We start from the raw sequence: 55,369 nt of genomic DNA, 5'->3' as shown, positions 1-55,369 counted from the left end.
GGACCGCTGGGGCTGGCCCGCCACCCGCACGCGCACGACCTGTGCGCTCCGCATGCCGAGCGGCTCTCGGTGCCTGCGGGATGGCTCGTCGTCCGTCACGAGGCGCTCCGCGCCTGACGGCGACGCCGCGGTCAGACGCCGACGCGACGACCCGTGAGGCGTTCCGCGCGACGATCGCCGGCGACGAGCGCGCGGTGCTCGCGTTCCCGTCGCAGCACCGTGATCGCGACCAGCGCCCGTTCGGGCGAGGTGGGGGGCAGCGGCGACACGTACGGCGTCGCCTCGGCCAGCAGATCGTGTGCCACGCGCACTCGCGCGCCCGGGGTGAGCCGCGGGGCGGCCTGGAGGAACTGCGAGATGCGCCGCGCCAGCCGGTCGGGCATGCGCGCCACGTCAGCGATCTGCGCCCAGCCGGTGAGCTCGGGCGGGAGCACCGGCGAGTGGGGCATCAGACGCGGCGTGCGCACCCGTTGGCTGTAGGTTCCCGCGACCAGATCCCCGAGTCGCTGCGAGCGGTGCGTCACCGCGCCGGTCAGCACGGCGACGCCGCCGAAGGTCATGTAGATCTCGAGCACGCCCAGCAGTCCGCGGATGAAGGCGTGCCGGAATCCGATCGCGCCGCCGTCCGCCCGGACGATGCGTCCGCCGACGGCGAGTTTGCCCAGGCTGCGCCCCCGCGTGGCGGTCTCCACGGCCACCGGGATCACCAGGAAGCTGACCACGATCGAGAGCACGTTGGCGATCCGATCCGTCGCGTCCGTCAGGAGGCCCGCGTTCAGCAGCCAGATGCGCAGGAACAGCCAGAGGGCGAAGACCGCGAAGCCGATCGCCATGTCGATCAGAGCGCCGAGCGCCCGCATCAGGAAGCCCACGGGCTGCACGTCGATCGCGACGGCTTCTCCGGAGAGGACCTCGTCGGACGTATCGATCGGCGCGGACATGAGTACAGTAAACCAGGTGGATGCCGATGCGCTGACCGATGCCCGCCGCGCCGAGTGGGAGCGTCTGGACGCCCTCAGCAGAGCGTCGCTCGACGGCGCGGGGGTCGACGAGCTGATCGTCCGATACCGGGCGGCGTCGGCCGATCTGGCGGAGCTGAAGACCTCGGTCGGCGAGTCGCCGCAGGGCGCCTACCTGTCGACCATCCTCGTCCGCGCCCGCATGCGGCTCACGGGGGCCGGCGACAGCGTCCTGACGCAGGCCGGCCGGTTCTTCGCACTGCAGCTGCCCGCAGCTCTCTACCGGCTGCGCTGGACGACGCTCGCCGTCGCGGTGGCGTTCGTGGCGATCGCGGCCGTCGCCGCATTCTGGATCGCGAGCGATCCGGCACGGGTGGCGACGCTCGGCACGCCGGAAGCCCTCCAGCAGTACGCCGATGAGAGCTTCACCGGGTACTACACCGAGAACCCCGCCGCCACCTTCATGGGCATGGTGTGGACGAACAACGCGTGGATCGCCCTCCAATGCGTGCTGTTCGGTGTGACCGGGATCTGGCCGGTGTACATGATCGCGCAGAACGCATTCGGCATCGGCGTGTCCGGAGCCGTCATGATCGCCCACGGCAAGGGCGACGTCATGCTCCTCTACATCCTCCCGCACGGGATGCTGGAGCTGACGTGCATCTTCGTGGCCGCCGCCGCAGGGCTGCACGTGTTCTGGTCCTGGGCGGCTCCCGGCCAGCGGTCGCGGGGGGAGTCGCTGGCGGCGGAAGGGCGCTCGCTCGCGACGGTCGCCCTCGGGCTGGTCTTCGCCCTGTTCCTCGCGGGACTCGTCGAGGGCTTCGTGACCGGATGGGCGCTGCCGTGGCCGGTCAAGATCGGCATCGGGGCCGCCGCACTGGCCGTCTTCCTCGTCTACATGGTCGTGATCGGAGGGCGAGCCCATCGCCGCGGTCAGACGGGCGATCTCGTGGAGTACGAGGCGGGGACCCCGCGCCTGGTGGCCGGCTGATCCGCGGAGGCCTCAGAGCCGTCCGGCGGCCTTGAGCTCCAGGTAGCGATCGGCGATGCGCGGCGGCAGCGACTCGGGATCGGCGGCGATGGCCTCGCCGCCCGCCCGCCGGATCGCGTCGGCGACGTTCTCGGCGTCGCGCAGGGTCCGCTCGGCGGCGGCCGCCAGATAGACCTCCTCGCGCGACCCGCGGCGCCGCGCCAGGTCGGTGATCTCTGCGTCGGTGACCGATCCGACGAGGATGCTGGTCGCGCGCGACGCGTCGGGGAAGGCCCCGAGGAACCCCCGAGCGGACTCGGCCGCGTCCTGCGCGGTGAGCACGACGATCAGCGAGGGACGGGTGGTGAGCGTGCGGACGGCGGCGAACGCGCCGTGCCAGTCGGTGTCGACCAGCCGGGCGTGCACCGGCGCCATCGCATCCGTCAGAGCAGGGAGCAGAGCGGCGCCCTCCACACCCGTGACGCGCGCACGTACGACCCGGTCGTACATGAGCAGGTGCACGTGGTCGCCGGCGCGGGAGGCGAGCGCCGAGAGGAGCAGCGCGGCCTCGAGCGCCGCGTCCGCGCGTGTGCCGTCGCCGACCCGCGCGGCGGCGGTCCGACCGGTGTCGATGATCACGACCACGTGCCGATCGCGTTCGGGGCGCCAGGTGCGCAGCATCGTGGTGCCCGCGCGAGCGGTCGCACGCCAGTCGATGGAGCGCACGTCGTCCCCGCGGACGTACTCGCGCAGCGAGTCGAATTCGGTGCCCTGGCCCCGCACCTGGATGCTCGTGTTGCCGTCGAGCTCGCGCAGGCGGGCCAGCCGCGAGGGGAGGTGCTTGCGGGAGGAGAATGCCGGGAGCACCCGGATGGCGCCGCGCACCCGGTGGGTCGCCTGCCGTCCGGCGAGTCCGAGCGGGCCGCGGGAGCGGATCACCACGAACTCGCTCACGAGCTCGCCGCGGCGGCGCGGCAGCAGCGGGATCGCGACGCGCCGGCGCTCACCCGGAGGCACCTCCAGGGGTACGCGCGTGGAGGGTGCGCCGGCGGTGGGCTGCCAGGCGTCGCGGAGGAGCGCTCGCAGCGTCCGCGATCCGGTGTTCTGCAGGGCGACGCTCGCGGGGACAGGCTCCCCGAGGCGGGTACGGCTCGGCACGCGTCGGGTGACGGTGGCGGATCGCGGGCTCGCAGCGGACGCCACGTCGACCGCCACCAGCACCGTGCAGAGCCCGAGCCATCCGCCGAACACCGCGTACGCCGGATAGCCCGCGAGTCCGGCGAGGACCAGCGGGACGACGCCGACCGCGAGGGCGAGGGCGAGGCGACCGGTGACGAACACCTAGATCGGCACCCGGGTCTGCTGGAGCACCGAGGTCAGCACCGAGTCGGCCGACACCCCCTCCATCTGGGCGTCCGGCCGCAGCTGCAGCCGGTGGCGCCATACCGGTACCAGCATCGTCTGGATGTGGTCGGGCGTGACGGCGGGCGAGCCGTTGAGCCAGGCCCAGGCCTTCGCCGCCGCGAGGAGTCCGGTGGACGCTCGCGGGCTCGCGCCGAGTTCGACGGAGGGGGACTGCCGGGTCGCGCGCGCGAGGTCGACGACGTACCCGAGCACGTCGTCGGTGACCTCGACCCGTCCCGCCGCGTCCTGGGCCGCGCGGATCTCGTCCGCCGTCACGACCGCTTCGATACCCGTGAGCTCTCGCGGGGAGAATCCCGACGCATGCTTCCGGAGCACCCCGACCTCCGCGTCGCGCTCCGGCATCCCGACGACGAGCTTCATCAGGAAGCGGTCGAGCTGCGCCTCGGGGAGGGAGTAGGTGCCCTCGTGCTCGATCGGGTTCTGGGTCGCGGCCACGAGGAACGGGTCCGGGAGGGGGCGGCTGGCACCGTCCGCCGAGACTTGGCGCTCCTCCATGGCCTCCAGCAGCGCCGCCTGGGTCTTCGGGGGCGTGCGGTTGATCTCGTCGGCCAGGAGGATGTTCGTGAACACCGGGCCGGCGCGGAAGTCGAACTCGCCGGTGCGGGCGTCGTACACGAGGGAGCCCGTCACATCGCCCGGCATGAGGTCGGGGGTGAACTGCACGCGCTTGGTGTCCAGGCCCAGCGCCCGGGCGAAGGATCGCACGACGAGCGTCTTGGCGACACCAGGGACGCCCTCGAGGAGCACGTGGCCGCGGGCGAGCAGCGCGACGAGGAGCCCGGTCACCGTGCCGGGTTGCCCGACGACGGCCTTGTCGACCTCGCTGCGCACGCGATGCATGGCGTGACGCAGCGGAGCGTCGTCGGCGGGGATGTGGTCAGCGGTCACGTGAGGCCTCTGCTTCCGTCGGGAGGGTGGGGTGGTCGGTGGTCGTCGTCATCGGTCGCCTCGATCTGCGGGGCGGCTGTTCTCGACGGCGTCCTCCAGCTCGGCGAGGCGCCGGGCGAACTCGACGAGGGACGCGTCGTCGGTCGGGAGGGCGCCGCCCAACAGGGTCTGCAGCGTGCCCCGGGGGATGCGCAGACGATCGGACGCCGCGTCGGCGATCTCGTCCGTGGTGGCCCGCGCGGCCAGACCGAGGCCTCGGGCGAGCCGGCGCTGCGCTCCGTCGCGCAGAGCGGCGGCGGCATGCGGGGCATCGCCCGCACGCGCCGTGAGACGGGCGCGGCCGTGCATGGTCTCGGATGCCCGGACCGTCACGGGCAGCGTCTCGGACACGAGAGGGCCGAAGCGACGCCCGCGCCACACGGCGGCCGCGACGCCGGACAGGAGCAGCAGGAGGATGGCGGGCGTCACCCAGGGCGGGGTGAGGTCGCCGAGCGTCTCGGCGGTCGACGCCTCGACGTCGGAATCGCCCAGGGTGGGCACGTACCAGACGACCCGCTGGGTCTGCCCGAGGAGCGCGAGCCCGAGGGCCGCGTTGCCGTCCTCGGCGAGGTACGCGTTGCTGAAGAGTTTGGTGCCGTCCACGACCGTCGTGCGGACTCCGTCCGACTCGGCGACGAGCACCGCCGCCCCCTCGGCGTCTCCGAAGCAGCTCTGCACTCCGTCAGCCGCGACGAAGAGCCGGTCGGGCACGATCGTGCCGATCTCCGCGAACTCCGGCACGACGCAGTCTGCGGATGCCGACGTGAGAGATGCCGCGGCATACTGTCCGAGGCCCTGCTCGGACAGCAGGTGCGCTCCCGCCGAGAGGAATACCACGCGCTCCGCCGGCGCGAGCAGCTCGGCGAGACCCTCGTCACTGAGGGTGTAGGGGTTGCTCATCACCAGGGTGGTGTCGTCGTCGATCGCGGCCCGAGCGTCCGACCGCGACCGGAAGACGTGCACGTCCACGCCCCGATCGCGGAGGATCTCGGCGAGAGCGAGTGCGCCCACGTCGTCCCGGCCCTCGGGGTCGAGGGACCGCGTCTCGCTCGGCGCGGTCGCCGCGACCTGCATGCCGATCCACGCGACGCCCACGAGCAGCACGGCGATCAACGTCCATCCGACGACGGAGCGCCACCGGGGCGGGCGCACCTCCGCCGTGGACGCGGGGGAGTCCTCGACGAGCGTCATGCCGGAACCCCCTGCGGACGGCGGGCGCGCAGCCGGTCATCCGTGTCGGAGAGCGCGCGGTAGGACTCGGCCGTGGCCGGCTGCCGCAGATACCGCACATCGTCGAACGCGCTCGCCGCGCTGCGCACGGCGCTCGCCTCGTCGGCGAAGACGGCGCTCGCCTCCCGGGCGATGGCCTGTGCGGTCGCACCCGGTGCGGGGTCGATCAGATCGCGCTCGAGGAGATCCCTCGCCAGTGCGCGGAAGCGCAGGATCGTCGCGGCGTCCCAGTCGCCGGCCTTCGCACTGCGCTCGGCGTCCGTGCGGAGTTGCGCCGCCGAACGGTCGTCGTCGGCGCCGAGCAGACCGGCCGATGGGCCACGGACGGCCCGCGATCGCCGCGGCCGCCCCCAGATGAGGAGGACGGTGACCAGGGCGGCCCCGATCAGCACGCAGACCACGATCAGAGCCGCCGGTCCGACCGCCTCGCCGTTGCCGGTGCTGAACAGGTCGCGGATGAAGTGGCCGATGTCACGGGCGAGATAGTCGAACCAGGTCGGCTTCGCGTCCGCGTACCTCGAGTTGGACAGCTCCTCCTCCGCCCATCGCCGCGCCTCGTCGCCGTCCGGTACGAAGAGGTCGTCGAGCCGTCGGATCATGCGGTGGCGTCGCCGTCGCCCGGCGCAGCCCATCCGGACCCGGCGGGGGAGCCGGGCGCGGGGGCAGCCGGGGCGGGCGCTCCGTACGGCGGGAGGGGAGGAGCGGCGGAGCCGGGGGGCGGTGGCGCGTATGCCGGGGCGGCGTAGCCCGGCACGGGAGCGTGGGCGGGGGGCGCCGCCGGAGGGCCCGCCGGTGTCGGGGCGTAGCCGGGTGCCGGCGCGTATCCGGGCGCCGGGGGGTACCCGGGCGCGGACGGGCCGGGCTGCGGTGCGCCGTATCCGTAGGGAGCTCCCTGCTGGCCGGGATAGGGGTATCCGCCCGGGGCGCCGGCGTACGGCGCCGTCATCAGGACGTGCTCGGGCAGCTGCCGGGGCGGAGGAGCGCTCGTCACGGCGCGCGCGGGGTCGACGACGTACGGGTCGCCGAGCTGCTCCTCGGTCCAGCCGAGCTCGCGGCGTTCGACGTGCGCGACGAGGCTCTGGTCGAGGCCCTCGTACCGCATACGGCAGTCGAGGTACACCAGCGCCCCGGCCGTGCTCTGCACCACGAGGGTGACGGCCTGCAGCGCGATCACGAGGATCTGCGGCACGAGCGCCAGGAGCACGATGCCGATGATGTTGCCGACGTCCTCGGAACCGGTGGGGGCGACCACGCCGACGAACATCTGCGTCAGCAGCGACATGGGCACGCCCACGACCTGCATCGCGAGGTTCATGATCACGCCGATGAGCGCCGTGACGCCGAACGCCACCCAGAACCGGCCACGCGTCAGCCGCCAGGAGCGGACCAGTGCCTCGCGGAAGCGCCCGCGCTCCAGCACCAGGACGGAGGGCACGAGCAGCAGCTTCGTGCTCAGCCACACGTAGAGGGGGATGCACGCGAGCACGATCAGCACGATCACCACCACCCCGATGCCGACCAGCTCCTGTCCGCCGTTCACGCCGCCGGCGATGAGACCCACGACGATGAGCGCGACGACGATCCCGACGCCGAACACGGCGGCGATCGCCAGCGCGGAGAAGCCGATGAGCCGCCAGAAGGCGGGCAGCATCTTCCTCCACAGCATTCCGAGCGAGGCCTTCACGCCGATCGCGGCATAGCCGATGTCGGCGGCGACGACGCCCTGCATCATGGCGGTGAACGCGACCGAGGCCAGCGCGATCAGGACGGTGACCAGGATGTTGATCCCGATCGTGCCGAACATGACGGCCTCGAAGTCGGGGGAGGAGGGGGTCAGCGTCATCAGACGGGAGAAGGTGGCGACAAGGACCACGCCCAGCACGGCGGCGGTGACCACGGTCACGACGAGCTGGACGACCACGGCAAAGCCGAACAGCACCTTGGGGTTGTGACGCAGGGCTGCGAAGGCCTTGCCGAGCAGGGTGCCGAATGTGAGCGGGTGCAGGGGGATGATGCCCCTCCGCGGGGCGGGGGTCCAGCTCTGGGCAGTCACTCGGGTTCCCTCCGTTGTGCGCCTCCATCGTGCCATATCCCGCTGCTGGTGCGGAGACCTGGGGATGGTGAGACGCGGTGCCATAAGGTAACAGGTATGACCTCACGCATCCTTGTGGTCGATGACGACACGGCGCTCGCCGAGATGATCGGCATCGTGCTGCGCACGGAGGGCTTCGAGCCGGTGTTCTGCGCCGACGGCGGGCGCGCCGTCGAGGAGTGGCGCACTCAGCGTCCCGACCTCGTGCTCCTCGACCTCATGCTGCCGGGGATGGACGGCATCGAGGTCTGCACGCGCATCCGCGCGGAGTCGGGCGTGCCGATCATCATGCTCACCGCGCGCACGGACACCGCCGACGTGGTCCGCGGGCTCGAGGTCGGCGCCGACGACTACATGGTGAAGCCCTTCAACCCGAAGGAGCTGGTCGCGCGCATCCGCACCCGCCTGCGTCCGGTGACGCAGACCGCGAGCGAGCAGCTGCGCGTCGGCGATCTCACCGTCGACGTCGACGCCCACGAGGTGCGGCGGGGCGCCGACCCCATCGCCCTCACGCCCCTGGAGTTCCAGCTCCTGGTCGCCCTGGCCTCCAAGCCGCAGCAGGTGTTCTCCCGCGAGATGCTGCTCGAGCAGGTGTGGGGCTACCACTACAAGGCCGACACGCGCCTGGTCAACGTGCACGTGCAGCGGCTCCGCGCGAAGGTCGAGCTCGATCCCGACAACCCGAAGATCGTGATGACGGTGCGGGGCGTCGGCTACCGCGCCGGCAGCGCGATCTAGCGACGCATGGCCGCGACTCCGACGACGACGACGGCAATCGCGGTGCTTCGCGACTGGCGCGGATGGCCGACCGTGCTCGCCGCGCTCTGGCGGCGGTCGCTCCGCTTCCGGACGCTCGCGGTGACCCTCGTCGCGACGTCGCTGGCAATCCTCGTCACCTGCATCACCATGGCTCTGGTAATCCAGAACGACCTCTTCGTCTCGCGCAAGAATCAGGCGCTCGAAGACGCGCGGCGCGCCGTCGACGTGGCCCAGAGCACGCTCGACGTCGCGGAGGTCGGCGACGATCCGGCCGCACTGGCCGACCTCTGGAACACGATCCAGGAGGGCATCGCCCGCAACTCGAACGCCGACCAGCTCACCGGCATCCGCATCGACTCCGACGCCGACGGCGTGCGCCTCAACGGCTTCACCGCGGGACTCAGCGCGAGCCTGCTCAGCCAGGGCCTCCGCGCGCGTGTGGTCGAGTTCGACGACCGGCAGGCGTGGCAGTCGGTCGCCCTGCCGGTCGAGGGCGGCGGGACGGTGCCCGGGATCATCGTCGGCCAGCAGCTCGTCGTTCCCGAGGCCGGCCCCTTCGAGATCTACTTCGCCTACGACCTCTCCGATGCCGATCAGACGCTGGTCTTCGTGCAGCGCACCCTGTGGATCGCCGGCATCGGGCTCGTCGCCCTCGTCGCCGTGATCTCCTGGATCGTCCTGCGGACCGTCTCCACCCCGATCATCCAGGCGGCCGAGACCAGTGCCCGGCTGGCGTCCGGGGACCTCGGCGTCCGCCTCGAGGTGCACGGCGAGGACGAGCTGGCGACGCTCGGTCGCTCCTTCAACGCGATGGCCGACAGCATCGAGTCGCAGATCAAGGAGCTCGGCGAGCTGTCGATGGTGCAGCAGCGCTTCGTGTCCGACGTGTCGCACGAGCTGCGGACTCCGCTGACGACCATCCGCCTGGCCGCCGACATGCTCAACGACCAGCGGGCGGAGTTCGATCCCGTGACCGCCCGCGCGGCCGAGCTGCTGCACGCGCAGGTGCAGCGCTTCGAGACGCTGCTGTCGGACCTGCTCGAGATCAGCCGGTACGACGCGGGGTCGGTGCAGCTCGAACTGGAGGCGACGAGCCTCGCGCACGTGGCGGAGGACGTCATCGAACAGATGCGTCCCCTCGCCGAGGGCCGCGGCTCCGAGCTGCGCCTGGTCGCCCCCGGCGGATACTCGCCGGTCGACATGGATCCGCGTCGGGTGCGCCGCATCCTGCGCAACCTGATCGGCAATGCCATCGAGCACGGGGAGGGGCGGCCCGTGGTGATCACGGTGGACAGCAACCAGCACGCCGTCGCCGCCGGCGTCCGCGACTCCGGCCTCGGGATGGATCCGGACGACGCGCACCGCGTCTTCGATCGCTTCTGGCGCGCCGACCCGTCGCGGCAGCGGACCATCGGGGGCACGGGTCTCGGTCTCTCCATCGCGCTCGGGGACGCGACGCTGCACGGCGGAACGCTCGCCGTCTGGTCGGAGCTCGGGGTGGGTACCAACTTCGTCCTCACCCTTCCCCGCAACGGCCCGACGATCGACGGCCCGAGCCCGGTGGCGGTGGAGCCCCAGGAGCCGCTCGCGGAGCTCGGAGATGCGACGCAGCCGATCTCCCTGGCGGACGTCCCCCGCGACCTCCTCGAGGGCGGTGATCGCGCATGAGCGACCGGATGATCCGACAGATGCTGCGCGCCGCGGCCGTGGTGGCGATCGGCGCCCTGGCGCTGAGCGCCTGCACGGGGCTTCCCACGAGCGGTGACGTCAACGTGGGGCTGGAGCTCGGGGAGTCGCCCGACGACACGGACTTCCTGCCCCTGGCCTCCGGCCCCGCGCCCGGAGCCGACCCGCAGGAGATCGTCGAGGGCTTCATGGAGGCGGCGATCACACCGGCCGACAACTGGGAGATCGCGCGCCGCTTCCTCACTCCGGAGATGCAGAGGTCGTGGCGGCCGGGCACCGGGGTCGCCGTCGACGTCTCGGCACTCGATCGCACCGTCGCGTCGTCGGTCGGGCAGGAAACCGTCGAAGAAGCGGAGACCGCCGAGGTGCAGGTGCTTCTCGATCAGGTCGCCAGCGTCGACGAGTCGGGGGAGTACTCGCCCTCGCCCGGCCCCTCCAACCTCGCGTTCGCGGTCGAGCGCGAACCGGACGGGGAGTGGCGGATCTCGCAGGCCCCCGACGGCACCGTCATCGACCAGGAGCGGTTCTCCAGAGTGTTCGAGGGCTACCCCCTGCAGTACTTCGACAGCACCTGGTCGCGGCTCGTTCCGGACGTGCGCTGGTTCCCGCGGAGGGCGAGCATCGCGACGACCGTCGCCCAGGCTCTGATCGGCGGGGCTCCGAGCGAGTGGCTCGAGCCCGCCGTGCAGAGCGCCTTCCCCGCGGACGTGCAGCTCGCCCAGGACGCCGTGCCCATCAACTCGTCCCAGGTGGCGGAGGTGGCGCTGACCCGCGCGGCGTCGACGCTCGATCAGACGACGCTCGGCCGCATGCGCACGCAACTGCAGGAGACCCTGCGGGCCGCCGGCGTGCGGATCTCGCAGGTGCGTTTCGTGGTCGATGGCCGCGCGCTCGACGCTCCGCTGGCGGACACGGTCGAGCCGACCCCGGAGACCGGCCCGCTGATCCTCGCCGCCGACGCGTTCGGGGCGATCGTGGGCGACGAGATCACACCCCTCGACGGGATCAGCGAGGAGATCCTCGGCATCGCCGACCCGATCGCCTCGATCGACGTGGCCGCCGACGATTCGCGCGCGGCCGTGCAGCTGGCCGACGGCCGGGTGTACCTCGCGGCCGACGGTCGGCTGGACGAGCTGGACACCCCGCCGTCCGTGGTACCGCCCTCGCTCGATCCGTACGGGTACACCTGGACGGTGCCGGCCGGGGAACCGGCTGCGTTGCAGGCCTGGGAACCGGATGTCTCGCCCCGCCAGATCGCGGGGGCGTGGCCGAACGCGTCGTCGGTGCTGCGCCTGCGGGTGTCCGGCGACGGCGCGAGAGTGGCGGCGGTGGTCGCGGTCGGAGGGCAGCAGTGGATCGTCGTGGCGGCGATCGTCCGCGACGAGACGGGCGTGCCCGTCGAACTCGGTCCCCTCAAGCAGCTGACGCAGATCGAGGGCGACGTGGAGGGGCTGGCGTGGGTCGGCGACTACCGGCTGAGCGTCCTGGCTGATCCGTCGAGTCCGGACCTGCTGACCCAGATGGTCGGCGGGGTCGGCTTCGTGGAGACGGCGCCGACCGGATCGACGTCTCTCGCGGGCGCCCGCACGGCGGCCGGAACGCGCATCCTCGCGGGCGGCTCGCTCTACGCGCACGCCGGATCCGCGTGGCGCGAGGTCGCCACCGACGTCCGCGTCCTCGCGACCCGCGCCGGGCAGTGAGTTCGCACGTCACTGATCCTGCACATCCCGACTCCGCACCTTCCCCGCCACGGAAGCTGGAGGGAGGGGAGGATGCCGCACAGGGGCGCGACCAGGATCGATGCATGAACCCTCGTCCCCGGCTGCACGCTTTGACGGAAGAGCTCCTGGCGTTCGCGCTCGCCGCGACCTGTGCCGGATGCGACGAACCGGGCACGGTGCTCTGCCCGGACTGCCGCAGACGACTGCGGCCCGACCGCGTGCTCCTCCGCACGCCCGCCGGACTGCGCGTCCGCGCGTTGCTGCCGTTCGAGGGCGTGGCGGCGCGCTGCATCCGCCGTCTCAAGGGCGACGGCGAGACCCTCCTCGCTCGCCCCCTCGGCGAGGCGCTCGCCGCGACCTTCCCGAACGACCTGAGCGCCCCCGCGCTGGTCGTCCCCGTCCCCACCTCGCGTGCGGCGTTCCGGAGGCGCGGCTACCGGGTCCCCGACCTGCTGATCCGCCGTGCGGGCCGGGCGCCCTCTCCCCTCCTGCGCGCCGTCGGCCGTCGAGCGGATCAGCGCGGGCTCGGCGTCGCGCAACGCGCCGACAACGTGCGGGGGAGCATGCGCGCCCGTCGCCGGGGCGACGGGGCGTCCGTCGTGCTCGTGGACGACGTCGTCACCTCCGGCGCGACCCTCGACGAGGCGGCCCGCGCCCTTCGCGCCGCAGGCTTCGACGTCCTCTCGGCCGTCGCGCTCGCCGCCACGCCGAAGCACAGCGAACTCACCGCGAACTCGGCGAAGACACGGAGCAACTGACCCGTGACTTCCGCTCCGGGGCGGACTACGGTGGGTGGTCACAAGGCGACCACGGTCCGCCCTTGGCCGGGTGGACCCGACAAGGAGGCAGCAATGGAAACGAGCATCGTCGGCGTCGGAGTGGGTATCACCGATCGCTTCCGAACCGTTGTCGAAGAGAAGATCGCCAGGATCCAGACGTTCGCGGCGCGCGCCCAACGGCTGGATGTGAAGGTCACCCACCGCGTGTACCGCAACGGACAGGTCCCCGAGGAGACCGTCGAGCTGACCCTCGTGAGTAAGGGGCCGGTCGTCCGCGCCGAGGCGACGGACGGCGACAAGTTCGTCGCCCTCGACCTGGCGATCGACAAGATGGCCGAGCAGCTGCGCCGCGCGAAGGAGAAGCGCGTCGACGGACGGCAGCACCCGAGGGGCCCGCACTTCGAGAAGGGCAGCGGATCGCTCGAGGGCATCGACGTGCAGCCGGCCTCGGTCGACGTCCTGCAGGCCGTCGCCACCGGCAGCATCCCCGTGCAGAACGACCAGGAAGAGGAGTACTCGCCGGTCGTCATCCGCACCAAGAGCTTCGACGCCGAGTGGATGACGGTCGAGGAAGCCGTCGATCGCATGGAGCTCGTCGGCCACGACTTCTTCCTGTTCGTGGACGCTCGCACGGATCACCCGAGCGTCGTCTACCGCCGCAAGGGATGGGACTACGGGGTGATCGCCCTCACGGCACAGGCGCCGCCTGCGGAGGCGCTCGCCTCCTGACGTACGGCGAAGGGCCCGGCTCGGAGGAGGAGCCGGGCCCTTCGGTCGTCCGGAGTCAGTCGAACATGCCGTCGAGGAGGCCGCCGATGACGAGGCCGCCGAGGATGCCCGAGGCGATGCCGTTCCCGCCGCCGCCGCGGGGCCCGCCGCCCCAACCGCCGCCGCCGCCCCAGCCGCCGCCGCCCCAGCCCTGATCCTGCGGGCGGGAGGAGTCGATGTCCCGCTGGGCGAGCTGCAGCGCCTCCGAGGCGAGGTGCGCGACGCGTCGCGCGACCGCGAGAGCCTGCTCCCGGGTCTCCTCGGCGGGCAGCAGATCGGTGAGGTCCACACGCAGCCGCTCCGCCTCGGCCAGACGCGTGCGGGCATCGGCGCCGATCCACCCGCGGTGTCCCGAGATGAGGCCGCGGGCGACCCCGAGCTGACGATCCGCGTCGTCGATCGCGTGCTGCACCTGGGGGAGGGACGGCAGCGGGTTCGCCGCGCGGTGCTTCGCGGTGGCGATCGCCTCATCGAGGGCCGTGTTGGCCTCGCGCAGACGCGACAGCTCGGCGAACGGGTCGTTGCGCGCTCCGGAGGGCTCCAGCGAACTGAGCGCCTCCTGCAGCGCGGAGACGGCAGCCGCGACCGCGGGGACGGCGGGGGCGGACCGAGCGGCGATCAGATCGTTGCGCGAGTCGGCGATGACCTCCGCCAGCGTCGACTCCGCGCGGAGCGCCTCGATCTCGAAGTCCTCGACCGCGTCGAGCAGTGTCGCGGCCCGGCGGGTGGCCTCCGTCGCGGTCTCGAGAGCGAGGTTCGCCTCCTCGTTCTGACGCGCCTCGCGACGGCGCTCCGACACCTGGGCCCCGTGCACGGCGAACGCGATGAGCTGCTCGGCCTCCTTGGCGCTCGCGGCGATCTGCGTCATCGCGGAGTCCGCGTACCTCGAGGACAGGCGCTCGATGGTCGCGGAGGTGGCGGGGATGCGGGCGCTCAGCGCCTCGGCATCCGCCCGCACCTGCGCGACGATCTCGGGCGCGCGGCGGACCTTGGCGATCGACTCGGCCAGGACGGCCGTCTTCTCGTCGAGGAGGTCCTGGGCCCAGTCGCACAGCTGCACGATCCGCGCGTTGCGCGTGCGCAGCTCCTCCGGGGTGTCGGGGATCTCATCGTGATTGAGCTGATGCAGCTGGAACGCCTCGCGGAGGTGCGTCCGCACCGCGGTCAGTGCGTTCTTGAGGTCGTTCGTCAGCGAGTCGCCGAGCTCGGCGACGGCGAACGCCAGTTCGTCCGAGGTCGTGCGGATCCGCTCGTCCGCGGAGACGAGAGCCTGCTCGGCGCGACGCGCGAGATCGGCGTCCTGCTCCGCGAGGGCTTCCTGTTCACGTTTGCGCCTGCCCCAGATTCCTGCCATGACCCGATCCTACTTTCCCGGCGCCGCGCGTGGATCGCGCATCGCTCGCGGCGAACGCCAGCAGCGGCGGCGTTCAGGAGACGATCGCCGGAAGGGGAGCCTTCGCGGGACGACCGCGTTTGGGTCGTTCCGCGGCCAGACCGAGCGACATGGCGTGCTGCGGATGCCGCGACAGACGCTCCTCGACATGGTCGAGCCACGTGGCCTCCGCCTCCGCGGCGAGGATCAGGGCATCCAGCACGAGCGCATGGGCGATGTCCTCGGCGCTCTCTGCCGGCGACTCGGGCGGCCGCTGCGCGCGGAGCTCGGCGAGCTGCTCGAGGGTGGCACTGCGCTGGGCCGCGATGGCCGCGCGCGCATCGACCCCGGGAAGGGTGGCCGCGACCGCCAGCTTCACCGCGACCTCGTCCCGCGCCGCGCTCGTGCGTACCACGGGGGAGGAGAACCACGCGGCGACGTCGGCGGACCCGGCCTCCGTGATGCGCCAGTAGACGTGCCCGTGCTCGTCGGCGTCGCCCCGACGGACCAGGCCGTCCCGTTCGAGGCGCTCGAGGGTGTTGTAGATCTGACCGACATTGAGGGGCCATCGAGATCCGGTGCGCCGAGCGAACTCGGTGCGGAGCTGATAGCCGTAGCACGGACCCTGGTCGAGGATCGCGAGCAGGCTCCGGCGAACGGACATCCACACCTCCTGAGGCCTCCAGCATATGCATACGGGGAAACCGTGCGCTTCGACCATGGAGGCGACGTGGAGGTCACGGCCCGGTAACATGACAAGGTATGTCTGGTGCACGCCCTGCGGCGCGCCGGTACCCGACCCATCAACAGGGAGATGACATCCGTGGCCAATCCTCTTGAGAAGCTGCTGCGCGCCGGTGAGGGGCGGGTCATCCGCCGTCTGAACCAGGTGGTCAAGGCCGTAGGAGCGCTGGAAGAGGACTTCTCCAAGCTCACCGATGACGAGCTGCGCAACGAGACCGCGGAGCTCCGCGCCCGCTTCGAGAAGGGCGAGACGCTCGATCAGCTCATGCCCGAGGCCTTCGCCGCCGTGCGGGAGGCGGCGAAGCGCACGCTCGGCATGCGCGCCTACGACGTCCAGATCATGGGCGGCGCCGCGCTCCACCTGGGCAACATCGCCGAGATGAAGACCGGTGAGGGCAAGACCCTCGTCGCGACGTTCCCCGCGTACCTGAACGCGATCGCGGGCAAGGGGGTCCACGTCATCACGGTCAACGACTTCCTCGCGAGCTATCAGGCCGAGCTCATGGGGCGCGTCTACCGCGCCCTCGGCATGACCACCGGCATCATCGTGTCGGGTCAGACCCCGGCGGTCCGGCGCGAGCAGTACGCCTGCGACATCACCTACGGCACGAACAACGAGTTCGGGTTCGACTACCTCCGCGACAACATGGCCTGGCGCAAGGAGGACCTCGTCCAGCGCGAGCACTTCTTCGCGATCGTCGACGAGGTCGACTCCATCCTCATCGACGAGGCGCGCACCCCGCTCATCATCTCGGGACCGTCGTCGGGCGAGGCCAACCGGTGGTTCGCCGAGTTCGCGAAGCTCGCCCGCACGCTCGAGCCCGGCGTCGACTACGAAGTCGACGAGAAGAAGCGCACGGTCGGCGTGCTGGAGCCCGGGATCGAGAAGGTCGAGGACTACCTCGGCATCGACAACCTGTACGAGTCCGCGAACACCCCGCTCATCTCCTTCCTCAACAACTCGATCAAGGCGCTCGCGCTGTTCAAGAAGGACACCGACTACGTCGTCATGAACGACGAGGTCATGATCGTCGACGAGCACACGGGTCGCATCCTCGTCGGCCGCCGCTACAACGAGGGCATCCACCAGGCCATCGAGGCCAAGGAGGGCGTGCCCGTCAAGGCGGAGAACCAGACGCTGGCGACGGTCACGCTGCAGAACTACTTCCGTCTCTACGACAAGCTCGCCGGCATGACCGGTACGGCCGAGACCGAGGCGGCCGAGTTCATGTCGACCTACAAGCTCGGCGTCATCCCCATCCCGACCAACAAGCCGATGATCCGCAAGGACCAGGCCGACCTCGTCTACAAGAACGAGACGGCGAAGTTCGCCCAGGTGGTCGAGGACATCGCCGAGCGCCACGCGAGCGGGCAGCCCGTGCTCGTCGGCACGACGAGCGTCGAGAAGAGCGAGTACCTCTCGCGGCTGCTCGCCAAGAAGGGCGTGAAGCACGAGGTCCTGAACGCGAAGAACCACGCGCGCGAGGCCGAGATCGTCGCCCGCGCCGGCCGTCTGGGCGCCGTCACGGTCGCCACCAACATGGCCGGGCGAGGCACCGACATCATGCTCGGCGGCAACGCCGAGTTCCTCGCCGTGCAGGAGCTCAAGTCGAAGGGGCTCGACCCGGTCGAGACGCCCGACGAGTACGAGGCCGCCTGGGACGAGACCTACGAGGCGATGAAGGAGATCGTCGCGGAGGAGGGCGAGAAGGTCACGGCCGCCGGCGGCCTCTACGTCCTCGGCACGGAGCGCCACGAGTCCCGGCGCATCGACAACCAGCTGCGCGGTCGTTCCGGCCGACAGGGCGACCCGGGTGAGAGCCGCTTCTACCTCAGCCTCACGGACGACCTGATGCGGCTGTTCCAGTCGGGCGCGGCCGAGGCCATCCTCGCGCGGACGAACTTCCCCGACGACGTCCCGATCGAGTCGGGCCTGGTCTCCCGCGCGATCCGGAGCGCCCAGTCGCAGGTCGAGGCGCGCAACGCCGAGATGCGCAAGAACGTGCTCAAGTACGACGACGTCCTCAACCGGCAGCGCGAGGCGATCTACGCCGACCGCCGCCACATCCTCCAGGGCGACGACATCGCCGATCGCGTGCAGCACTTCATCGAGGACGCGATCAGCGGCGTCGTGAAGGACCACACCGGCGAGGGCCACAACGAGAGCTGGGACTTCGACGCGCTCTGGACCGAGTTGAAGACCCTCTACCCGGTCGGCGTGACCATCGACGAGGTCGTCGCCGAGGCCGCTGACCGCAAGGGCATCACGGCCGAGGGCCTGACGCGCGAGCTGCTCTCCGACGCCAAGATCGCCTACGAGGCCCGGGAGGCCACGCTCGGCGAGGCGGCGACGCGCGAGCTCGAGCGACGCGTCGTGCTGCAGGTGCTCGACCGCCGCTGGCGCGACCACCTCTACGAGATGGACTACCTCAAGGACGGCATCGGGCTGCGCGCGATGGCGCAGCGCGATCCGCTCATCGAGTACCAGCGCGAGGGCTACGCGATGTTCCAGTCGATGATGGGGCAGATCAAGGAGGAGTCCGTCGGCTACCTCTACAACCTCGAGGTCGAGGTCCGCCGCGCCGGCGACTCCGAGGTCACCGAGGTCGAGGCCAAGGGCCTCGCCGAGGGCGGAGCGGACCAGCGCCTGGAGTACTCGGCGGCGAACGACGCCGGTGAGGTCGAGGTGCGCAACGATCGCGGCCAGGTGCAGCAGGCGGCGACGGATCGACTGCGTCAGGCCGCAGCGCGGACCCAGGCACCGCAGGCGGAGCCCGAGGACGCGCCTCGCGGAGCCTTCGGCCAGCGGACGGATGCCGGAGCCCCGGCGGCCGGCAACCGGGAGCAGCGCCGCGCGCAGGCCAAGAAGAAGAGGTAACGGTCTTCGGGACGCCTCGAGGCGTCATCCGAGGGACGGGGAAGAGGGCCAGTCGCACGCGATTGGCCCTCTTCGCATCCCTGTAGGCTTGGCCGATGACACCATCGCGCCACTTCGACCAGTCGTCGAAGCTCAAGAACGTCCTGTACGAGATCCGCGGAAACGCCCTCGTCGAGGCGGCGCGACTGGAGGCCGAGGGCCACAGGATCCTCAAGCTCAACACCGGGAATCCGGCGACCTTCGGCTTCGAGGCGCCGCAGCAGATCGTCCAGGACATGCTCGCCGCCCTTCCGACGGCCCACGGGTACAGCGACAGCAAGGGCATCGTCTCGGCCCGCCGCGCCATCGTCAGCCGGTACGAGGAGATCGAGGACTTCCCGCGCTTCGAGCCCGACGACGTCTACCTGGGCAATGGCGTCTCCGAGCTCATCACGATGACCATGCAGGCGCTGCTCGACGAGGGCGACGAGGTCCTCATTCCCGCTCCGGACTACCCCCTCTGGACGGCGATGACCAGCCTCGCCGGCGGCACCCCGGTGCACTACCTCTGCGACGAGGACGCGGGGTGGGAACCCGACCTCGAAGACGTCCGCTCGAAGATCACCCCGCGCACCAAGGCGATGGTGATCATCAACCCGAACAATCCCACCGGCGTCGTGTACTCGCGCGAGGTGCTGGAAGGGCTCGTGCAGATCGCCCGCGAGCACCAGCTGCTGCTCCTCTCCGATGAGATCTACGACCGGATCCTGTTCGACGGTGCGGTGCACATCCCCACCGCGACGCTCGCGCCCGATCTGCTGTGCCTGACCTTCAACGGGCTCTCCAAGACCTACCGCGTCGCCGGCTACCGCTCCGGGTGGCTCGTCATCACCGGTCCGCAGGATCACGCGAAGGGCTTCCTCGAGGGGATCACCCTGCTCGCCTCGACCCGCCTGTGCCCGAACGTGCCGTCCCAGTACGCGGTGCAGGCCGCGCTGTCCGGCGTGCAGTCGATCGACGCGCTGATCGCGCCGACCGGCCGTCTGCACGAGCAGCGAGACGTGGCGTGGCAGGGTTTGGAGGCGATCCCGGGCGTCTCGTGCGTGAAGCCCGAGGGAGCGCTGTACGCGTTCCCGCGCCTCGACCCGAACGTGCACGAGATCCGCGACGACGCCCGGCTGGTCTACGACCTGCTCGTCTCGGAGCACATCCTCCTCGTGCAGGGGACCGGCTTCAACTGGCCGACGCCGGACCACCTGCGCGTCGTGACCCTGCCAGAGCCGCGCGTACTGGCCGAAGCAGTCGAGCGACTCGGGAACTTCCTGTCGAGCTATCGTCAGGACTGAGCGGCGCCGTCGGGGCCATCGTCGCCGCCAGGCGCCGGACTCCGGCGACGAGTGAGGATCGCGGTGCCACGTCGCCGATCGGTCGTGCGTGCAGCAGAGCGGCATCCGCTCCGCGCTGATCGAACGGCAGGAAGACGACGTCGGTGATACCGGCGAAGCGGTCGAGCGTGCGGCGGATCTGGGCCCGGGCGTCGAGACCGAGGGGGCCCTGGCGCAGACCGTTCACGACCACGGTCACCGGCGTCGGAGCCGTGAGCCGTCGCAGCTCCGCATGGTCTCGCACGAAGCGGCTGATGCCGAGCGGGTCCGCCGAGGCGACCGCGATGATGGCATCCGCCTCACGCAGAGCGCTGGTGGTCGCCGCGTGACGACGAGGACCCAGGACGTCGTAGGTCGCCTCCTCGTCCGCGTCGAATGCCGCTCCGACGTCGACGACGGCTTCCTCGGCCCACTCCCGGCACGCTGCCAGGGCGAGCGGTAGACGCTCCGCGGAGAGTTCGGGCCACCGGCTCGGGCGGTTTATCCCCGGGAGTACGTCGATGCCGCCCCCGCTGGTCTCGACCGCCGTGCACAGGCGTGCGAGCTCCCGCGCATCGAGCGCCCCCAGCTCCGCGCGGCGGCACGCGGACGCGATGCCCGGCGAGTCGTCGCCGAGTGCCAGCAGCAGCGAGACCGAGGGCGCCACGGTGTCGGCATCGATGAGCGCCGTCCGGCGGCCCAGACGGGAGAGCTCGACGGCGAGCTGGATGGCGATCGTCGAGCGCCCGGGGGAGCCGTGCGGCCCCCACACCGCCGTGAGCCGGTGGGGCGTCGTCGCCACGGTCGCCGTCGGCGGGTGCGCGAGCAGTGCCGCGGCGACCTGCCATCCGGCGGCATCCGCCGGCAACGCGGTGCCGAGGCCGAACCGGGAGAGCAGCCTGCTCGCCGCGTCGCCGAGGGGGAGCAGCCGCACGCCGGCGCGGTCGCAGGCCGAGACGAGGTCGGTGGTGAGGACGTCCCGATGGGCGGGGAGGATGAGCGCTTCGGCGTCGGCGAGCAGCGGCGCGAGGGAGGCGGTGGGGGCCGTCACCGCGACGACCTGGATGCCTTCGAGCTCGAGCTCCTGGGCGAGTGCCGTGGCCCGCGGCTCCTCGAGGGCGATGAGCACCGCCGTCACGGTCGACTCCCGACCGGGACGATGGCGAGGGCGGAGCCGCCCGTGATCTCCGCGAGCACTTCTGCGACATGCGCCCGGTCCACGACGAGTTCGACCGAGGTGCTGCCGTCCGACAGCATGCCGTCCGCCTCCGTCACCTCCCCGACGATCGCGTCGGCCAGGAGCAGCCGGGGCGAGTCGTGGCTCCGGCCGTCCTCCCGCACCGGGACGGTCCAGAGCTCGACCACCGTGCCGGCGTCGACTTCGGTGGGGATCGGCGTGCCGGTCTCCACCACGACGGTGGTGCGTCGAGTGTCGTCCGCTGCGATCGCCGCAGAGGAGCGCAGCAGTTCCCCGGATTCGATGGTGCGGGCGGCCACCCGCCCCGATTCGAGCTGCTGAGGCGCCAGATAGTCGTCGGTGAGCCCGCCGAGCGCGACCTCGGCGACCTGGAAGTCGTCGGAGACCAGGGGCTGGCCCTCCACGATCGTGCGCGTGGCCTGGAGGACCGGCGTCGCCGTGTCGGCGGACGCGACGAGGAGCCACACGCCCGTGATGGACACGACGACGAGGAGGATGCCGATCAGGAAACGCAGATCGCCCCACGGGGCGCGATGTCGACGAGGGATGCTGGTCATGGCGACCATGCTCACAGAACGCGGACGCTCGTCGCGGGAGTTATCCACAGGGCACTTCTGGTGAGGGCCGCCGCGGTCCGAGGGGGAGAGAATGGAGTCATGTCCGAGACTCCCGCCGCCCGCGCTCCGCGCTTCGTGGCGCCTGCGCAGGCGGCAGAGCTGCTCAGCATCGGCGTCGATGAGGTGATCTCGCTCGTGCTCGCCGCACGGTTGCGCGGCGCACAGCTCGGTGTGCCCGCGAGATGGCGCATCGAAGAGGCGAGCATCGAGGATTACCTGGCGGAGGAGTCCGAGACGTCGCGGCGGATGGCCCTCTGGCGGCAGTCCCAGGAGGCGAGTTTCCCGGAGGTCTGGGGGATCTCCTCCGCTCAGCGCAGATGACCGGCCGCGGTCCGCACGGTGAGCAGGGCGCGGAAGGGCACGATGCGGAACTCGCGGACGGCTCCCGCCAGGCGCGCGGCGCCGGCGTCGTGCACCGCGAGGTCGAGGTGATCCGCGCCCGCACGATCGATCGTGCCGTGCACGTCCTCCGCGCTGCGCGTGCGCAGGTGGAGCGGCACCCGGCGGCGGGCGAGATCGCGGAGGACGAAACCCAAGGTCATCCGCTCGTGCAGCGGGGACGGCGCCGATGCCGCGTCGTCGAGGCTGCTCAACAGCATCCCGTGGTCGGTGGCGACCCCTCGCACAGCCTCCAGAGGGACGAGGACCATCGGCCGGGTCGTGCCGGCGCCCACGGGCGCTGACTCGGCGGCCACCCAGTCCGGACCGACCGTCCGCAGGACGAGACGATGGCGCTCGCCTCCGGCGAGCTCCAGCACCACTGTCGTGCGCCCGTCGCACATCCGGGCCAGGCGCTCGCGCAGCGTGAGCTGAGCGATCCGGAGACGTTCGGACTCGGCATCGAGAGCGGCGCGCTCTGCCTCCCATTCGGAGGCGAGCTGGCCCTCGAGGTCCTCGAAGAGACGATCCCAGTTCACCGGACCGAGCGTAGGGGAGCCCGGCGTGCCTGCGTCGAGTTATCCACATGCGGCCGCCCTCGCATCCGCGTGTACGGGATATCCACATACCTGTGGCGGACCGCGCCGCCACGAGGACACCTCATGCTCTACTGGCCCGCGATCCTTCCGACTGAGAGTGTGACGATGACGCTTCACGAGTACTTCGCACGGCAGCCCACGCCAACTATCGAACTCCCCGATCCCGCCCCGCTGCTGCGCAGCCTCACCCAGGGCGTCCTGGAGGTGCTCGCCGGAGTGCGCGAGGTCGACCAGCTGGCGCGTTGGTTCAGCGAGGATGCCTTCCGGACCCTGGTGACCCGGGCCAACCTCTCCGCCCGGGCTCGGAGCGCGCGCGGAGTCGCCCCGGCCCGGCCGGTGTTCGAGCTGCTCTCGCTGCGCGCCACGGAGCCCGTCGACGGGGTCATCGAGGCGGTCGTCGTGGTCGCGGGCCCTGGGCGCACCCGTGCCGTCGCCATCCGCCTCGAGGGCATGGACCGGCGGTGGCGCGCGACCTCGCTGGCGATCCTGTAGCCGGACTCGTCCTAGGCTGGAGGGGTGTCGACCCTCACTGATCTCGCCCACGCCCAGGGCCTTCTGACCGACAGCGACGTCGAGTGGCTGCACCGCCTGGCGGGAGACGGTCAGCTCCTCGCCGACCTGTCCTCCGCCGACATCGTGGTGTGGGTGCAGACGGACGACAACACCTTCATCGCGGTCGCGCACGCGCGTCCGAGCGGTGCGGCCACCCTCTTCTACCGCGACATCGTCGGTGAGCGCGTCCGGCCGCAATGGCGCACCCAGGTCCAGGGCGCCTTCGACACGGCCGAGATCGTCGACTCCTCCTCGCCGGACTGGTTCGAGGAGACGCCGACACGGGTGCGCGCCGTACCGATCGTGAACGAGCGCAGCGGGCCCGACGGTCGACCCTCGGTGATCGGCGTCGTCACGCGGCACACCAACCTCGGCGAGGCGCGGACGCCGTCTCGTCAGCAGATCACCTTCGACGATTGCGCCAACGACCTCTTCCGCATGATCGCGGACGGCAGCTTCCCCGACCTCGCGGCGCCCACGTCGCCCCGACGCGGCGCTCCGCGGGCCTCGGACGGCCTGATCCGCATCGACGTGGACGGGATCACCACCTTCGCCAGCCCGAACGCGCTGTCGGCGTTCAATCGGATGGGCTTCGACGACGAGCTGGAGGGCGAGTCCCTCGCCGAGGTCACGACCCGGCTCGTGCCGCCGTCCCGGCAGGTCGACGAGTCGCTGCCCGTGGTGGTCACTGGGCGCGCGCCGTGGCGCACCGACATCGAGGCGCGGGGCGTCACCGTGTCGCTGCGCGCCATCCCCCTCAAGGACCACGGCACGAGGATCGGCGCGATCGTCCTCTGCCGCGACGTCTCAGAGCTGCGGCACCAGGAGCAGGAGCTCATCACCAAGGACGCGACGATCCGGGAGATCCACCACCGGGTGAAGAACAACCTGCAGACGGTGGCCTCGCTGCTGCGTATCCAGGCCCGGCGCACCCATTCGGACGAGGCGCGCGACGCGCTCACGCAGGCCATGCGCCGCGTGGACTCGATCGCGGTCGTGCACGACACCCTCGCTCAGGGGCTGACGCAGAAGGTGGACTTCGACGAGGTCTTCCACCGTGTCCTGAAGCTCGTGGCGGAGGTCGCCTCGGCGCCGAACACGCGCGCCCGCACGCAGTCGACGGGGCGCTTCGGCGTGCTGCCGAGCGAGTACGCGACGCCGCTCGCCCTCGCGCTGACAGAGGTCGTGACGAACGCCGTCGAGCACGGTCTCGCCGGGCAGGAGGGCATCGTGACGATCGACGCCGCCCGGACGGAGGAGAACCTGCGGGTCACGGTCCGGGACACCGGGCACGGTCTGCCCGAGGGGCGGATCGGTCAGGGCCTCGGCACCCAGATCATCCGCACGCTCATCCAGGGCGAGCTGGGCGGCACGATCGAGTGGCGGGGGAGCGACGGAGACGGCACCGAGGTGGTCATCGACATCCCGCTGCGGTGGCTCGACAAGTAGGTCGTCGCCCGGACACGGGAAACCCCGTCACGGAGCGGACTCGCGTGACGGGGTCGGGGTGAGTTTCAGGAGGCGCGGCGAGCGCGAGCGGCGCGGCGCTTGAGCGCGCGGCGCTCGTCTTCGGAGAGCCCGCCCCAGACGCCGGAGTCCTGGCTGGTCTCGAGGGCGTACTGCAGGCAGATCTCGGTGACGGTGCAGGTCGCGCAGACCGTCTTGGCCTTCTCGATCTGGTCGACGGCCGGGCCGGTGTTGCCGACGGGGAAGAACAGCTCGGGGTCGACGGTCAGGCAGGCGGCTTTGTCGCGCCAGTCCATGGGGGCTCCTCGGTGTGGATTTCGTGAGACATCACGATGCGATGTCCTGGATTCGGGTGTCGGCTCGGGATCCGTTACCCTGGTGGATGCGAGCAGATGCCCGCGAATTGTGTTGCGAGCGAAGTCGCTCGCCCCACGCCGCTGTGGGAGCACATGACTGTTTCTATTGTGTTACAGGAAACCTTCGAAATCAAGGGTTTCCGTTTTTCCTCGCCGATTCCCAGGAGACTCCCGTGCGCGCACCCGGCCTCGCCCTCGCGGCTGCCGCGGTGCTGGCTGCGGAGGGTGCGGCGCTGGTCGTCTTCGCCCTGATCGAGCTCCTGGGGCTCGGGGCCGGCGACGCGGCATCCCTTCCGACGGCCGTGGCTCTCATCGTGCTGACGCTGATCGGCGCCGCAGCCCTCTTCGCCTTCGCCTGGGGCACGCGATCGGGCCGTTCCTGGGCGCGGTCGGGAGGTCTGGTGTTCCAGGTGCTCGCGATCGGCCTCGCCTTCGCCACCCTCACGCTGCAGCCCGTCGTCTGGGCGTTCGTCGTCGGCGTCGGCCTGCCGGGTGCGGTGGGGTTCGCGCTGCTGATCGCGAGCGCGCGTCGCGAGAACGCCTCCTCCGAGCGCTGATGCGCACCGGTCAGCGGGTGGGGAGCGGACTCAGGCGTCGATCCCGAGGACCTTGCGCAGGCGCGCGACGTGCCCCGTGGCCTTGACGTTGTACTGAGCGAGCGCGATCGTGCCGTCCTCGTCCAGCACGAAGGTCGACCGGAGGACGCCCTCGATCGTCTTGCCGTAGTTCACCTTCTCGCCCCACGCGCCGTAGGCCTCGTGCACGGCGTGGTCGGGGTCGCTCAGCAGCGGGAAGCCGAGACCGTCGCGCTCGCGGAACTCGGCGAGCTTGGCCGGGAGATCGCGCGAGATGCCGACGACCCGGTAGCCGGCCCCCTCCAGGGACGCGATGCTGTCGCGGAAATCGCAGGCCTGGGTCGTGCATCCGGGCGTCATCGCGGCGGGGTAGAAGTACAGGACCGTCTTGCGACCTCGAAGATCGGCGAGCCGCACGGTGCTGCCGTCCTGGTCGAGGAGGGAGAAGTCGGGGGCGGGGGTTCCGGGTTCCAGGCGCTGGGTCACCCGTTCAGCCTATCGGCCGGTGCCGTGCGGCTCGGGCTTGTCGGCGAAGGTCTGCAGGAGCCGCTGCAGGGAGTCGAGTCGCGCGCGTCCCGTCTCGCCGAGCTCTCCCGCGTCGGCCGCCTCGATCAGGGCGCAGTCGGGAGCGTCCGCCAGGTGAGTGCACCCGCGCGGGCAGTTCTCCGCGATCGCCGCCAGCTCGGTGAACGCGGCGAGGATGTTCGCGGGATCGACGTGCCCGAGGCCGAACGACCGCACCCCCGGAGTGTCGATCACCCATCCGGACCCGAGGGCGCTGCGGTAGCGCAGAGAGACGGTCGAGGAGGACGTGTGCCGTCCGCGACCGGTGACCTGGTTGACATGGCCGGTCGCGCGCCCGGCGGTCGGCACGAGGGCGTTGACGAGCGTGGACTTGCCGACGCCGGAGTGCCCCACGAACACGGTGGAGTGTCCGACCAGGGCGGCTCCGATGCGCTCCGTGGGCATGACGTCGCGTGCGCTCGTGAAGACCTCGAGGTCGAGCCCGTCGAAGTGGCCCAGGAAGGAGGACGGGTCGGCGAGGTCGGTCTTCGTCACCACGAGCAGAGGGCGGATGCCGGCATCCAGGGCAGCGACCAGATAGCGGTCGACCAGGCGTTCGCGGGGCTCGGGATCCGCCGCCGCGACGACGATGAGCATCTGATCCGCGTTGGCCACGATCACCCGCTCGACCTGGTCGGTGTCGTCGGCACTGCGGCGCAGGAGCGACGTCCGGTCGACGATGCCCACGATGCGTCCGAGGGTGCCCTGCTCGCCGGTGGTGTCGCCGACCACGCGCGCACGATCGCCGGTAACGATCGGCGTGCGGCGGAGCTCCCGGGCGCGAGCGGCCGTGATCGTGCGCTCGTCGTCGCCGTCCTCGTCGAGCAGGACCGAGTAGCGTCCGCGGTCGACACCCAGCACCCGGCCGATCTGCGCATCCTCGTGCGCGGGGCGGCGCTTGGTCCGCGGGCGGTTCGCCTTGGGGTTCGGCCGCGATCGGACGCTGCTCTCGTCGTAGTCCTCGAAGTCGTCCTCGAGGTCGTCGGCGTCGTCGAGCCAGCTCACGCGACCGGGCCGCCCAGCATCCGCTCCCAGAGGAGGGTGAACTCGGGCAGGGTCTTGGCGGTCGTCCCGATGTCGTCGATCTCGACGCCGGGCACCCGGAGGCCGACGAGGGCCCCGGTCGTCGCCATGCGGTGGTCGTGGTGCGCGGCCCACGTGCCGCCGCGCAGCGGGCGGGGGGTGATGCGCAGGCCGTCGGGGAGCTCCTCGGCCTGACCCCCCAGCGCGCGGATGTTGGAGACGAGCGCCGCGAGCCGGTCGGTCTCGTGCAGACGGATGTGGCCGATGCCCCGGATCGTCGTGGGGGAGTCCGCGAACGCGGCCAGGCCGACGAGGGTGGGGGTCAGTTCGCTCGCCGCCGACAGGTCCATGTCGAGGCCGCGGATGCCGTGTCCCGCGCGCACGGTGAGGGCCCCGCCGTGACGACTGGTGTGCGCGCCCATGGCCTGCAGGATCTCGGGCAGGAGCGCGCCGGGCTGCGTGGAGTGCGCAGGCCAGCCGGTCACCGAGACCGCCCCGCCCGTGACGAGGGCGGCAGCGAGGAACGGCGCGGCATTGGAGAGGTCCGGCTCGATCGCGATCTCCTTCGCGCGCGGAACGCCGGCCTCGACGAGCCACTCGCCGACCGCGGGGCGCTCGATGCGGATGCCGCGGCGGCTGAGCGCCTCGATCGTCATGTCGATGTGGGGGAGGCTGGGCAAGTGCTCCCCGGTATGCACGAGATGCAGCCCGACGTCGAAGCGCGGGGCGGCCAGCAGGAGCCCGGACACGAACTGGCTCGATGCCGAGGCGTCGATCTCGACGCGGCCGCCGCGGATGCGGCCGTGGCCGCGGATCGTGAAGGGGAGGGCCCAGGTGCCCTCGTCGTCGATGTCGACGCCGAGGTCGCGCAGGGCGCTGATGAGGCCGCCCATGGGGCGGTGCAGGGCCGTCTCGTGAGCTGTGAGGTGCACGTCCGCCGCGGCGAGGCCGGCGAGCGGGGCGATGAAGCGCATCACGGTGCCGGCCTGACCGCAGTCGATGGTCACGCCGCCCGCGAGCCGGGAGGGCGTGATCACGAGGTCGGGGCCGAACTCTCCCGCCCCGTCGACCTCTTCGATGCCGATGCCCAGCGCGCGGAGCGCATCGACCATGCGGCGCGAGTCGTCGGAGTGCAGGGGGGAGATCAGACGACCGGGCCCGTCGGCGATCGCGGCGATCAGGAGTTCGCGGTTCGTCAGCGACTTCGAGCCCGGGATCGTCACCGTCGAATGGACCGGGCGATCGGCGACGGGCGCGGTGTAGGCGCCCCGGACCGGGGAGGGGGAATACCTGTTGGCGCTCATCGGTTTCCACCTTAGTGACAGGCGGCCCACCCGCCGAGGAGGTGACACGATGCTCGCGACCCTGGAGCGCGGAACGGTCGAGATCGGCGGCCTAGACTGGCCGGTGATGGATGACACCGCAACCGCAGGAACGCTCGACGACTCCCGGCGCGAATTCGAGGAGCAGGCGATCCCCTTCATGGATCAGCTCTACGCCGCCGCGATGCGTATGACGCGCAACCCCGCCGACGCCTCCGACCTCGTGCAGGAGACCTTCGTGAAGGCCTACGGCTCGTGGTCCACCTTCTCGCAGGGCACGAACCTGAAGGCGTGGCTGTACCGCATCCTCACCAACACGTACATCAACATCTACCGCAAGCGGCAGCGCGAGCCCTTCCAGGGAACGATCGACGAGCTCGAGGACTGGCAGCTCGGGGGCGCCGAGTCGACCACCACCACGGCCTCGCACAGCCGGTCCGCGGAGGCGGAGGCCATCGACCACATGCCGGCATCCGTCGTGAAGGACGCGCTGCAGGCCGTGCCCGAGGATTTCCGGCTGGCGGTGTACCTCGCGGACGTCGAAGGGTTCGCGTACCAGGAGATCGCCGACATCATGAAGACCCCCATCGGTACCGTGATGAGCCGTCTGCATCGTGGCAGGCGGATGCTGCGGGAGCTGCTGGCCGATTACGCCGCGGAGCGGGGAATCTCCGCGGCCGAGAAGAGGAGCGGGAAATGAGCGACTGCGGTTGCGACAAGGCTCGTCAGGACCTGGAGGAGTACCTCCGCAACGAGGTGTGCAAGACCGAGCACTCCGAGATCCGCGAGCATCTGGAGAACTGCCCGTCCTGCCGTGACGAGGCGCTGGTGGCGACGACCCTCACCGAGGTCATCGCCCGGGCGTGCAAGGAGACGGCTCCGGAGGAGCTGCGCGACCAGGTGTTCGCACGCCTCCGCGAGGCGCAGGCCGCCCAGCACTGACCCGTCGACGCGGGATGTCGTGACCCGCCCGTAGGGTGGTTCCATGACGCTCATCGACGTACGCGACGTTCCCGCCGACCAGACCTCCCGCGAGCGGCTGCAGGCAGCCGGGTTCGACTACCGAGTGGTCGATCTGTCCGATCCCGCGGCCGCGGTCCCGTTCCAGCGGGCGGTGGGCCGGGGATTCCTGGGCGAGGAGCAGAGCGAAGAGGCTCTGGCGCACGGCAGGAAGACGTTGTCCCGCCGACGCACCATCGGCGTCTTCGAGCAGGGCGCGGCGCCCACGGCATCCCCCGTCGGCACGATCGACTCCTGGGTCACCCCGCTGACGGTACCCGGGGGCGAGGTCGGCATGTGGGCCATCAGCGGGGTGACGGTCGCGGCCACGCACCGTCGCCGCGGCATCGCCCGCTCGCTCCTCGAGGGCGAGCTGCGGGCGGCGCGCGCGGCCGGGGTCCCGGTCGCGGGGCTCACCGTCTCGGAGGCGACGATCTACGGCCGCTACGGGTTCGGGTCCGCGCTCCCGGCGCTGCGGTTCACCGTCGACACCCGGCGGGCGGGCTGGGGCGGCCACGAGCCGGCCGGAAGGCTCGAGTACCGCGACCGCGAGGGCCTCGTCGACGATCTCGCCCAGGTGCACGACGCCGCCCGACGCACCCGCTCGGGCCGGATTCCGGGGTGGACGGGGCGCTGGGAGGGGCTCGCGGGTCTCGCCCCCGGAGAGGCCGACCGCGACAAGGTGCGCGGTGTGCGCCATCTCGACGAGTCGGGTGCGGTGCGCGGTGCGCTCGTCTACACCCTCGAGGAGCGACCCGCCACGTTCCGGTTCTCCCTGCGGGTCCGGCTGCTCGTCGCGGAGACCGCCGAGGCCCGCGCCTCGCTGTGGCGCTTCGCTCTGCAGCACGACCTCGTCGACGAGGTCACCGCCGATCTGCAGGCCCCCGACGACCCGCTGCCCTGGCTCGTGACCGATCCCCGCGGCGTCACCCAGGAGGTGCACGACCACGGCTGGCTGCGCATCCTCGATCTGCCGACCGCGCTGTCGTCGCGCACGTACTCCACCGGCCTGGATGCGACCCTCCGGGTCACCGACCCCCTCGGCTTCACGTCCGGCGTGTGGCGGCTCCGGGTCGACCGTTCGGGCCGAGCGCAGGTCGAGCGCGTGGACCAGGAGCACGCCGACGTCACCCTGGGCGTCGCCGCGCTGTCCGCCCTCTATGCCGGAGGCGTGCGCGCCGGTGCGCTGCACGGCGCGGGACTGCTCCAGGCGTCGGAGGAGACCGTCGCGGACCTCGACCGCGCTTTCCTGGCCTCGCCGGCTCCGTCCCTCGACATCTGGTACTGAGCCGCCCCGGCATCCGAGTCCCGGCTCGACACGGAGAAGGGGGGGGGGGGGGGGGGGGGGGGGGGGGGGGGGGGAGGGGGGGGGGGGCGGGGGGGGGGGGGGGGCGCGGGCCGCCGCACGACCGGCCCACCGCACGACCACCCCGGCGCCCCGGCCCCCGGGTCCGCCCCCGGTCCCCGCCGCCGCCCCGCCGCCGCCGCCCGGGTAACCCCTGCCCCGCCGTTTCCCCAAGCCCCGCTGCGGGGCCCCCCCCCCGGGGCCGCGCCCCCCTTCTCGTCTGCATGGATCAGCTCAGCGTCAGTGCTTCCCGGAGCAGCGTCGCCTGCTCGGCGGCATGCACCTTCGACGACCCGGTGGCCGGAGAGGCCGAGGCGGGGCGGGACACCGGACGGAAGGATCGATCACCGGGCACGTCGGCGAAGGCGAGAGCGAGGAACGGCCAGGCGCCCTGGTTCTCCGGCTCCTCCTGCACCCACACGAGTTCGGCGTTCGGGTACGAGTCGGTGATCGCCTTGAGCCCGTCGATCGGCGTCGGGTACAGCTGCTCCAGGCGCACGAGCGCGATCTCGGGGTTCGGGTTCTTCTCCAGCTCGGCGCGCAGATCCCAGTGCACCTTGCCCGAGTGCACCAGCACCCGCTTGACGGCTCCCCGGTCGAGACCGCGGTCGTCGTCGATGACCGGCTCGAAGCGGCCCTGCGTGAAGGCGTCGACCGGGCTGGTCGCACCGCGCAGGCGCAGCATCGCCTTCGGCGTGAAGACCACGAGCGGCTTGCGCGGGCGCGCGTACGCCTGGCGACGGAGCAGGTGGAAGTGCGAGGCGGGCGTCGACGGGCGCGCGACGATCATGTTCTCCTGCGCGCACAGCTGCAGGAAGCGCTCGATGCGCGCCGACGAGTGGTCCGGTCCCTGTCCTTCGTAGCCGTGGGGGAGCAGGAGCGTGACGCTGGACTGCTGGCCCCACTTCTGCTCGGCGGCCGAGATGTACTCGTCGATCACCGACTGGGCGCCGTTCACGAAGTCGCCGAACTGCGCCTCCCAGAGCACCAGGGCCTCGGGCGCCTCGACCGAGTAGCCGTACTCGAAGCCGAGCGCGGCGTACTCGCTGAGCAGCGAGTCGTAGACGAAGAAGCGGCCCTGCGCGTCGGACAGGTTCGACAGCGGCAGCCACTCCTGACCGTTGGCCCGATCGTGGAGCGTGGCGTGACGCTGCACGAACGTGCCGCGGCGGGCGTCCTGGCCCGCCAGGCGCACCGGTGTGCCCTCGACGAGCAGCGAGCCGAAGGCGAGGAGCTCGCCGAAGCCCCAGTCGATGTTGCCGTTGCGGCTCATGTCGAGGCGCTTGTCGAGGAGCTGCTGGATCTTCGGGTGCACCGTGAAGCCCTCGGGCTTGTTCACGAAGGCATCGCCGATCAGCTGGATGACCTCCTTCGGCACACCGGTGACCTCCGGCTCGCCGACCTGATCGTCGACCGGTGGCAGCTCGGCCGCGACGGGCATGGTCCCGGTCTCGGCGGCGTGCGTCTCGGCGAAGGCGATCTCCAGACGGTTCTGGAAGTCGGCCTTGGCCTCGTCGTACTCCTGCTCGGTGATGTCGCCGCGGCCGACGAGCGACTCCGTGTAGAGGCGACGGACCGAGCGCTTCGCCTGGATGAGGTCCGTCATCAGCGGCTGCGTCATCGACGGGTCGTCGCCCTCGTTGTGCCCGCGCCGGCGGTAGCAGACGAGATCGATGACGACGTCGCGGTGGAAGCGCTCGCGGTACTCGAAGGCGAGCTGCGCCACGTGGATGACCGCCTCGGGGTCGTCGCCGTTCACGTGGAACACCGGCGCCTGGATCGTCTTCGCCACATCGGTGGCGTACACCGAGCTGCGCGCGTCCTGCGGGGTCGTGGTGAATCCGACCTGGTTGTTCACGACCACGTGCACGGTGCCGCCGGTGCGGTAGCCGCGCAGCTGCGACATCTGCAGGGTCTCGACCACGACTCCCTGGCCCGCGAACGCGGCGTCGCCGTGCACGAGGATCGGGAGCCAGGCGAACGTGCCGATCGGCTTGCGATCCTGCTTGGCGCGGACGATGCCCTCGAGCACGCCGTCGACGGTCTCGAGGTGGGAGGGGTTCGCTGCCAGGTAGACCGGGAGCTCGGCGCCGTTGTCGGCCACGAAGGTGCCCTCGGTGCCCAGGTGGTACTTCACGTCGCCGGACCCGCGCTGGTTGCCCGGGGTCTGGGTGCCCTCGAACTCCCGGAACACCTGACCGTAGGTCTTCCCGGCGATGTTCGTGAGAACGTTCAGGCGGCCGCGGTGCGCCATGCCGATCGCCGCACCCTCGAGCCCCGAGCGGGCCGCGCCCTGAAGGATCTCGTCGAGGAGCGGGATCAGCGACTCGCCGCCTTCGAGCGAGAAGCGCTTCTGGCCGACGAACTTCGTCTGGAGGAAGGTCTCGAACGCCTCGGCCTCGTTCAGCTTGCGCAGCACGCGCAGCTGCTCGTCGTGGCCGGGCTTCTGGTACTTGACCTCGACCTTCTCCTGGAACCAGCGCCGCTGCTCCGGATCCTGGATGTGCATGTACTCGATGCCGAGCGTGCGGCAGTACGAGTCGCGCAGCACCCCGAGGATGTCGCGCAGCTTCGCGACGCGCCGACCGCCGAAGCCGCCCGTGACGAACTCGCGGTCGAGGTCCCAGAAGGTGAGGCCGTGGCTCTCGATCTCGAGATCGGGGTGCGACCGCTGCACGTACTCCAGCGGGTCGATGTCGGCCATCAGGTGCCCGCGGACGCGGAAGGAGTTGATGAGCTCCTGCACACGCGACTGCTTGTCCACGCGCTCCGCGAGGTCGACAGCGATGTCGGGGTTCCAGTGGATCGGCGCGTAGGGGATGCGCAGGGCGGCGAAGATGTCGTCGTAGAAGCCGCGCTGCCCGATGAGCAGCTCGTGGACCTTCTTGAGGAACTCGCCCGAGCCGGCGCCCTGGATGACGCGGTGGTCGTACGTGCTGGTCAGGGTGATCGTCTTGCCGATCGCGAGCTCGTTGAGCGTCTTCTCGCTCGCGCCCTGGAACTCGGCCGGGTACTCGAGGGCGCCGGCGCCGATGATGCAGCCCTGGCCCTTCATGAGACGAGGCACAGAGTGCACGGTCCCGATGCCGCCGGGGTTCGTCAGCGAGACGGTCGTTCCCTGGAAGTCCGCGGCGGTCAGCTTGTTGTTGCGCGCACGGGTGACGAGGTCCTCATAGGCGGAGAGGTACTCGGTGAAGGTCATCGTGTCGGCGCGCTTGATGCTGGGCACCATCAGCGCCCGCGTGCCGTCGGGCTTCGGCAGGTCGATCGCGATGCCGAGGTTGACGTGCGCGGGAGCCACGACGGAGGGCTTGCCGTCGATCTCGGCGTAGAACACGTTCTGGCTGCGGAACTCGTCCAGCGTGCGGATCAGCGCCCAGCCGATGAGGTGCGTGAAACTGATCTTGCCGCCGCGCGTGCGCGCCATGTGGTTGTTGATGACGATGCGGTTGTCGATCATCAGCTTCGCCGGGATCGTCCGTACGCTCGTCGCGGTCGGGACCGTGAGCGACTCGTCCATGTTGGCGGCGAGCGTCTTCGGCATGCCGCGGAGGACGGTGACCTTGTCCTCCTCGGCCGACTCCGCGTTCGCCGGGTCGGATTCCTTCGCCGGCTTGGGCGCCTGCGCCGGGATGGGGGCAGCGGCGGCGGGGCGTGCGGTGGTGCGCGCCACCGGCTGCGCGCCGATCACCGGGATCGGGGCCGTGACGGGGTGGGAGGAGGGCGCCGGGGCAGCGTTCGCCGGAGCGGATGCCGCGGGCGCGGAGGCGGCGTTCTCGGAGTGGTACTTCTCCAGGATCGGCCACCACTCCTTGTCGACCGAGTCGCGGTTCACCTTGAACTGCTCGTAGAGCTCTTCGACGAGCCAGGAATTGGCTCCGAACCCCCCGTCGCCGCCGACGCCGGTCACCTGGTTCGACACGCTCGATCGCCCTCTTTCATCGCTGAAGATCACAGTGCTCGCAAGACGCGGGATGCGTCCGGGTCCGCACACTCTCGAACACCAAGCCTAACGTGTTTCGCAGCCTCGATCTTCGATGCCATGCCCAGGACGGAGACGATCTCGCTACCGTGGAGTCATGGAGTTCTCAGGTGCGCAGCCGACCGTCGATCTGACCTATTCCGACGTGTTCCTCATCCCGCGCAGATCCGCGGTCACCAGCCGCCTGCAGGTCGACCTCGCGCCCCACGACGGAACGCCCGCCACGCTCCCGCTGGTCGCGTCGAACATGAACTCGGTCACCGGCCCGCGGCTGGCGGCGGTGCTCGCCCGGCGCGGCGGTCTGGGCGTGCTCCCGCAGGACATGCCGCTCCAGCAGCTCGACGCGGCGATCCGCGACGTCAAAGCGCAGCCGGTCCTGTGGGACACGCCGCTCGTGCTCCCGCCGGAGGCGTCGGTCTCCGAGGCTCTGCGCCTGCTGCCCGCGACCGCGGGTCACGGCATCGTGGTGGCCCGCGGGTCGGCGCCGATCGACGTCGACCGCATCCTCGGCATCCTCCCCGCCAGCCGGCTCGCGACGGCGCTGCCCGACGCGCAGGTCGGCGACCTGGTGCACTCCGGCACCCCCTCGATCGACGCGGACGACATCGGCTCCGAGCGCCACGCCTTCGACGTCATCACGGATGCGGGCGTCGAGATGGTGACGGTCGTGCACCACGGGCATCTCGTGGGCACGCTGAGCGCGCGCAGCGCGTTGCGTTCCACCCTGTACCGACCTGCTCTCGACGACGACGGCCGACTGGCGGTCGCCGCGGCGGTCGGCATCAACGGCGACGTGGCCGCGAAGGCCACGGCACTCGCCGGCGCGGGAGTCGACGTCCTGGTGCTCGACACCGCGCACGGCCATCAGGAGGGGATGCTGCGCGCCCTGCGCACGGTGTCGGAGCTCGGCCTCGGGCTGCCGATCGCCGCCGGCAACATCGTCACCGCCGACGGGGTCACAGACCTGGTGGACGCCGGCGCGTCCATCCTGAAGGTCGGCGTCGGCCCCGGGGCGATGTGCACCACGCGCATGATGACTGCGGTCGGACGCCCGCAGTTCTCCGCGGTGCTCGAGACCGCTCAGGCCGCCCGCGAGCTCGGGGCGCACGTGTGGGCCGACGGCGGGGTGCGCTATCCGCGAGACGTCGCCCTCGCGCTCGCCGCGGGCGCGGCATCCGTCATGATCGGCTCGTGGTTCGCCGGCACGATCGAGGCGCCGGGCGAACTGCAGGAGGACGCGGAGGGGCGGCTGTACAAGGAATCGTGGGGGATGGCCTCGACCAGAGCCGTCCAGGCGCGGTTCGGGCGCCTGGACGCCTATGAGCGGGCGCGCAAGGAACTCTTCGCGGAGGGGATCTCGTCATCGAGGATCTACCTCGATCCGCTGCGTCCGGGCGTGGAGGACCTGCTCGACATGATCACCTCGGGCGTGCGGTCGTCCTTCACCTACGCCGGGGCCGCATCGGTGCCCGAGTTCCACGAGCGCGCCCTGGTGGGCCTGCAGTCCGCGGCGGGCTACGAAGAGGGCAAGGCTCTGCCGGTCAGCTGGTAGGGCCGGTCAGCCGCGGGGAGGGGCGCCCCCACCCTCAGCCCGAGTCGGTAGAATCGTGCGCACTATGGACGACCCTCCCAGTTGCAGTAGATCGCCCCACCGTCCGCGCCTCTCCTCGGGGAGGACACCCTGATGGACTACATCATGTTGGGCGTGGGGCTCCTGCTCACGGTCGGCACCGGCCTCTTCGTCGCGAGCGAGTTCGCGCTGGTCAACCTGGACCGCGCCGATCTCGAGGCGCGCCAGGAGCGCGGCGAGTCCCGGCTCTCCCTCACCATCAGCGCGCTGAAGCACACCTCGACGCACCTGTCGTCCGCGCAGCTCGGCATCACGCTGACGACGCTCCTGACGGGGTACACGATGGAGCCGGCGCTCTCGAACCTGCTGCGGCCCACCCTGACCGCCTGGCGCATACCCGAGCCGGCCGTCGCCCCCATCGCGACGGTCGTGGCGATGTTCGTCGCGACGGTCCTGTCGATGATCCTCGGAGAGCTCGTGCCGAAGAACTTCGCCCTCGCCCTGCCCCGCGCGACGGCGAAGCTCGTCGTCCCCTTCCAGGTGGCCTTCACCACGGTGTTCAAGCCGGCGGTCGTCGTGCTGAACGGCAGCGCGAACGGCGTGCTGCGCAGCATGGGCATCGAGCCCAAGGAGGAGCTGTCGGGGGCGCGCAGCGCGGAGGAGCTGTCGTCGCTCGTGCGCCGCTCGGCCAGCGCCGGCGTGCTCGAGGCCGACACCGCGACCCTGCTGGATCGCACCCTCACCTTCTCGCGCCTGACGGCGGCCGACGTCATGACGGCTCGGCCGAGCATGCACGCGATCGCCGCGGGCGATTCAGCCGACGACGTGATCCAGCTCGCCCGGCGGACCGGGCACAGCCGATTCCCCGTGTACGACGACGATCTCGACGACATCACGGGCGTCGTGCACCTCAAGGCGGCCGTCTCGGTGCCGCGTGAGCGTCGCGCCGAGGTGCCGGTCGGGGCCCTGTCGACCGAGCCGCTGCGCGTCCCCGAGACCGTGCACATCGACGGGCTGATCTCCGAGCTCCGCGCCCGGGGCTACCAGCTGGCGGTCGTGGTGGACGAGTACGGGGGGACCGCGGGTCTGGTGACCCTCGAGGACCTCGTGGAGGAGATCGTCGGAGAGGTGTCCGACGAGCACGACCGGACGCGCGCCGGCATCATCCGCAGTCGCGACGGCCTCACGTTCCCCGGGGAGCTCCGCCCCGACGAGCTGCGCAGCCGCGCGGGCGTCGAGGTGCCCGAGGGCGACGTGTACGACACCGTCGGCGGGTACGTGATGAGCGTGCTCGAGAGGGTCCCCGCGGTCGGGGACGAGGTACCGCTCGACAGCGGCACGCTGCAGGTGGTCCGTATGGACGGACGCCGGGTGGACCGCATCCGGTTCGTGCCGAGACCGGATGCCGACGGCGCCGAGGAGGAGACCCGATGAACGATTGGGGAGGACTCGCCTGGCTCGTCGTGCTTCTCGCCGCGAACGCGTTCTTCGTCGGCGCCGAGTTCGCGGTGATCTCGGCACGGCGCTCGCAGATCGAGCCCCGTGCGGAGCAGGGCTCGCGCCCGGCGAAGACCGCACTCTACGCGATGGAGCATGCGACGCTCATGCTCGCCACCTCGCAGTTGGGCATCACGATCTGCTCGCTGCTGATCCTGAACGTCTCGGAGCCTGCGATCCACCATCTCCTCGCGGTGCCGCTGCACGCTCTGGGATGGCCGGATGCCGCAGTCGACGCGGTGTCGTTCGCGATCGCGTTGATCATCGTGTCGTTCCTGCACGTCGTCTTCGGCGAGATGGTGCCCAAGAACCTGGCCTTCTCGGTCCCGGATCGCGCGGTGCTGCTGCTCGCGACGCCGCTGGTCTGGGTGTCCAAGGTGTTCATGCCCGTGATCTGGGCGCTGAACGCCTCGGCCAACGCCGTCCTGCGGCTGTTCCGCGTCGAGCCGAAGAACGAGGCCGCCTCGACCTTCACCCTCGACGAGGTCGCCACGATCGTGGACCAGTCGCGTCGTGAGGGCGTGCTGAGCGACGCCGCGGGCACCGTGCTCGCGGCCGTCGAGTTCACCGACAAGAAGGCGCGCGACGTCGCGGTGCCGCTGGGCGACCTGGTGACGCTGCCGCAGTCGACCACGCCGGACGACATCGAGAAGGCCGTCGCCCGTTACGGCTTCTCGCGGTACGTGATCGTCGACGACGAGGACGCGCCGGTCGGCTACGTGCACCTCAAGGACATCCTGCGCGCGGCGGACGGTCCCGACGCGCCGGCGAAGATGCAGGAGCCCCTCCCGTCCAAGCGCATCCACCACATGGTGCCGGTGCAGGAGGACACCGACCTCGAGGACGCCCTGGCGCTCATGCGGCGCGCCGGACGCCACCTGGCCAAGGTCCGCGACGCCGAGGGCCGCACGACCGCGGTGCTCTTCCTCGAGGACATCCTCGAGGAGCTGGTGGGCGAGGTGCAGGACGCGACCCGTCGCGTCCGCGGTCACTGAGCCGCGGCCGATCCCCGTCCGCCGCTGCTCCGCACGACGAAGGCCGCCGGACCCTCTTCCGGTCCGGCGGCCTTCGTCGTGGCCGTGCGGGTACGGCCGGTCAGCGCCAGCGCGCTCGGTCGTACTGCGGCGGCCACGGCACCTCGGCGCCCAGCTCGTGTCCGGCCCGCAGCGCGAAGTGGGGGTCGCGGAGCCATTCCCGTCCGGCGAAGATCGCGTCGGCCGCACCGTCGGACAGCACCTGCTCGGCCTGGGCGGAAGCCGTGATCAACCCGACGGCCGAGGTGGGGATCCGGCCTCCCTGTCGCACGGTCTCGGCCAGCGGCACCTGGTAGCCGGGGAAGACGCTGATCTGCTGGTGGGCGACGAGCCCGCCGCTGGAGACGTCGATCAGGTCGGCGCCGTGCTCCGTGGCCCAGGCTCCTACCTGCGACGCCTCCTCCGAGGTGAACCCGCCCTCCGCGTGGTCGGTCGCCGAGATCCGCACGAACACCGGCACCGTGTCGCCCGCGGTCTCGCGCACCGCGTCGAGCACGCGCAGCAGCAGTCTCGCGCGGTTCTCGAGCGGACCGCCGTACTCGTCGTCGCGCAGGTTCGACAGCGGCGAGAGGAACTGGTGCAGGAGGTACCCGTGGGCGCCGTGGATCTCGAGCACGTCGAAGCCGGCGTCGAGCGCACGGCGGGTGGCGGTGCGGAACGCCTCGACGATGCGGTCGATGCCGGCCGTGTCGAGGGCGACGGGTTCGGCGAAGCCGTCGAACGCCACGGCGGAAGGAGCGGTGGTGACCCACCCGCCGTCGGTCTCGGGGACCGAACCGCGGGCATCGGCCCACGGCCACCACGTCGACGCCTTGCGGCCGGCGTGGGCGAGCTGGATGCCGGCGAGGGAGCCGCGGTCGTGGATCGCCCGGACGATCGGCGCCCAGGCGTCGCGCTGCTCGTCGTTCCAGAGACCCACGTCCCGCGGCGAGATGCGGCCCTCCGGAACGACGGCCGTCGCCTCGGCGACGATCAGGCCGGCGCCGCCCGAGGCGAACTGGGTCAGGTGTCCGTGGTGCCACTCCTGCACGACGCCGTCCACGGCGCTGTACATGCACATCGGCGACACCCAGAGGCGGTTGCGGAACGTGACGGATCGGATGGTCAGCGGGGAGAAGAGGATGCTCACCGTTCGACGCTACCGCCGCTCCCGCACCCCGAGGGTCGCCGCACTAACGTGGAGTCATGGTGCGAGTGCGCGAGTGGTCCCGCGAAGACACGGCACGCCTTCTGCGCGTGCCTTCCGCCGACGACGACAAGTACACCCGCGGTGTGGTGGCGCTCCGCACCGGATCGGAGGCGTACCCCGGTGCGGCGGTCCTCGGTGTCGAGGCCGCTTGGAGGGCGGGAGCCGGCTTCGTGCGCTACGTGGGCGGTCCGCGCGCGGTGGATGCCGTGCTCGCCCGACGACCCGAGACGGTCGCCGGCGGCGACGTGGGGCGAACGCGCGTGGACGCCTGGGTGGTCGGGTCGGGGACGGATGCCGGGCATCGCTCCCCGGAGGAGGAGGCGACGCTCCGCGAGATTCTCGACGGTGACGCCCGTGTGGTCGTCGACGCCGGGGCGCTGGACCTCGTGGGGCGCACGCACGCTCCGATCCTCGTGACGCCCCATGCCGGCGAATTCGCCCGGCTGCGCGAGCGCCTGCGTCTCGCCCCCGACGTCGACGACCGGGCGGCCGCGGCGTCCGAGGTCTCCGAGGAGCTCGGTGCGCACGTGCTGCTCAAGGGTTCGCGCACGCTGCTCGCCGCTCCGGACGGCACGGTGCTCGCTGTCGCGGCGGGGACCGGGTGGCTGGCGACCGCCGGCACGGGCGACGTGCTCGCGGGTGTGCTCGGGGCCGTACTCGCCGCGAACGCCGACGCACCTCTTGTCGAGGCGGCGGCGGCGGGGGCGTGGCTGCACGGCTACGCGGCACGGATCGCCTCCGAGACCGTGAACGGGGAGCCCGGGCATCCGATCGTCGCCCTCGACGTCGCCGCAGCGCTCCCGCGGGCCATCGGGGACGTGCTGGCGTGACCCGTCGCGCCCGGGCGCGGCTCCTGCTGCTGTGGGGCGCCTTCCTCGTGGTACACGTGGTCACGGCGGCGCTCGGCTGGGTTTATCCGAGTCAGCCCATGGGCGACGTCGTCCTCGTCTACGAGCCCTGGGCGTCGGCGGCCCTGAGTGGCGGCGCGGTGGTGGGAGTCACCGACACCTGGGTCTACCCGCAGCTCGCGCTCGTCCCCATGCTCGCCGCCGGGCTCCTGTCCACCCCTCTCGTCGGCGTCCTCGGTGCCTCGACCGCGTATCTGCTGGCCTGGGCCGCGCTGATGACCGTGCTCGACACCGTCGCCTTCGCGACGCTGCTCGGCCGCTCGCCCGCCGCGCCGCGCCGCGCCGCCGCCTGGTTCTGGACCGGCGCCCTGCTGCTGCTCGGCCCCGTCGGGCTGTACCGCATCGACGCGGTCACGGTTCCCGTCGTCGTGCTCGCGGCGGCCTGGCTCGTGTCGCGACCGGCGCTCGCCGCGGCGCTGCTCGCCGTCGGCGCGTGGATCAAGATCTGGCCAGGCGCGGTGCTCCTCGCCGCCGTGGTGGCGGGTCGCGCACGCCTGCGGATGCTGTCCGCCGCGCTCATGGTCACGGCCGGGGTGATTGCGACACTGCTCCTGCTCGGAGCGCGCGAGGAGGTCTTCGGCTTCCTCGCCGAGCAGACCGGACGCGGCCTCCAGATCGAGGCGGTCGCGGCCACCCCGTTCCTGTGGATGGCGGCGAGGGGCGACGCGCGGATCGAGTACAGCTTCGACATCCTCACCTTCCAGGTCGCCGCCCCCGGTGCGGACGTCGTCGCCGCGCTGCTGACGCCGCTCATGGCGGTGGTCGTGGTCGGCCTCACGGTGCTCGGCCTCTCCCGTGCGCGGCGGGGCGCGTCGATGGCCCGCCTGCTGCCGCCGCTCGCTCTGGCCCTCGTGACCGCGCTGATCGTGACCAACAAGGTCGGCTCACCCCAGTTCCAGACGTGGCTGATCGCTCCTGTGGTGCTCTGGATCGTGTTCGACCGCCGGCGCGCCGGCCTCCCCGCCGCGATGGTGCTCGGCCTCTGCCTGCTCACCTGGCTCGTGTACCCCATCGGGTACGACGCGCTGCTGCAGGCCTGGCCGTTGGCCGTCGTCGTCCTGTCGCTGCGAAATGCTCTCCTCATCGTCCTGCTCGTCGTCGCGGTGCGCGCGATCCTGCGCGCCCCGGCATCCCGTCCGACCCCCATCCAGGAGTGAAACCCATGCTGATCGCCTTCTCCGTCGCACCCTCCGGCTCCGGCACCGAGGACGGCTCGGTGCACGACGCCGTCGCCGCCGCCGTCCGCGTCGTCCGCGAATCCGGGCTGCCCCACCGCACCTCGAGCATGTTCACCGAGATCGAGGGTCCCGACTGGGACACCGTGATGGCGGTCGTGAAGAGGGCGACCGAAGCAGTCCTGCCCTTCGGATCGCGCGTGTCGCTGGTGCTGAAGGCCGACATCCGTCCGGGATACTCCGGGGAGATCGACGGCAAGCTCGAGCGTCTCGAGAAAGCGCTCTCCGAGACGCCCGACGTCGACTGAGCGCGGACGCGTGCGCCCCGGCTTCCCCGCGCCCGCTAAGCTGAACCGGTGAATCCCTCGACAGAATCGAGGGGTGCGGCGAAGAGGGCGCTCCTCTCTCTCGCCATAGGCAGCTTCGGAATCGGCATGACCGAGTTCGTCATCATGGGGCTGCTGCCGGACATCGCCGGCGACCTCCTTCCGGGTGTCTGGGCATCCAGCCAGGAGGATGCCTTGAGCCAGGCCGGCTGGCTGATCTCGCTGTACGCCCTGGGCGTCGTGATCGGCGCACCGACCATCGCCGGGTTCGTCGCACGCTTCCCGCGCCATCGCGTGATGATCGTGCTGGCGCTCGCCCTCACCGTCTTCAACGCGCTGACCGTCGTGCTGCCGACCTTCGAGCTGGTCGGCGTCTCCCGCTTTCTCGCGGGGCTGCCGCACGGGGCCTACTTCGGCATCGGCGCCCTCGTGGCCGCGGAGGTCATGGGCCCGGGGAACCGCGCCAAGGGCGTCGCCTTCATCCTGACCGGTCTGACCGTCGCGAACGTCGTCGGCGTGCCGCTCGGGACGTTCCTCGGGCAGCAGTGGGGGTGGCGTGCGGCGTTCGCGGTCGTCGCCCTGGTCTTCGCCCTCGCGACCGTCTGCATCGCGGTCTTCGTGCCCGAGCACCCCGGGACTCCGGGACGCACGATGCGGCAGGAGCTCGGCGTGTTCCGCATCGGGCAGGTCTGGTACACGCTCGGCATCGGGGCGATCGGCTTCGGCGGGTTCTTCGCGGTGTACAGCTACATCGCGCCCCTCGTCACCGAGATCGCCGGCTCCCCGCAATGGGTCGTGCCGATCGTGCTCGTGCTGATGGGCATCGGGATGACGGCCGGCAACCTCGCCGGCGGTCATTTCGCCGACATCGATCTGCGGCGCACCCTCCTGGTCGGACTGCTCGCGATGGCCGTCGTCTATGCGCTCCTCGCGCTGCTGTCGTTCTGGATCGTCTCCCTGGGCCTGATGGTGGTGATCGTCGGCTTCGTCTCGTCGATCCTGAGCCCGTCGGTGCAGACCCGGCTCATGGACGTGGCGGGCGACAACCAGTCGATCGCGGCGGCGATGAACCACTCGGCCCTGAACATCGGCAACAGCCTGGGCGCGTTCCTCGGCGGCACGGTGATCGCCCTCGGATGGGGCTACACGGCTCCGGCGTGGACGGGCGCCGCGCTCGCCGTCGCGGGACTGGGGATCGCGGTGCTCTCCTATCGCGCCGAGACCCGCCGCCGCGTCCTCGTCGCCGCCCACCGGTCGTAGTCTGAGGGGGTGAGCCACCCCGAACGCCTCCCGGTCGCCGGGACGGTCGTGCTCCTGCGACCGGCGGTCGAGGGATTCGACGTCCTGCTCGTCCGGCGCCCGGATCGCGGCTCGTTCGCGGGAGCCTGGGTGTTCCCGGGCGGCAAGGTCGAGGACGATGATCGGCGGCCTGGAGCCGCCGAGGCGGACGATGCCCGGCGCGCCGGGATCCGCGAGACCGCCGAGGAGGTGGGGCTCGCGATCGACGATCTGCGTGTGTTGTCCGAGTGGCATCCGCCGATCGAGGCGCCCACCCGCATCCGCACCTGGTTCTTCCTCGCCCCGGCGCCCGACATCGAGCCCTCCCCGGCGCCGGACGAGGTCGCGGACCTCGCCTGGGTGCGGCCCGCGGAGGCGCTTGCTCGCCACGCGTCGGGGGAGTGGACGCTGTTCCCGCCCACGTGGCTCACGCTCCACCAGCTGTCGGCCTTCGGCGACGCCGAGTCGGCGCTCGCCGCGGCAGGGGTGCCGTCGCTCTTCCGCACCCGTGTGCTCGAGACCGACCTGGGGCGGGTGTTCGCCTGGGATCAGGGCCGCCTCGACGCCACCCGGCTGCCGTGGCGGTTCGTGGACGCCTGACTCAGGCGTCCAGCAGACGGCGCAGGTGGGTCCCGACCGCTTCGTGCTCGATGAGGAAACCGTCGTGTCCGAAGTCGCTGGTGAGCACGACCGCCTCGGTGCCGTCCAGGGTGTGCGGGACGCTGCGCGCGATGCGGTGCTGACCGTCCACGGGGAACAGTCGGTCGCTGTCGATGCCCAGCACGAGGGTGGTGGCCGTGACCGTGCGCAGCGCCTCTTCCACACCGCCCCGGTCGCGGCCGACGTCGTGCGAGTTCATCGCCTCCACCAGGGTGATGTAGCTGTTGGCGTCGAACCGCCGGGTGAACTTGTTCCCGTGGAAGTCGAGGTACGACTCCACCGCGAAGCGGCCCCCGTGGCCGAGCGGTGACACCCCGGACTGCCAGGACCTCTGGAAGCGCTGGTTGAGCTCGATCGGGCTGCGGTAGTTCAGCAGCGCCATGCGTCGCGCCAGGGCGAGGCCGCGGTGCGGGCCGTCGCCGTCGCCCAGGTCGTAGTACTCCCCGCCCTGGAAGCGCGGATCCATGCGGATCGTCTCGAGCTGGACGGTGTTGAGCGCGATCTGGTCGGCGGTGGTGACGGGAGGCGACGACAGCACCGCGAGCCGCTCGACGCGCTGCGGGTGGGTGACGGCCCACTCCAGCGCGTGCATCCCGCCCATCGAGCCGCCGACGACCGCCGCCCACGTGTCGATGCCGAGGGCGTCGGCGAGCAGCGCCTGGGCCGCCACCTGGTCGCGGATGGTGAGGTACGGGAACCGCGACGCCCACTCGTAGCCGTCGGGGGCGATGCTGGCGGGACCCGTCGACCCCTGGCATCCGCCCAGCATGTTCGGTGCGATGAGGAACCACCGGTCGGTGTCGAGTGGCGCCCCGGGCCCGGTCAGCTCCTCCCACCACCCGGCGGTCGGATGCCCGGCGCCGGCCTCTCCGCGGACGTGGCTGTCACCCGTGAGCGCGTGGAGCACGAGCACGGCGTTGTCGCGTGCCGGATTCAGCTCGCCCCAGGTCTCGTAGGCCAGACGGATGCCCGGGAGCTCCGCGCCGCTCTCGGTGCGGAAGGCGCCGAACGTCGCGAACCGGCGGCCGCCGATCGGGTCGCCGTCGCGCCAGGCGCCCGTCGCCGGCGGGCGGGCGCGGAGCAGGCGGACGTCGGCCTCCGTGACGAGCGCCGAAGGCACGGTGTCCTCCGAGGTCGTCTGCCAGTCCATGTCTCCATTCTCGCCTGGCCGGAGCGTCGGCCGTCGAACGTTACGCCCGTGGCGTCAGCCGGACGCGGAGAGGCCCCGGACCGCAGGGGTCCGGGGCCTCTCCGCGCCGTGGCGCGACGCGGTCAGGCGCGCGCGGCCTCCGACACGCGGCGAGCCGCGGCGAGGGCCTGGTCGAGATCCGCCTTGAGGTCGTCGATGTTCTCGATGCCGACCGAGAGGCGCACGAGTCCGGGCGTGACGCCGGCCGTCAGCTGCTGCTCGGGGGTGAGCTGCGCGTGGGTGGTCGACGCCGGGTGGATCACGAGCGAGCGCACATCGCCGATGTTGGCGAGGTGGCTGAACAGCGACAGGCTGTTCACGAACTCGCGACCGGCCTCCACACCGCCCTTGAGCTCGAACGACAGCACGGCGCCGACGCCGCGGGGGGCGTACTCGTTCGCGGCGGCGTACCAGGGCGAGGACGGCAGACCGGAGTAGTTGACGGTCGCGACGTCGTCGCGGTTCTCGAGCCACTCGGCGATCTCCTGCGCGTTCTGCACGTGGCGCTCGATGCGCAGCGACAGGGTCTCGACGCCCTGGATCAGGTTCCAGGCGCTCTGCGGCGCGATGGCCGAGCCCAGGTCGCGCAGCAGCTGGACGCGCGCCTTGATGATGTAGGCGAGCGGGTCTCCCACGGCCGCGGTGTAGCTGGCTCCGTGGTACGAGGGGTCCGGAACCGTCAGACCGGGGAACCGCTCGACGTTCTTCGACCACTCGAACGTGCCGCCGTCGATGATGACACCGCCGATCGTGGTGCCGTGCCCGCCGAGGAACTTGGTGACCGAGTGCACGACGATGTCGGCGCCGTGCTCGAACGGACGGATGAGGTACGGCGTGGCGATCGTGTTGTCGACGATCAGCGGCACGCCGCTCTCGTGCGCCACGTCGGCGACGGCGCGGATGTCGAGCACGTTGATCTGCGGGTTCCCGATCGTCTCGGCGAAGAACAGCTTCGTGTTCGGCCGGACGGCGCGGCGCCACTCCTCGGGGTCGTCCTGGTTCTCGACGAAGGTGACCTCGATGCCGAGCTTCGCGAGCGTGTACTTGAACAGGTTGTACGTGCCGCCGTAGATCGAGCTCGATGCGACGAAGTGATCGCCCGCCTCGGCGATGTTGAGGATGGCGAACGTCGACGCCGCCTGGCCGCTCGCGAGCACCAGTGCTCCCGTGCCCCCCTCGAGGGCGGCGAGCCGCTGCTCCAGCACGTCCTGCGTCGGGTTCTGGATGCGCGTGTAGATGTTGCCGAACTCGGCCAGGGCGAACAGGTTGGCGGCGTGGTCCGCGCTGTCGAACACGTACGACGTGGTCTGGTAGATCGGCGTGGCACGTGCCTTCGTCACCGGGTCGGGCGCGGCGCCGGAGTGGATCTGCTTGGTCTCGAAGCGCCAGGTCTCGGGTGCGGACATGTGTTCCCCCTGGAACGGTTGGAAGGTCGGGTGGCGGATGCCGTTGCAGCGAGAGTACGGAACCCGGCCCGCTGTCAACAACGACCGAGAAATGTGACGTAACACTCGCGCGCGGCGAAACGACGCGGAACATCGTACGGTGGAGGCATGGTGAACAGACGTGCAGTGGTGACGGGTGCCAGTTCGGGGATCGGCGCGGCGACGGTGCGGGAGCTTCGTCGTCGGGGCTGGGACGTGGTCGGCGTGGCGCGCCGCGAGGAGCGGCTGACCGCGCTGGTCGCCGAGACCGGTGCGTCGGCCATCGCCTGCGACCTGACCGACTCCGCCGCGGTCGACGCGCTCGTCGCCGAGGTCGACGCCACGGGCCCGGTGCACGCGCTCGTGCAGGTCGCCGGAGGAGCCCGCGGCACGGATCGCGTCGAGGACGCGTCGATCGAGGACTGGCAGTGGATGTTCGACGCCAACGTGCTGTCGACGCAGCGCCTCGTGGCAGGCCTGCTTCCGCTCCTCCGCCGCGCGGCGGAGGCGGACGGCCACGCCGACGCGGTCTTCGTCACCTCCACCGCGGCGCAGGCCGCCTATGCCGGCGGCGGCGGGTACAACGCGGCCAAGGCAGCCGAGGCGATGGTCGTGCGTGCGCTGCGGCAGGAGCTGAACGGCGAGCCGATCCGGGTCGTGGAGGTGGCTCCGGGCATGGTCCACACCGAGGAGTTCACGCTCAACCGTCTGGGCGGCGACGCGGTCGCGGCCGAGGCCGTGTACGCCGGGATCGACAGTCCGCTGCGGGCGGAGGACGTGGCCGACGTGATCGCCTACGCCCTCGAGGCCCCCGGCCACGTGAACCTCGACCTCGTCACCCTGCGCCCGGTGGCGCAGTCCGCTCAGCATCTGCTCGCGCGCGGACCGCTGCGGGTCCGGTCGGTCGACTGACGGTGGCGCGCAGTCTCGCCGAGCTCGCCGAGGACGGCCTCATGGACCCGGGCTGGGCGGCGGCGCTCGCGCCCGTCCAGGGCACGATCACGTCGCTCGGGGAGCGCCTACGGGAGGAGCAGGCCGCCGGTCGCGGCTACCTGCCGACGGGGGAGAACGTCCTGCGGGCCTTCCAGCGTCCGCTGTCCGAGGTGCGCGTGCTCATCACGGGGCAGGACCCGTACCCGACGCCCGGGCATCCCATCGGTCTGTCCTTCGCGGTGGATCGCCATGTGCGTCCGTTGCCGCGCAGCCTCGCCAACATCTACAAGGAGCGGGAGAGCGACCTCGGCATCTCTCCGGCTCCGCACGGCGATCTCACCGCATGGAGCGACCAGGGCGTCCTCCTGCTCAACCGGGTGCTCACCGTCCGTCCGGGCGCTCCCGCCTCGCACCGCCGGTGGGGGTGGGAAGAAGTCACCGAACTCGCCATCCGGACGCTCGTCGCCCGGGATCAGCCGCTCGTCGCGGTGCTCTGGGGTCGTGACGCGGCCGGCCTGCAGCCGATGCTCGGGGACACTCCCGTCGTCGCCTCGGCGCACCCGTCGCCGCTGTCGGCGAGCCGGGGGTTCTTCGGGTCCCGCCCGTTCTCCCGCGTCAACGCGCTGCTCGCCGAACTCGGTGCTCCGCCCGTGGACTGGCGGGTAGAGGGCGAAGCCGCCGGATCCCTAAGCTGAGCCCATGCAGTTCGAACCCGGGGACCGCCGCCGCCAGCTTCCGCGGCATCTGCGCCCCGGTCCCGCACCCGAGGTCTTCTCCTACACGATCCGTCCCGCCCGGCCGGCGGATCTTCCCCACGTGCGGGAGATCTACAACCACTTCGTGAGCAACTCGGCGGTGACCCTCGACGAGCGGCGCAGCAGCATCCCTTCCTGGCGGGAGAAGTTCGCCCTCCTCGAACGGCTGGACCTCCCGTTCCTCGTCGCCGTCTCACCCGCCGGTTCGGTGCTCGGATACGCGCTCGCCCAGCCCTGGGCGGGGAAGAACGCCTACCGCTACACGGTCGAGGACTCGATCTATCTCGGCCCGGGGGCGGGCGGGAAGGGTCTCGGTGTCGCCCTCCTGCAGGCGGTGATCGACGCGTGCGCGCAGCGGGGGATCCGGGAGATGGTCGCGGTCATCAGCGACTCGGGGGCCGAGGCGTCGATCCGGCTGCACGCCCGCCTGGGTTTCGTCGAGGCGGGGCGGATGGGCCGGGTCGGGTACAAGTTCGGCCGGGAGCTGGGCACCGTGTACATGAAGAAGTCCCTGCGTCCCGTGGGCCGTCGTCGCCGTCTGACGGGTGTCGGCCGCGGTCACTGACCCTTCGGGATCACCGGGATCGCAGCGAGCAGCGCGCGGGTGTACTCCTCCCGGGGGCGCAGGAGGACGTCGGCCGTCGCACCCCGCTCGACGATGCGGCCGTCCTTCATGACCGCCACCGTGTCGCTGAGGTTCTGGACCACGCCGATGTCGTGCGACACCAGGATCAGTGTCATGTCGGTCGTGCGGCGCAGCTCGACGAGCAGCTCGAGGATCTGCGCGCGGACCGTCACGTCCAAGGCGCTCAGCGGTTCGTCGCCGACCAGGATCCGCGGGCGGTGCGCGATCGCGCGGGCCAGGGCGATGCGCTGACGCTGCCCGCCGGAGAACTCGTGCGGATAGCGGTCGCCGGCGTCCGGGGTCAGGCCCACCTGTCCGAGCACCTCGCGGACCCGCGCGCGGTGGTCGCCGGGGACGTCGAGCGCCCACAGCGGCTCGCGGATGATCTGCCCGGCCGTCATGCGCGGGTCGAGCGACGCGTAGGGGTCTTGGAAGACCAGACCCGTCTGGCGGCGCAGCCAGTGCAGCGATCGCGCGGATGCCGTCGCCTCCACGGGGCGCCCGTCGAGCGAGACGGTGCCGGAGGTCGGGCGGTCGAGCCCCAGCAGCAGACGGACCAGGGTCGACTTGCCCGAGCCGGACTCGCCGATGATGCCGAGCGAGGATCCCTCCACGACGTCGAGGTCGGTGGGGTGCAGAGCGGTCTGCCGCCGCGTGCGCTCGAAGGCGCGGCGCCGGGGGACGACGAAGTCCCGACGCAGGGCCCGGGCCTCGATCAGGCTCATGCTCGTCCCTCCGGTCGCCACAGGGTCGCGGTCGCGTCGCGGAGCAGTCCCTGCGTGACGGGGGAGGTGGGCGTCGTGAGTAGGCGCTCGACGGGGGCGCTCTCCACGACGCGCCCGTGCTCGAGCACCACGCCGTGGGTCGCGACCTGCGCCAGGACCGCGAGGTCGTGCGTGATGAAGGCGAGCGACATGCCCTCGTCCTCCACGAGCGAAAGGAGCAGCGACAGGATCTCCGCCTGGATGGTGACGTCGAGCGCGGTCGTGGGCTCGTCGGCGATGAGGAGCCGGGGGCGGCACGCGAGCGCCATCGCGATCGCCACCCGCTGGCGCTGTCCGCCCGACAGCTGGTGCGGGTAGCGATCGACGATCGTCTCGGGCTCCGGCAGCCGCACCCGGGCGGCTTCCGCGATGGCCCGCTCCCGTGCCTCACGCCGGCTCAGGCCCTGGTGGATGCGCACGGACTCCGCGATCTGGCGGCCGACGGTTCGGATGGGGTTCAGCGCCGTGCGCGGCTCCTGGAAGACGATGCCGATCTCGTCGCCGCGCAGGCGCGCGAGCTCGCGGTCCGGCATCCCGATGAGCTCGACGTCGTCCCAGCGGATGCTGCCGCCGGCCGTCGCGCCGTCGGGAAGCAGACCCAGGACGGCGAGCGCGGTCAGGGACTTGCCCGATCCGGACTCTCCGATCACGCCCAGACGAGTGCCGTCGGGGACCTCGAAGGAGACGCCGTCGACGACGCGGCGCCCGTCGATGTCGACGGTGAGGTCTTCGACCACCAGGCTCATGCGACCACCGCCGGGGTGTGCGTCTCTGCGGACCGATGGCGCAGGGTGGGGTCCGTCGCCTCCCGCAGCCCGTCGCCGAGCAGGTTGAGCGCGAGCACCGTGAGCGTGATGGTCAGCCCCGGCCAGATCACCGACAGCGGATGCACGCCGATGTACCGCTGCAGGTCGGCGAGCAGCAGCCCCCAGCTCGGTTCCACGACCGACGCTCCGAAGCCGAGGTACGACAGCCCCGCCTCGGCGAGCACGGCGACGGCCATCGACCACGACAGCTGCACGATGAACACCGGGGCCACGTTCGGCAGCAGGTGGCGCGCCAGGCTCTGCGACGGTGTGAGGCCGGACGCCCGGGCGGCGAGCACGAAGTCGCTCTGCTGCACGCGGCGCAGCTCGGGGCGCGTGACCCGGGCGATGTTCACGCCGAAACCGATGCCCACGGCCCAGATCACGACCCAGAGCGAGCCTCCCCACACGGAGGAGATCATCATCGCGATGAGCAGCACCGGGAAGGCGATGAGGATGTCGACGAGCACCGACACCGCTTCGCGGAGCCACCGGGCGGTCAGGGCGCCGAGCGCGGCCAGCGCGATCCCCACGACGGTCGCGACCACCCCCGCTCCCACGCTCACGAACACCGTGGTGCGGGCGCCGGACATGATCAGGCTGAGGATGTCGCGACCCGTGTCGTCGGTTCCGAGCAGGTGCGGCCAGCCGGGTCCGAGCCAGCGGTCCTGGACGCGGGACGCCTGCGGGTCGAAGGGCGTCCAGAAGAGCGAGACGAGGGCGGTGAGCGCGATGACCGCCACGACGACGAGTCCGAAACGCCCGGTGGGGGTCGCCCACAGCCGCCGGAGCCACAGGGGTGTCATGCCGCCTCCCTCTGTCGCGGATCGATGGCGCGATGCAGGAGGTCGACGACGAATCCGACCACCAAGACGAACCCGGTGAGAACCAGCAGCTCGCTCTGCACCTTGACGAGATCGCGGGTGCCGACGTCGGCGACCAGCATCCGTCCGATGCCCGGGAGGGTGAACAGCTGCTCGATCACCACGGATCCGACGATGATGCCCGCCACCTGAAGCCCGAGCACAGTCACGATGGAGAGGCCGACCGCCGGGATGCCGTGCCGGACGAGCGCCTGCGTGCGGGTGAGGCCCTTCGCCGCCGCGGTGCGCACGAAGTCCTGGCCGGCTGCCTGGAGGGTGGCGCTGCGCACGAAGCGCATGAGCATCGCCCCCTCGACGATCCCGATCGTGAGGGCCGGCAGCAGCAGCGACTCGAGCGCCCGCCCGGGAGTGCTCCAGCCCGTGCGGGGGAAGCCCTGCGGCGGGAGCCAGCCCAGCCACACGGAGAAGACGACGATGAGCATCATCCCGGCCCACACGACCGGCACGGCGGCGAGCGTCTGCGCGCCGACGCTGAGGGCGGTGCCGGACCGGCGTCCGCGCAGCAGCGCCGCGACGATGCCGAACGGAACGGCGATGAGGACGGCGATCAGCAGCGACAGGATGCCGAGCGGCACCGTCACCTGCGCCTTCTGCAGCAGCTCCTCGCCGACGGATGCGCCCGAGAGCAGCGAGGTGCCGAGGTCGCCGCGGAAGACGCCGCCGATCCAGTCGGTGTACTGCGTCACCAGCGGCCGGTTCAGGCCCAGCGATTCGCGGAGCGCCTCGACTTCTGCGGGGGAGGCCTGCGTGCCGGCGATGAGCTGGGCGACGTCTCCGGGGAAGACCCGCAGGGTGAGGAAGATGAGCACGCTCGCCACGAGGAGCCCTGCGACGAGTAGGGCCCCTCGGACGAGCGCGTACCGGATCACGGGCGGTGTCGGCTCCGGCTCAGGAGGCCGCCGCGACCGTGACGCCGGCCAGGTCGATGCGGGAGTTGATGGAGTCCTCGGGGAACCCACTGACGATCGGGCTGACGGCCGTGATCGTCTGGCCGTTGTAGAGCCAGTCGGCCGCGTGGTCCTCGGAGACGATGCGCGCGGCCTGCGCGAGCAGCTCCGCGGACTCCTCGGGGTCGACCGCCGCCTCGGCCTGGGCGTACAGCGCCTGGACCTCGGCGTTGTCGTAGCCGAAGTAGTAGTCGGGGTTCGCGAAGTTGCCGAAATCGCGCGGCTCGACGTGCAGCACGAAGCTCAGGTCGTAGTCGTGGTTGGTGTAGACGTCCTCGAGCCAGGCCGGGAACTCGACCGAGTCGACGTCGAGGGTCACGCCGACCTCGGCGAAGTCCGAGATGAGCACCTTCGGCACCGTCGTGCCGTAGAACGACGGGATGGTAAGGGTGAGCTCGAGGTCCTCCTGGCCCGCCTCGGCGAGCAGTTCCTTGGCGCGATCCGGATCGTACGAGATCACGTCCGACAGGTCCTCGTAGCCCGGGTCGAGCTCGGGGATGGGGCCGGAGAGCGGGGTACCGGCGCCGACCGCCTCGATCAGGGCCTCATGGTCGATGGCCGAGCGCAGCGCCTCGCGCACGCGCACGTCGTCGAGCGGAGCCTTCGCGTTGTTGAAGGCGAGTGTGGCCTTGTCGGTCGTGCGTCCGGTGGTGAGGGTGAAGTCCCCGGTGTCCTCCAGCTGAGATGCGAGGTTCGGATCCACGGCGGTGAGCACATCGACGTCGCCGGCGATGGCGGCGTTCACGCCCGCGGTGAAGTCGGGGATGTACTGGAACTCGACCTCGGCCACACCGGCCGGCTCGCCCCAGTACGCGTCGTTGCGCGCGAAGGTGATGCTGCTGCCCTTGTTCCACCGGGTGAGCGTGAAGGGACCGGTGCCGTTCTCCGCCGTCTTGAGGTCGGTGGTGTCGCCGGTCTTGAACACCAGCCCGGCCGGGCCCGTCAGGGCGAAGAGGAAGTTCTGATCAGGGGCCGACAGCGCGATCTCGACCGTCGTGTCGTCCGGCGCGGTGATCGAGGCGACGGACGCGAACTCGGCGTGACCCTGGAGGGTCTCGTCTGCGCGCACCGCCTCGTACGACGCCACGACGTCCGCCGAGGTCAGGGGCGTTCCGTCGTGGAACAGGATGCCGTCGTTCAGCGTGAACGAGTAGGTGAGGCCGTCGTCCGACACGCTGTAGTCCGAGGCGAGACGCTCAACGATCTCGTTGTCCTGGCTGCGGCTCACCAGTCCCTCGTAGATGTTGTCGATGAGGATCTGCTCCAGGGCGGCTCCGCTGGTGCGGCGGATGTCGAGGTTCGTCGGCTCGAGCACGAGTCCCACGTGGAGCGTCGCGTCGGGGTCGGGCTCACCGGTCGCGGTGGCGGCCGGCTCGGGAGCGCCGCTGCACGCGCTGAGGATCACAGCGGTGGCGGCGAGCGCGGAGATGAGCGCTACACGTCGTGAGCGTCGGAACATGGTGGTTTCCTCTCGGTGCGGCAGATGCTGTGTGCCGGTGGGACGAGCCTAGGGATCGGTGCGGGGGTGCGGGGCCGCGGCGGAACGGGACGTCACAATCCGTCGTGCAGAGACGCGGACGCCGAGCCGATGAATGCGGCGAGCTCGACCGGTGCGGTCTCCTGCACGTTGTGGGTGGCGTCGAACACGGCCACGCGCGCGGCGGGCACGCGGCGGGCGAAGTCGGCGGCGTCGGCTTCGCTGACGAATCCTCGAGTCGCGCGGACGAGGGTGACCGGCGCCGTCGCGCGGGCGAGATCGTCCCACCCGCTGTCGTGCAGCATCGAGGGCGAGGCCGCGGGGCCCGGATCATGAGCGGCGAGAGCCTGCGCCGCGAGGTGGGCGAAGTGGTGCTTCCACTCGACCCGGCCGTCCGGACGGACGCGGGTGTTGAGGAACACCCCTCGTTCGGTCTCGGGGCGCGTGCCGCCGAAGCCGAGGGCGATCGCCTTGTCGACGAGCTCCTCGCGGCTGGCGAAGTCCGTCGGGCCCGCGTAGAACTCGCGCAGCGCCGCCGGTCCCGCGCTGGTGTCGATCCCCGGCGTGATGTCGATGATCACGAGCCGCGCGACCAGGTCGGGCCGGGCGGCGGCCAACGCCGCTCCGGTGAGTCCGCCGAGCGACTGCCCGACGATGGTCTGAGGAGTCTCGGTCCAGGCGTCGAGTGCGGCGGCCACGTCGGCAGCCAACGTGCGGGGGCTGTAGTCCTGGTCGCTGCGCCAGGAGGAGTCCCCGTGGCCGGCGAGATCGATCGCCAGGACGGGGCGCGCGAGCGCGAGCGCCGTGGTGTCCCAGGTATGGGCGTTGAGACCGGCGCCGTGCAGCAGCGTGACCTCGGGAGCATCGCCGCCGAATCTCAGAGCGCTCAAGGTCCGGCCGTCCGGGAGCGCCAGCGTCAGCCGCTCGACATCGGGAACGGGAACATCCAGTGCCTCGGCCTGCGCGGGAAGATAGCTGAACTCGCTCTTGTCGGTCGCCACGTCCATATTCTGCTCCCGTCGCGGAGCCTTCGCGAAATGCGAGAGCAGATTGCTCAATGACAGCCGGTCTGCGCTTGGCGTATCTATGCTCATTAGCAAATCCCACTTGGCATTCAGGATTTTCGGACGAATCGAGGATGCTGCCTCCGCGGACCTCGGACGAATATCATGGACGCATGAGCGAGAAGCGCGTGCACCTGTCGAAGACCGAACCGACCGCGTATCGGGCGCTGGACGCCTTCTCGCGCACCGTCGGGGAGATCTGCGCCGCGAACGGCATCGACGATCGCCTCAAGG

At 71.3% G+C, this 55,369-nt stretch carries 53 protein-coding genes (2 of these 53 cut by a window edge); 28 read left to right on the top strand and 25 right to left on the bottom strand.

What is annotated here, in order from left to right; genetic code table 11:
• A protein-coding gene (locus AB3M82_RS02750) for a DUF3499 family protein (RefSeq protein ID WP_412955452.1) crosses the window boundary here: on the top strand, positions 1 to 117 show its 3' portion. 90 nt of this gene lie to the left of the window's left edge; only the last 117 of its 207 coding nucleotides appear in the window; its start codon lies off the left edge, out of view; its stop codon occupies positions 115 to 117.
• Between the two features lie 14 nt (positions 118 to 131).
• Here the strand turns inward: AB3M82_RS02750 and AB3M82_RS02745 are convergent, their stop codons facing one another.
• A complete protein-coding gene (locus tag AB3M82_RS02745) occupies positions 132 to 941 on the bottom strand; it encodes an RDD family protein (protein ID WP_412955451.1) in 810 nt (269 codons plus the stop codon).
• 16 nt (positions 942 to 957) lie between these two features.
• Here AB3M82_RS02745 and AB3M82_RS02740 point away from each other — a divergent pair, with 16 nt between their 5' ends.
• On the top strand, positions 958 to 1,950 hold the full coding sequence (locus tag AB3M82_RS02740) for a stage II sporulation protein M (protein ID WP_412957991.1): 993 nt from the start codon (positions 958 to 960) through the stop codon (positions 1,948 to 1,950).
• Positions 1,951 to 1,962: 12 nt separating this feature from the next.
• Here the strand turns inward: AB3M82_RS02740 and AB3M82_RS02735 are convergent, their stop codons facing one another.
• The 5 genes from AB3M82_RS02735 to AB3M82_RS02715 all read right to left on the bottom strand — a co-directional run bounded on the left by AB3M82_RS02735 (position 1,963) and on the right by AB3M82_RS02715 (position 7,564).
• Positions 1,963 to 3,270: a DUF58 domain-containing protein gene (locus AB3M82_RS02735; protein ID WP_412955450.1), complete on the bottom strand. Its 1,308-nt coding sequence runs from the start codon at positions 3,268 to 3,270 to the stop codon at positions 1,963 to 1,965.
• On the bottom strand, positions 3,271 to 4,194 hold the full coding sequence (locus tag AB3M82_RS02730; protein WP_412957990.1) for an AAA family ATPase: 924 nt from the start codon (positions 4,192 to 4,194) through the stop codon (positions 3,271 to 3,273).
• Between the two features lie 96 nt (positions 4,195 to 4,290).
• On the bottom strand, positions 4,291 to 5,472 hold the full coding sequence (locus tag AB3M82_RS02725) for a DUF4350 domain-containing protein (protein WP_412955449.1): 1,182 nt from the start codon (positions 5,470 to 5,472) through the stop codon (positions 4,291 to 4,293).
• On the bottom strand, positions 5,469 to 6,110 hold the full coding sequence (locus AB3M82_RS02720) for a DUF4129 domain-containing protein (protein WP_412955448.1): 642 nt from the start codon (positions 6,108 to 6,110) through the stop codon (positions 5,469 to 5,471). Before AB3M82_RS02720 ends, AB3M82_RS02725 begins: the two co-directional genes overlap by 4 nt.
• On the bottom strand, positions 6,107 to 7,564 hold the full coding sequence (locus AB3M82_RS02715) for a hypothetical protein (protein ID WP_412955447.1): 1,458 nt from the start codon (positions 7,562 to 7,564) through the stop codon (positions 6,107 to 6,109). The genes AB3M82_RS02720 and AB3M82_RS02715 overlap by 4 nt, the downstream gene beginning before the upstream one ends.
• 96 nt (positions 7,565 to 7,660) lie before the next feature.
• Between AB3M82_RS02715 and mtrA the strand changes: the two genes are divergently transcribed.
• From mtrA to hpf, 5 genes are all read left to right on the top strand, one after another.
• Positions 7,661 to 8,341 carry an MtrAB system response regulator MtrA gene (mtrA, locus tag AB3M82_RS02710; RefSeq protein WP_412955446.1) on the top strand — a complete coding sequence of 227 codons (681 nt, stop codon included), beginning with the start codon at positions 7,661 to 7,663 and terminating at the stop codon, positions 8,339 to 8,341.
• Between the two features lie 6 nt (positions 8,342 to 8,347).
• Positions 8,348 to 10,030: an MtrAB system histidine kinase MtrB gene (gene mtrB, locus AB3M82_RS02705; RefSeq protein ID WP_412955445.1), complete on the top strand. Its 1,683-nt coding sequence runs from the start codon at positions 8,348 to 8,350 to the stop codon at positions 10,028 to 10,030.
• Entirely contained in the window at positions 10,027 to 11,748 is a 1,722-nt protein-coding gene (locus AB3M82_RS02700; protein ID WP_412955444.1) for an LpqB family beta-propeller domain-containing protein, read from the top strand. Before mtrB ends, AB3M82_RS02700 begins: the two co-directional genes overlap by 4 nt.
• A 104-nt stretch (positions 11,749 to 11,852) precedes the next feature.
• A complete protein-coding gene (locus AB3M82_RS02695) occupies positions 11,853 to 12,527 on the top strand; it encodes a ComF family protein (RefSeq protein ID WP_412955443.1) in 675 nt (224 codons plus the stop codon).
• Between the two features lie 93 nt (positions 12,528 to 12,620).
• Complete coding sequence (hpf, locus tag AB3M82_RS02690) at positions 12,621 to 13,277, top strand: ribosome hibernation-promoting factor, HPF/YfiA family (protein ID WP_412955442.1); 657 nt, start codon at positions 12,621 to 12,623, stop codon at positions 13,275 to 13,277.
• A gap of 55 nt (positions 13,278 to 13,332) precedes the next feature.
• Here hpf and AB3M82_RS02685 read toward each other — a convergent pair whose 3' ends face one another.
• Positions 13,333 to 14,670, bottom strand: coding sequence for a coiled-coil domain-containing protein (locus tag AB3M82_RS02685; protein ID WP_412955441.1), 1,338 nt, complete (start codon positions 14,668 to 14,670; stop codon positions 13,333 to 13,335).
• 73 nt (positions 14,671 to 14,743) lie between these two features.
• On the bottom strand, positions 14,744 to 15,352 hold the full coding sequence (locus AB3M82_RS02680) for a PadR family transcriptional regulator (RefSeq protein ID WP_412955440.1): 609 nt from the start codon (positions 15,350 to 15,352) through the stop codon (positions 14,744 to 14,746).
• A 159-nt stretch (positions 15,353 to 15,511) separates the two neighbouring features.
• Between AB3M82_RS02680 and secA the strand changes: the two genes are divergently transcribed.
• Entirely contained in the window at positions 15,512 to 18,310 is a 2,799-nt protein-coding gene (gene secA / locus AB3M82_RS02675) for a preprotein translocase subunit SecA (protein WP_412955439.1), read from the top strand.
• 95 nt (positions 18,311 to 18,405) lie between these two features.
• Positions 18,406 to 19,635 (top strand): pyridoxal phosphate-dependent aminotransferase, encoded by a 1,230-nt coding sequence (locus AB3M82_RS02670; protein WP_412955438.1) that lies wholly within the window; start codon positions 18,406 to 18,408, stop codon positions 19,633 to 19,635.
• Here AB3M82_RS02670 and AB3M82_RS02665 read toward each other — a convergent pair.
• Entirely contained in the window at positions 19,523 to 20,791 is a 1,269-nt protein-coding gene (locus AB3M82_RS02665) for a CpaE/TadZ family protein (protein WP_412955437.1), read from the bottom strand. The two genes, AB3M82_RS02670 and AB3M82_RS02665, sit on opposite strands and share 113 nt — an antisense overlap.
• Positions 20,788 to 21,408, bottom strand: coding sequence for an SAF domain-containing protein (locus AB3M82_RS02660; protein ID WP_412955436.1), 621 nt, complete (start codon positions 21,406 to 21,408; stop codon positions 20,788 to 20,790). The genes AB3M82_RS02665 and AB3M82_RS02660 overlap by 4 nt, the downstream gene beginning before the upstream one ends.
• Before the next feature lie 99 nt (positions 21,409 to 21,507).
• Here AB3M82_RS02660 and AB3M82_RS02655 point away from each other — a divergent pair, with 99 nt between their 5' ends.
• Complete coding sequence (locus AB3M82_RS02655) at positions 21,508 to 21,789, top strand: helix-turn-helix domain-containing protein (RefSeq protein ID WP_412955435.1); 282 nt, start codon at positions 21,508 to 21,510, stop codon at positions 21,787 to 21,789.
• Here AB3M82_RS02655 and AB3M82_RS02650 read toward each other — a convergent pair.
• Complete coding sequence (locus AB3M82_RS02650; protein ID WP_412955434.1) at positions 21,777 to 22,385, bottom strand: hypothetical protein; 609 nt, start codon at positions 22,383 to 22,385, stop codon at positions 21,777 to 21,779. The genes AB3M82_RS02655 and AB3M82_RS02650 overlap by 13 nt on opposite strands.
• Before the next feature lie 165 nt (positions 22,386 to 22,550).
• Here AB3M82_RS02650 and AB3M82_RS02645 point away from each other — a divergent pair, with 165 nt between their 5' ends.
• Together AB3M82_RS02645 and AB3M82_RS02640 are read left to right on the top strand one after the other, a co-directional pair.
• A complete protein-coding gene (locus tag AB3M82_RS02645; protein WP_412955433.1) occupies positions 22,551 to 22,937 on the top strand; it encodes an Rv3235 family protein in 387 nt (128 codons plus the stop codon).
• 24 nt (positions 22,938 to 22,961) lie between these two features.
• Complete coding sequence (locus AB3M82_RS02640; RefSeq protein ID WP_412955432.1) at positions 22,962 to 24,446, top strand: sensor histidine kinase; 1,485 nt, start codon at positions 22,962 to 22,964, stop codon at positions 24,444 to 24,446.
• A 65-nt stretch (positions 24,447 to 24,511) separates the two neighbouring features.
• Here the strand turns inward: AB3M82_RS02640 and AB3M82_RS02635 are convergent, their stop codons facing one another.
• Positions 24,512 to 24,760: a WhiB family transcriptional regulator gene (locus AB3M82_RS02635; protein WP_017203224.1), complete on the bottom strand. Its 249-nt coding sequence runs from the start codon at positions 24,758 to 24,760 to the stop codon at positions 24,512 to 24,514.
• A gap of 233 nt (positions 24,761 to 24,993) precedes the next feature.
• Here AB3M82_RS02635 and AB3M82_RS02630 point away from each other — a divergent pair, with 233 nt between their 5' ends.
• Positions 24,994 to 25,377 carry a hypothetical protein gene (locus tag AB3M82_RS02630; RefSeq protein ID WP_412955431.1) on the top strand — a complete coding sequence of 128 codons (384 nt, stop codon included), beginning with the start codon at positions 24,994 to 24,996 and terminating at the stop codon, positions 25,375 to 25,377.
• 30 nt (positions 25,378 to 25,407) lie between these two features.
• Here the strand turns inward: AB3M82_RS02630 and bcp are convergent, their stop codons facing one another.
• Genes bcp through aroA form a run of 3 tightly spaced genes read right to left on the bottom strand, consistent with a single transcriptional unit; the run spans position 25,408 to position 28,286 of the window.
• On the bottom strand, positions 25,408 to 25,881 hold the full coding sequence (bcp, locus tag AB3M82_RS02625) for a thioredoxin-dependent thiol peroxidase (RefSeq protein ID WP_412955430.1): 474 nt from the start codon (positions 25,879 to 25,881) through the stop codon (positions 25,408 to 25,410).
• Positions 25,882 to 25,890: 9 nt separating this feature from the next.
• The gene (rsgA, locus tag AB3M82_RS02620) at positions 25,891 to 26,964 is read right to left on the bottom strand and encodes a ribosome small subunit-dependent GTPase A (protein ID WP_412955429.1); all 1,074 of its coding nucleotides are present in this window, start codon (positions 26,962 to 26,964) and stop codon (positions 25,891 to 25,893) included.
• Positions 26,961 to 28,286, bottom strand: a complete 1,326-nt coding sequence (gene aroA, locus AB3M82_RS02615; protein ID WP_412955428.1) for a 3-phosphoshikimate 1-carboxyvinyltransferase — start codon at positions 28,284 to 28,286, stop codon at positions 26,961 to 26,963. Before aroA ends, rsgA begins: the two co-directional genes overlap by 4 nt.
• Positions 28,287 to 28,335: 49 nt before the next feature.
• On the opposite strand from aroA, the gene AB3M82_RS02610 reads away from it, so the two are divergent.
• From AB3M82_RS02610 to AB3M82_RS02600, 3 genes are read left to right on the top strand one after another with little or no spacing between them, the layout of a single operon-like run.
• On the top strand, positions 28,336 to 29,004 hold the full coding sequence (locus AB3M82_RS02610) for a sigma-70 family RNA polymerase sigma factor (RefSeq protein ID WP_412955427.1): 669 nt from the start codon (positions 28,336 to 28,338) through the stop codon (positions 29,002 to 29,004).
• Positions 29,001 to 29,246: a zf-HC2 domain-containing protein gene (locus AB3M82_RS02605; protein WP_412955426.1), complete on the top strand. Its 246-nt coding sequence runs from the start codon at positions 29,001 to 29,003 to the stop codon at positions 29,244 to 29,246. The genes AB3M82_RS02610 and AB3M82_RS02605 overlap by 4 nt, the downstream gene beginning before the upstream one ends.
• A 43-nt stretch (positions 29,247 to 29,289) precedes the next feature.
• Positions 29,290 to 30,591: a GNAT family N-acetyltransferase gene (locus tag AB3M82_RS02600; RefSeq protein WP_412955425.1), complete on the top strand. Its 1,302-nt coding sequence runs from the start codon at positions 29,290 to 29,292 to the stop codon at positions 30,589 to 30,591.
• Positions 30,592 to 30,877: 286 nt separating this feature from the next.
• Here AB3M82_RS02600 and AB3M82_RS02595 read toward each other — a convergent pair whose 3' ends face one another.
• Entirely contained in the window at positions 30,878 to 34,570 is a 3,693-nt protein-coding gene (locus tag AB3M82_RS02595; RefSeq protein ID WP_412955424.1) for a multifunctional oxoglutarate decarboxylase/oxoglutarate dehydrogenase thiamine pyrophosphate-binding subunit/dihydrolipoyllysine-residue succinyltransferase subunit, read from the bottom strand.
• Positions 34,571 to 34,727: 157 nt separating this feature from the next.
• Here AB3M82_RS02595 and guaB1 point away from each other — a divergent pair, with 157 nt between their 5' ends.
• The 3 genes from guaB1 (at position 34,728) to AB3M82_RS02580 (ending at position 38,692) form a co-directional block, all read left to right on the top strand.
• A complete protein-coding gene (guaB1, locus tag AB3M82_RS02590; protein WP_412955423.1) occupies positions 34,728 to 36,182 on the top strand; it encodes a GMP reductase in 1,455 nt (484 codons plus the stop codon).
• A gap of 132 nt (positions 36,183 to 36,314) precedes the next feature.
• Positions 36,315 to 37,634 carry a hemolysin family protein gene (locus AB3M82_RS02585; RefSeq protein ID WP_412955422.1) on the top strand — a complete coding sequence of 440 codons (1,320 nt, stop codon included), beginning with the start codon at positions 36,315 to 36,317 and terminating at the stop codon, positions 37,632 to 37,634.
• Positions 37,631 to 38,692, top strand: coding sequence for a hemolysin family protein (locus AB3M82_RS02580; RefSeq protein ID WP_412955421.1), 1,062 nt, complete (start codon positions 37,631 to 37,633; stop codon positions 38,690 to 38,692). The genes AB3M82_RS02585 and AB3M82_RS02580 overlap by 4 nt, the downstream gene beginning before the upstream one ends.
• Positions 38,693 to 38,792: 100 nt before the next feature.
• Here AB3M82_RS02580 and AB3M82_RS02575 read toward each other — a convergent pair whose 3' ends face one another.
• On the bottom strand, positions 38,793 to 39,860 hold the full coding sequence (locus AB3M82_RS02575) for an NADH:flavin oxidoreductase/NADH oxidase (protein ID WP_412955420.1): 1,068 nt from the start codon (positions 39,858 to 39,860) through the stop codon (positions 38,793 to 38,795).
• A 56-nt stretch (positions 39,861 to 39,916) separates the two neighbouring features.
• Here AB3M82_RS02575 and AB3M82_RS02570 point away from each other — a divergent pair, with 56 nt between their 5' ends.
• Genes AB3M82_RS02570 through AB3M82_RS02550 form a run of 5 tightly spaced genes read left to right on the top strand, consistent with a single transcriptional unit; the run spans position 39,917 to position 44,207 of the window.
• Complete coding sequence (locus AB3M82_RS02570; RefSeq protein ID WP_412955419.1) at positions 39,917 to 40,750, top strand: ADP-dependent NAD(P)H-hydrate dehydratase; 834 nt, start codon at positions 39,917 to 39,919, stop codon at positions 40,748 to 40,750.
• A complete protein-coding gene (locus AB3M82_RS02565; protein WP_412955418.1) occupies positions 40,747 to 41,985 on the top strand; it encodes a hypothetical protein in 1,239 nt (412 codons plus the stop codon). Before AB3M82_RS02570 ends, AB3M82_RS02565 begins: the two co-directional genes overlap by 4 nt.
• A 5-nt stretch (positions 41,986 to 41,990) precedes the next feature.
• Entirely contained in the window at positions 41,991 to 42,311 is a 321-nt protein-coding gene (locus AB3M82_RS02560) for a thiamine-binding protein (protein WP_412955417.1), read from the top strand.
• Positions 42,312 to 42,359: 48 nt separating this feature from the next.
• Complete coding sequence (locus tag AB3M82_RS02555; protein WP_412955416.1) at positions 42,360 to 43,589, top strand: MFS transporter; 1,230 nt, start codon at positions 42,360 to 42,362, stop codon at positions 43,587 to 43,589.
• A 9-nt stretch (positions 43,590 to 43,598) separates the two neighbouring features.
• Positions 43,599 to 44,207, top strand: a complete 609-nt coding sequence (locus AB3M82_RS02550; RefSeq protein ID WP_412955415.1) for an NUDIX domain-containing protein — start codon at positions 43,599 to 43,601, stop codon at positions 44,205 to 44,207.
• A 1-nt stretch (position 44,208) separates the two neighbouring features.
• Here AB3M82_RS02550 and metX read toward each other — a convergent pair whose 3' ends face one another.
• Positions 44,209 to 45,417: a homoserine O-acetyltransferase MetX gene (gene metX, locus AB3M82_RS02545; RefSeq protein ID WP_412955414.1), complete on the bottom strand. Its 1,209-nt coding sequence runs from the start codon at positions 45,415 to 45,417 to the stop codon at positions 44,209 to 44,211.
• 122 nt (positions 45,418 to 45,539) lie between these two features.
• Positions 45,540 to 46,862 (bottom strand): bifunctional o-acetylhomoserine/o-acetylserine sulfhydrylase, encoded by a 1,323-nt coding sequence (locus AB3M82_RS02540; RefSeq protein WP_412955413.1) that lies wholly within the window; start codon positions 46,860 to 46,862, stop codon positions 45,540 to 45,542.
• Between the two features lie 147 nt (positions 46,863 to 47,009).
• On the opposite strand from AB3M82_RS02540, the gene AB3M82_RS02535 reads away from it, so the two are divergent.
• From AB3M82_RS02535 to AB3M82_RS02525, 3 genes are read left to right on the top strand one after another with little or no spacing between them, the layout of a single operon-like run.
• Complete coding sequence (locus AB3M82_RS02535) at positions 47,010 to 47,792, top strand: SDR family oxidoreductase (RefSeq protein WP_412955412.1); 783 nt, start codon at positions 47,010 to 47,012, stop codon at positions 47,790 to 47,792.
• Positions 47,793 to 47,794: 2 nt separating this feature from the next.
• On the top strand, positions 47,795 to 48,508 hold the full coding sequence (locus AB3M82_RS02530) for a uracil-DNA glycosylase (protein ID WP_412955411.1): 714 nt from the start codon (positions 47,795 to 47,797) through the stop codon (positions 48,506 to 48,508).
• Between the two features lie 4 nt (positions 48,509 to 48,512).
• Positions 48,513 to 49,133: a GNAT family N-acetyltransferase gene (locus tag AB3M82_RS02525; RefSeq protein ID WP_412955410.1), complete on the top strand. Its 621-nt coding sequence runs from the start codon at positions 48,513 to 48,515 to the stop codon at positions 49,131 to 49,133.
• Here the strand turns inward: AB3M82_RS02525 and AB3M82_RS02520 are convergent.
• The 6 genes from AB3M82_RS02520 to AB3M82_RS02495 all read right to left on the bottom strand — a co-directional run bounded on the left by AB3M82_RS02520 (position 49,127) and on the right by AB3M82_RS02495 (position 55,078).
• Complete coding sequence (locus tag AB3M82_RS02520) at positions 49,127 to 49,918, bottom strand: ABC transporter ATP-binding protein (RefSeq protein ID WP_412955409.1); 792 nt, start codon at positions 49,916 to 49,918, stop codon at positions 49,127 to 49,129. The two genes, AB3M82_RS02525 and AB3M82_RS02520, sit on opposite strands and share 7 nt — an antisense overlap.
• Complete coding sequence (locus tag AB3M82_RS02515; RefSeq protein ID WP_412955408.1) at positions 49,915 to 50,703, bottom strand: ATP-binding cassette domain-containing protein; 789 nt, start codon at positions 50,701 to 50,703, stop codon at positions 49,915 to 49,917. The genes AB3M82_RS02520 and AB3M82_RS02515 overlap by 4 nt, the downstream gene beginning before the upstream one ends.
• Entirely contained in the window at positions 50,700 to 51,569 is an 870-nt protein-coding gene (locus tag AB3M82_RS02510) for an ABC transporter permease (protein ID WP_412955407.1), read from the bottom strand. Before AB3M82_RS02510 ends, AB3M82_RS02515 begins: the two co-directional genes overlap by 4 nt.
• Positions 51,566 to 52,516 (bottom strand): ABC transporter permease, encoded by a 951-nt coding sequence (locus tag AB3M82_RS02505; RefSeq protein ID WP_412955406.1) that lies wholly within the window; start codon positions 52,514 to 52,516, stop codon positions 51,566 to 51,568. The genes AB3M82_RS02510 and AB3M82_RS02505 overlap by 4 nt, the downstream gene beginning before the upstream one ends.
• Positions 52,517 to 52,535: 19 nt before the next feature.
• A complete protein-coding gene (locus AB3M82_RS02500) occupies positions 52,536 to 54,053 on the bottom strand; it encodes an ABC transporter substrate-binding protein (protein WP_412955405.1) in 1,518 nt (505 codons plus the stop codon).
• A gap of 92 nt (positions 54,054 to 54,145) precedes the next feature.
• Positions 54,146 to 55,078 (bottom strand): alpha/beta fold hydrolase, encoded by a 933-nt coding sequence (locus AB3M82_RS02495; protein WP_412955404.1) that lies wholly within the window; start codon positions 55,076 to 55,078, stop codon positions 54,146 to 54,148.
• 170 nt (positions 55,079 to 55,248) lie between these two features.
• Here AB3M82_RS02495 and AB3M82_RS02490 point away from each other — a divergent pair, with 170 nt between their 5' ends.
• A protein-coding gene (locus AB3M82_RS02490) for a carboxymuconolactone decarboxylase family protein (RefSeq protein WP_412955403.1) crosses the window boundary here: on the top strand, positions 55,249 to 55,369 show its 5' portion. It continues 356 nt past the right edge of the window; only the first 121 of its 477 coding nucleotides appear in the window; the start codon lies at positions 55,249 to 55,251; its stop codon lies off the right edge, out of view.

This window comes from Microbacterium californiense (assembly GCF_047246625.1).
Lineage (GTDB): Bacteria > Actinomycetota > Actinomycetes > Actinomycetales > Microbacteriaceae > Microbacterium.
This window is presented reverse-complemented; position numbering and strand designations above follow the sequence as displayed.

Excerpts from the sequence above, each read along its gene's own strand:
- AB3M82_RS02745 (WP_412955451.1), bottom strand. The coding sequence starts at position 941 with ATGTCCGCGCCGATCGATACGTCCGACGAGGTCCTCTCCGGAGAAGCC.
- AB3M82_RS02730 (WP_412957990.1), bottom strand. The coding sequence starts at position 4,194 with ATGCATCGCGTGCGCAGCGAGGTCGACAAGGCCGTCGTCGGGCAACCC.
- AB3M82_RS02725 (WP_412955449.1), bottom strand. The coding sequence starts at position 5,472 with ATGACGCTCGTCGAGGACTCCCCCGCGTCCACGGCGGAGGTGCGCCCG.
- AB3M82_RS02720 (WP_412955448.1), bottom strand. The coding sequence starts at position 6,110 with ATGATCCGACGGCTCGACGACCTCTTCGTACCGGACGGCGACGAGGCG.
- mtrA (WP_412955446.1), top strand. The coding sequence starts at position 7,661 with ATGACCTCACGCATCCTTGTGGTCGATGACGACACGGCGCTCGCCGAG.
- mtrB (WP_412955445.1), top strand. The coding sequence starts at position 8,348 with ATGGCCGCGACTCCGACGACGACGACGGCAATCGCGGTGCTTCGCGAC.
- AB3M82_RS02700 (WP_412955444.1), top strand. The coding sequence starts at position 10,027 with ATGAGCGACCGGATGATCCGACAGATGCTGCGCGCCGCGGCCGTGGTG.
- AB3M82_RS02695 (WP_412955443.1), top strand. The coding sequence starts at position 11,853 with ATGAACCCTCGTCCCCGGCTGCACGCTTTGACGGAAGAGCTCCTGGCG.
- hpf (WP_412955442.1), top strand. The coding sequence starts at position 12,621 with ATGGAAACGAGCATCGTCGGCGTCGGAGTGGGTATCACCGATCGCTTC.
- AB3M82_RS02685 (WP_412955441.1), bottom strand. The coding sequence starts at position 14,670 with ATGGCAGGAATCTGGGGCAGGCGCAAACGTGAACAGGAAGCCCTCGCG.
- AB3M82_RS02680 (WP_412955440.1), bottom strand. The coding sequence starts at position 15,352 with ATGTCCGTTCGCCGGAGCCTGCTCGCGATCCTCGACCAGGGTCCGTGC.
- AB3M82_RS02670 (WP_412955438.1), top strand. The coding sequence starts at position 18,406 with ATGACACCATCGCGCCACTTCGACCAGTCGTCGAAGCTCAAGAACGTC.
- AB3M82_RS02660 (WP_412955436.1), bottom strand. The coding sequence starts at position 21,408 with ATGACCAGCATCCCTCGTCGACATCGCGCCCCGTGGGGCGATCTGCGT.
- AB3M82_RS02655 (WP_412955435.1), top strand. The coding sequence starts at position 21,508 with ATGTCCGAGACTCCCGCCGCCCGCGCTCCGCGCTTCGTGGCGCCTGCG.
- AB3M82_RS02645 (WP_412955433.1), top strand. The coding sequence starts at position 22,551 with ATGACGCTTCACGAGTACTTCGCACGGCAGCCCACGCCAACTATCGAA.
- AB3M82_RS02635 (WP_017203224.1), bottom strand. The coding sequence starts at position 24,760 with ATGGACTGGCGCGACAAAGCCGCCTGCCTGACCGTCGACCCCGAGCTG.
- aroA (WP_412955428.1), bottom strand. The coding sequence starts at position 28,286 with ATGAGCGCCAACAGGTATTCCCCCTCCCCGGTCCGGGGCGCCTACACC.
- AB3M82_RS02610 (WP_412955427.1), top strand. The coding sequence starts at position 28,336 with ATGCTCGCGACCCTGGAGCGCGGAACGGTCGAGATCGGCGGCCTAGAC.
- AB3M82_RS02605 (WP_412955426.1), top strand. The coding sequence starts at position 29,001 with ATGAGCGACTGCGGTTGCGACAAGGCTCGTCAGGACCTGGAGGAGTAC.
- AB3M82_RS02600 (WP_412955425.1), top strand. The coding sequence starts at position 29,290 with ATGACGCTCATCGACGTACGCGACGTTCCCGCCGACCAGACCTCCCGC.
- guaB1 (WP_412955423.1), top strand. The coding sequence starts at position 34,728 with ATGGAGTTCTCAGGTGCGCAGCCGACCGTCGATCTGACCTATTCCGAC.
- AB3M82_RS02585 (WP_412955422.1), top strand. The coding sequence starts at position 36,315 with ATGGACTACATCATGTTGGGCGTGGGGCTCCTGCTCACGGTCGGCACC.
- AB3M82_RS02580 (WP_412955421.1), top strand. The coding sequence starts at position 37,631 with ATGAACGATTGGGGAGGACTCGCCTGGCTCGTCGTGCTTCTCGCCGCG.
- AB3M82_RS02570 (WP_412955419.1), top strand. The coding sequence starts at position 39,917 with ATGGTGCGAGTGCGCGAGTGGTCCCGCGAAGACACGGCACGCCTTCTG.
- AB3M82_RS02560 (WP_412955417.1), top strand. The coding sequence starts at position 41,991 with ATGCTGATCGCCTTCTCCGTCGCACCCTCCGGCTCCGGCACCGAGGAC.
- metX (WP_412955414.1), bottom strand. The coding sequence starts at position 45,417 with ATGGACTGGCAGACGACCTCGGAGGACACCGTGCCTTCGGCGCTCGTC.
- AB3M82_RS02540 (WP_412955413.1), bottom strand. The coding sequence starts at position 46,862 with ATGTCCGCACCCGAGACCTGGCGCTTCGAGACCAAGCAGATCCACTCC.
- AB3M82_RS02535 (WP_412955412.1), top strand. The coding sequence starts at position 47,010 with ATGGTGAACAGACGTGCAGTGGTGACGGGTGCCAGTTCGGGGATCGGC.
- AB3M82_RS02525 (WP_412955410.1), top strand. The coding sequence starts at position 48,513 with ATGCAGTTCGAACCCGGGGACCGCCGCCGCCAGCTTCCGCGGCATCTG.
- AB3M82_RS02520 (WP_412955409.1), bottom strand. The coding sequence starts at position 49,918 with ATGAGCCTGATCGAGGCCCGGGCCCTGCGTCGGGACTTCGTCGTCCCC.
- AB3M82_RS02515 (WP_412955408.1), bottom strand. The coding sequence starts at position 50,703 with ATGAGCCTGGTGGTCGAAGACCTCACCGTCGACATCGACGGGCGCCGC.
- AB3M82_RS02510 (WP_412955407.1), bottom strand. The coding sequence starts at position 51,569 with ATGACACCCCTGTGGCTCCGGCGGCTGTGGGCGACCCCCACCGGGCGT.
- AB3M82_RS02500 (WP_412955405.1), bottom strand. The coding sequence starts at position 54,053 with ATGTTCCGACGCTCACGACGTGTAGCGCTCATCTCCGCGCTCGCCGCC.
- AB3M82_RS02495 (WP_412955404.1), bottom strand. The coding sequence starts at position 55,078 with ATGGACGTGGCGACCGACAAGAGCGAGTTCAGCTATCTTCCCGCGCAG.